This window comes from Corynebacterium sp. HMSC034A01 (assembly GCF_001838175.1).
Taxonomy (GTDB): domain Bacteria; phylum Actinomycetota; class Actinomycetes; order Mycobacteriales; family Mycobacteriaceae; genus Corynebacterium.
The window spans coordinates 1-56,913 of the sequence record NZ_KV835927.1; the positions used below are offsets into that span (position 1 = coordinate 1).

The 56,913-nt window shown below is 66.0% G+C and carries 50 protein-coding genes (1 of these 50 only partly in view); 27 read left to right on the forward strand and 23 right to left on the reverse strand.

From position 1 onward, the window contains the following. Positions 1–243: hypothetical protein (locus HMPREF2791_RS12230; RefSeq protein ID WP_246825299.1), on the reverse strand; the 243-nt coding region annotated here is incomplete at its 3' end. 48 nt (positions 244–291) lie between these two features. Between HMPREF2791_RS12230 and HMPREF2791_RS01645 the strand changes: the two genes are divergently transcribed. From HMPREF2791_RS01645 to HMPREF2791_RS01655, 3 genes are all read left to right on the forward strand, one after another. Next, the gene (locus HMPREF2791_RS01645; protein WP_070844004.1) at positions 292–981 is read left to right on the forward strand and encodes a Mu transposase domain-containing protein; all 690 of its coding nucleotides are present in this window, start codon (positions 292–294) and stop codon (positions 979–981) included. Continuing rightward, positions 978–1,745: an ATP-binding protein gene (locus tag HMPREF2791_RS01650; protein ID WP_070475123.1), complete on the forward strand. Its 768-nt coding sequence runs from the start codon at positions 978–980 to the stop codon at positions 1,743–1,745. The genes HMPREF2791_RS01645 and HMPREF2791_RS01650 overlap by 4 nt, the downstream gene beginning before the upstream one ends. A 199-nt stretch (positions 1,746–1,944) precedes the next feature. After that, complete coding sequence (locus HMPREF2791_RS01655) at positions 1,945–2,769, forward strand: HNH endonuclease signature motif containing protein (RefSeq protein WP_070844005.1); 825 nt, start codon at positions 1,945–1,947, stop codon at positions 2,767–2,769. Here HMPREF2791_RS01655 and HMPREF2791_RS01660 read toward each other — a convergent pair. From HMPREF2791_RS01660 to HMPREF2791_RS01680, 5 genes are all read right to left on the reverse strand, one after another. Continuing rightward, positions 2,712–3,242, reverse strand: coding sequence for a GNAT family N-acetyltransferase (locus HMPREF2791_RS01660; protein WP_070844006.1), 531 nt, complete (start codon positions 3,240–3,242; stop codon positions 2,712–2,714). The genes HMPREF2791_RS01655 and HMPREF2791_RS01660 overlap by 58 nt on opposite strands. Positions 3,243–3,246: 4 nt before the next feature. Continuing rightward, entirely contained in the window at positions 3,247–4,221 is a 975-nt protein-coding gene (gene dapD / locus HMPREF2791_RS01665) for a 2,3,4,5-tetrahydropyridine-2,6-dicarboxylate N-succinyltransferase (RefSeq protein ID WP_070475078.1), read from the reverse strand. Between the two features lie 5 nt (positions 4,222–4,226). Next, a complete protein-coding gene (locus HMPREF2791_RS01670) occupies positions 4,227–5,591 on the reverse strand; it encodes an amino acid permease (protein ID WP_070844007.1) in 1,365 nt (454 codons plus the stop codon). After that, a complete protein-coding gene (locus HMPREF2791_RS01675; RefSeq protein WP_070844166.1) occupies positions 5,591–6,979 on the reverse strand; it encodes an amino acid permease in 1,389 nt (462 codons plus the stop codon). Before HMPREF2791_RS01675 ends, HMPREF2791_RS01670 begins: the two co-directional genes overlap by 1 nt. A 70-nt stretch (positions 6,980–7,049) precedes the next feature. Continuing rightward, on the reverse strand, positions 7,050–7,970 hold the full coding sequence (locus HMPREF2791_RS01680) for a 2,3,4,5-tetrahydropyridine-2,6-dicarboxylate N-succinyltransferase (protein ID WP_070844009.1): 921 nt from the start codon (positions 7,968–7,970) through the stop codon (positions 7,050–7,052). A 29-nt stretch (positions 7,971–7,999) separates the two neighbouring features. On the opposite strand from HMPREF2791_RS01680, the gene dapE reads away from it, so the two are divergent. Genes dapE through HMPREF2791_RS01715 form a run of 7 tightly spaced genes read left to right on the forward strand, consistent with a single transcriptional unit; the run spans position 8,000 to position 12,832 of the window. Next, positions 8,000–9,091 carry a succinyl-diaminopimelate desuccinylase gene (gene dapE, locus HMPREF2791_RS01685; RefSeq protein WP_070844011.1) on the forward strand — a complete coding sequence of 364 codons (1,092 nt, stop codon included), beginning with the start codon at positions 8,000–8,002 and terminating at the stop codon, positions 9,089–9,091. Positions 9,092–9,094: 3 nt separating this feature from the next. After that, positions 9,095–9,880: an LOG family protein gene (locus tag HMPREF2791_RS01690; RefSeq protein ID WP_070475083.1), complete on the forward strand. Its 786-nt coding sequence runs from the start codon at positions 9,095–9,097 to the stop codon at positions 9,878–9,880. After that, positions 9,873–10,724: a dihydropteroate synthase gene (gene folP / locus HMPREF2791_RS01695; RefSeq protein ID WP_070844013.1), complete on the forward strand. Its 852-nt coding sequence runs from the start codon at positions 9,873–9,875 to the stop codon at positions 10,722–10,724. The genes HMPREF2791_RS01690 and folP overlap by 8 nt, the downstream gene beginning before the upstream one ends. Next, positions 10,721–11,437: a glucosyl-3-phosphoglycerate synthase gene (locus tag HMPREF2791_RS01700; RefSeq protein WP_070844015.1), complete on the forward strand. Its 717-nt coding sequence runs from the start codon at positions 10,721–10,723 to the stop codon at positions 11,435–11,437. The genes folP and HMPREF2791_RS01700 overlap by 4 nt, the downstream gene beginning before the upstream one ends. Before the next feature lie 10 nt (positions 11,438–11,447). After that, the gene (locus HMPREF2791_RS01705) at positions 11,448–11,756 is read left to right on the forward strand and encodes a hypothetical protein (protein WP_070475086.1); all 309 of its coding nucleotides are present in this window, start codon (positions 11,448–11,450) and stop codon (positions 11,754–11,756) included. Positions 11,757–11,771: 15 nt separating this feature from the next. Further along, on the forward strand, positions 11,772–11,942 hold the full coding sequence (locus tag HMPREF2791_RS01710; RefSeq protein ID WP_070475087.1) for a DUF3117 domain-containing protein: 171 nt from the start codon (positions 11,772–11,774) through the stop codon (positions 11,940–11,942). 26 nt (positions 11,943–11,968) lie between these two features. Then, on the forward strand, positions 11,969–12,832 hold the full coding sequence (locus tag HMPREF2791_RS01715) for a class I SAM-dependent methyltransferase (protein ID WP_070475088.1): 864 nt from the start codon (positions 11,969–11,971) through the stop codon (positions 12,830–12,832). Between the two features lie 64 nt (positions 12,833–12,896). On the opposite strand, the gene HMPREF2791_RS01720 is transcribed toward HMPREF2791_RS01715, so the two are convergent. Continuing rightward, positions 12,897–14,297 carry a GH32 C-terminal domain-containing protein gene (locus HMPREF2791_RS01720; RefSeq protein WP_070475089.1) on the reverse strand — a complete coding sequence of 467 codons (1,401 nt, stop codon included), beginning with the start codon at positions 14,295–14,297 and terminating at the stop codon, positions 12,897–12,899. Further along, positions 14,294–15,451 (reverse strand): glycogen synthase, encoded by a 1,158-nt coding sequence (gene glgA / locus HMPREF2791_RS01725; RefSeq protein ID WP_070844017.1) that lies wholly within the window; start codon positions 15,449–15,451, stop codon positions 14,294–14,296. The genes HMPREF2791_RS01720 and glgA overlap by 4 nt, the downstream gene beginning before the upstream one ends. A 67-nt stretch (positions 15,452–15,518) precedes the next feature. Here glgA and glgC point away from each other — a divergent pair, with 67 nt between their 5' ends. Continuing rightward, a complete protein-coding gene (gene glgC, locus HMPREF2791_RS01730; protein ID WP_070844167.1) occupies positions 15,519–16,736 on the forward strand; it encodes a glucose-1-phosphate adenylyltransferase in 1,218 nt (405 codons plus the stop codon). On the opposite strand, the gene HMPREF2791_RS01735 is transcribed toward glgC, so the two are convergent. Beyond that, the gene (locus tag HMPREF2791_RS01735) at positions 16,733–17,407 is read right to left on the reverse strand and encodes an O-methyltransferase (protein ID WP_070844019.1); all 675 of its coding nucleotides are present in this window, start codon (positions 17,405–17,407) and stop codon (positions 16,733–16,735) included. The genes glgC and HMPREF2791_RS01735 overlap by 4 nt on opposite strands. A gap of 76 nt (positions 17,408–17,483) precedes the next feature. Between HMPREF2791_RS01735 and sigE the strand changes: the two genes are divergently transcribed. Genes sigE through tatB form a run of 3 tightly spaced genes read left to right on the forward strand, consistent with a single transcriptional unit; the run spans position 17,484 to position 18,867 of the window. Next, positions 17,484–18,077 (forward strand): RNA polymerase sigma factor SigE, encoded by a 594-nt coding sequence (gene sigE, locus HMPREF2791_RS01740; protein WP_070844021.1) that lies wholly within the window; start codon positions 17,484–17,486, stop codon positions 18,075–18,077. A gap of 18 nt (positions 18,078–18,095) precedes the next feature. Then, positions 18,096–18,434 (forward strand): anti-sigma factor family protein, encoded by a 339-nt coding sequence (locus HMPREF2791_RS12335; RefSeq protein ID WP_141764882.1) that lies wholly within the window; start codon positions 18,096–18,098, stop codon positions 18,432–18,434. Positions 18,435–18,444: 10 nt separating this feature from the next. After that, a complete protein-coding gene (gene tatB / locus HMPREF2791_RS01750; protein ID WP_070844025.1) occupies positions 18,445–18,867 on the forward strand; it encodes a Sec-independent protein translocase protein TatB in 423 nt (140 codons plus the stop codon). Here tatB and HMPREF2791_RS01755 read toward each other — a convergent pair. Further along, a complete protein-coding gene (locus HMPREF2791_RS01755; RefSeq protein ID WP_070844027.1) occupies positions 18,860–19,996 on the reverse strand; it encodes an Mrp/NBP35 family ATP-binding protein in 1,137 nt (378 codons plus the stop codon). The two genes, tatB and HMPREF2791_RS01755, sit on opposite strands and share 8 nt — an antisense overlap. A 52-nt stretch (positions 19,997–20,048) precedes the next feature. On the opposite strand from HMPREF2791_RS01755, the gene HMPREF2791_RS01760 reads away from it, so the two are divergent. Both HMPREF2791_RS01760 and HMPREF2791_RS01765 read left to right on the forward strand, forming a co-directional pair. Then, entirely contained in the window at positions 20,049–20,570 is a 522-nt protein-coding gene (locus HMPREF2791_RS01760) for a YflT domain-containing protein (RefSeq protein ID WP_070475095.1), read from the forward strand. Further along, positions 20,563–21,285 (forward strand): hypothetical protein, encoded by a 723-nt coding sequence (locus HMPREF2791_RS01765; RefSeq protein ID WP_070844029.1) that lies wholly within the window; start codon positions 20,563–20,565, stop codon positions 21,283–21,285. The genes HMPREF2791_RS01760 and HMPREF2791_RS01765 overlap by 8 nt, the downstream gene beginning before the upstream one ends. Before the next feature lie 100 nt (positions 21,286–21,385). On the opposite strand, the gene HMPREF2791_RS01770 is transcribed toward HMPREF2791_RS01765, so the two are convergent. From HMPREF2791_RS01770 to HMPREF2791_RS01780, 3 genes are all read right to left on the reverse strand, one after another. After that, positions 21,386–25,120, reverse strand: a complete 3,735-nt coding sequence (locus HMPREF2791_RS01770) for a multifunctional oxoglutarate decarboxylase/oxoglutarate dehydrogenase thiamine pyrophosphate-binding subunit/dihydrolipoyllysine-residue succinyltransferase subunit (protein ID WP_070844031.1) — start codon at positions 25,118–25,120, stop codon at positions 21,386–21,388. Positions 25,121–25,243: 123 nt separating this feature from the next. Then, on the reverse strand, positions 25,244–28,852 hold the full coding sequence (locus HMPREF2791_RS01775) for an ABC transporter ATP-binding protein (protein ID WP_070844033.1): 3,609 nt from the start codon (positions 28,850–28,852) through the stop codon (positions 25,244–25,246). Beyond that, on the reverse strand, positions 28,848–29,759 hold the full coding sequence (locus tag HMPREF2791_RS01780; RefSeq protein WP_070844034.1) for a hypothetical protein: 912 nt from the start codon (positions 29,757–29,759) through the stop codon (positions 28,848–28,850). The genes HMPREF2791_RS01775 and HMPREF2791_RS01780 overlap by 5 nt, the downstream gene beginning before the upstream one ends. Positions 29,760–29,840: 81 nt before the next feature. Here HMPREF2791_RS01780 and HMPREF2791_RS01785 point away from each other — a divergent pair, with 81 nt between their 5' ends. Both HMPREF2791_RS01785 and HMPREF2791_RS01790 read left to right on the forward strand, forming a co-directional pair. Further along, positions 29,841–31,424, forward strand: a complete 1,584-nt coding sequence (locus tag HMPREF2791_RS01785; protein WP_070844036.1) for a carboxylesterase/lipase family protein — start codon at positions 29,841–29,843, stop codon at positions 31,422–31,424. A 91-nt stretch (positions 31,425–31,515) separates the two neighbouring features. After that, positions 31,516–32,346, forward strand: a complete 831-nt coding sequence (locus tag HMPREF2791_RS01790; protein WP_070475101.1) for a hypothetical protein — start codon at positions 31,516–31,518, stop codon at positions 32,344–32,346. Here HMPREF2791_RS01790 and HMPREF2791_RS01795 read toward each other — a convergent pair. Continuing rightward, complete coding sequence (locus tag HMPREF2791_RS01795; RefSeq protein WP_070844169.1) at positions 32,343–32,867, reverse strand: hypothetical protein; 525 nt, start codon at positions 32,865–32,867, stop codon at positions 32,343–32,345. The two genes, HMPREF2791_RS01790 and HMPREF2791_RS01795, sit on opposite strands and share 4 nt — an antisense overlap. Positions 32,868–33,024: 157 nt before the next feature. On the opposite strand from HMPREF2791_RS01795, the gene HMPREF2791_RS01800 reads away from it, so the two are divergent. The 5 genes from HMPREF2791_RS01800 (at position 33,025) to HMPREF2791_RS01820 (ending at position 38,002) form a co-directional block, all read left to right on the forward strand. Beyond that, positions 33,025–34,239, forward strand: a complete 1,215-nt coding sequence (locus HMPREF2791_RS01800) for an MFS transporter (protein WP_070844038.1) — start codon at positions 33,025–33,027, stop codon at positions 34,237–34,239. Further along, complete coding sequence (locus tag HMPREF2791_RS01805; protein WP_070844040.1) at positions 34,236–35,231, forward strand: nucleoside hydrolase; 996 nt, start codon at positions 34,236–34,238, stop codon at positions 35,229–35,231. Before HMPREF2791_RS01800 ends, HMPREF2791_RS01805 begins: the two co-directional genes overlap by 4 nt. A gap of 111 nt (positions 35,232–35,342) precedes the next feature. After that, positions 35,343–36,149, forward strand: coding sequence for an ECF transporter S component (locus HMPREF2791_RS01810; protein ID WP_246815245.1), 807 nt, complete (start codon positions 35,343–35,345; stop codon positions 36,147–36,149). 21 nt (positions 36,150–36,170) lie between these two features. After that, the gene (locus tag HMPREF2791_RS01815) at positions 36,171–36,863 is read left to right on the forward strand and encodes an energy-coupling factor transporter transmembrane component T family protein (protein ID WP_070844041.1); all 693 of its coding nucleotides are present in this window, start codon (positions 36,171–36,173) and stop codon (positions 36,861–36,863) included. Further along, positions 36,854–38,002: an ATP-binding cassette domain-containing protein gene (locus tag HMPREF2791_RS01820; protein ID WP_070475105.1), complete on the forward strand. Its 1,149-nt coding sequence runs from the start codon at positions 36,854–36,856 to the stop codon at positions 38,000–38,002. The genes HMPREF2791_RS01815 and HMPREF2791_RS01820 overlap by 10 nt, the downstream gene beginning before the upstream one ends. Positions 38,003–38,011: 9 nt before the next feature. Here HMPREF2791_RS01820 and HMPREF2791_RS01825 read toward each other — a convergent pair whose 3' ends face one another. The 3 genes from HMPREF2791_RS01825 to HMPREF2791_RS01835 are packed head-to-tail and all read right to left on the reverse strand — an operon-like array spanning position 38,012 to position 42,430. After that, positions 38,012–41,029 (reverse strand): DEAD/DEAH box helicase, encoded by a 3,018-nt coding sequence (locus HMPREF2791_RS01825; protein WP_070475106.1) that lies wholly within the window; start codon positions 41,027–41,029, stop codon positions 38,012–38,014. Further along, entirely contained in the window at positions 41,029–41,418 is a 390-nt protein-coding gene (locus HMPREF2791_RS01830; RefSeq protein WP_070475107.1) for a (deoxy)nucleoside triphosphate pyrophosphohydrolase, read from the reverse strand. Before HMPREF2791_RS01830 ends, HMPREF2791_RS01825 begins: the two co-directional genes overlap by 1 nt. Positions 41,419–41,470: 52 nt before the next feature. Next, positions 41,471–42,430: an L-lactate dehydrogenase gene (locus HMPREF2791_RS01835; RefSeq protein ID WP_070475108.1), complete on the reverse strand. Its 960-nt coding sequence runs from the start codon at positions 42,428–42,430 to the stop codon at positions 41,471–41,473. A 123-nt stretch (positions 42,431–42,553) separates the two neighbouring features. Here HMPREF2791_RS01835 and hisD point away from each other — a divergent pair, with 123 nt between their 5' ends. After that, positions 42,554–43,855, forward strand: coding sequence for a histidinol dehydrogenase (hisD, locus tag HMPREF2791_RS01840; RefSeq protein WP_070844043.1), 1,302 nt, complete (start codon positions 42,554–42,556; stop codon positions 43,853–43,855). Between the two features lie 7 nt (positions 43,856–43,862). Here the strand turns inward: hisD and HMPREF2791_RS01845 are convergent, their stop codons facing one another. From HMPREF2791_RS01845 to HMPREF2791_RS01855, 3 genes are all read right to left on the reverse strand, one after another. After that, positions 43,863–45,266 (reverse strand): amino acid permease, encoded by a 1,404-nt coding sequence (locus tag HMPREF2791_RS01845; protein WP_141764883.1) that lies wholly within the window; start codon positions 45,264–45,266, stop codon positions 43,863–43,865. A gap of 456 nt (positions 45,267–45,722) precedes the next feature. After that, positions 45,723–46,205 (reverse strand): hypothetical protein, encoded by a 483-nt coding sequence (locus HMPREF2791_RS01850; RefSeq protein ID WP_070475111.1) that lies wholly within the window; start codon positions 46,203–46,205, stop codon positions 45,723–45,725. A 92-nt stretch (positions 46,206–46,297) separates the two neighbouring features. Next, on the reverse strand, positions 46,298–47,647 hold the full coding sequence (locus HMPREF2791_RS01855) for a CitMHS family transporter (RefSeq protein ID WP_070844047.1): 1,350 nt from the start codon (positions 47,645–47,647) through the stop codon (positions 46,298–46,300). A 306-nt stretch (positions 47,648–47,953) separates the two neighbouring features. Between HMPREF2791_RS01855 and HMPREF2791_RS01860 the strand changes: the two genes are divergently transcribed. Then, positions 47,954–50,023, forward strand: coding sequence for a DEAD/DEAH box helicase (locus HMPREF2791_RS01860; RefSeq protein WP_070844049.1), 2,070 nt, complete (start codon positions 47,954–47,956; stop codon positions 50,021–50,023). A gap of 108 nt (positions 50,024–50,131) precedes the next feature. Then, the gene (locus tag HMPREF2791_RS01865) at positions 50,132–50,908 is read left to right on the forward strand and encodes a chymotrypsin family serine protease (RefSeq protein WP_141741359.1); all 777 of its coding nucleotides are present in this window, start codon (positions 50,132–50,134) and stop codon (positions 50,906–50,908) included. 194 nt (positions 50,909–51,102) lie between these two features. Here HMPREF2791_RS01865 and HMPREF2791_RS01870 read toward each other — a convergent pair whose 3' ends face one another. From HMPREF2791_RS01870 to putP, 3 genes are read right to left on the reverse strand one after another with little or no spacing between them, the layout of a single operon-like run. Continuing rightward, positions 51,103–51,585 (reverse strand): DUF2269 domain-containing protein, encoded by a 483-nt coding sequence (locus HMPREF2791_RS01870; protein WP_070474821.1) that lies wholly within the window; start codon positions 51,583–51,585, stop codon positions 51,103–51,105. 33 nt (positions 51,586–51,618) lie between these two features. Continuing rightward, the gene (locus HMPREF2791_RS01875; protein WP_070844054.1) at positions 51,619–52,218 is read right to left on the reverse strand and encodes an HNH endonuclease family protein; all 600 of its coding nucleotides are present in this window, start codon (positions 52,216–52,218) and stop codon (positions 51,619–51,621) included. 6 nt (positions 52,219–52,224) lie between these two features. Then, the gene (gene putP, locus HMPREF2791_RS01880) at positions 52,225–53,793 is read right to left on the reverse strand and encodes a sodium/proline symporter PutP (RefSeq protein WP_070844056.1); all 1,569 of its coding nucleotides are present in this window, start codon (positions 53,791–53,793) and stop codon (positions 52,225–52,227) included. 161 nt (positions 53,794–53,954) lie between these two features. On the opposite strand from putP, the gene HMPREF2791_RS01885 reads away from it, so the two are divergent. Next, positions 53,955–56,913: the 5' portion of a DEAD/DEAH box helicase gene (locus HMPREF2791_RS01885; protein WP_070844058.1), read on the forward strand. Its footprint extends 146 nt past the window's final position; only the first 2,959 of its 3,105 coding nucleotides appear in the window; the start codon lies at positions 53,955–53,957; its stop codon lies off the right edge, out of view.

The following is a 56,913-nucleotide window of genomic DNA, read 5'->3' on the forward strand; positions in this document are numbered from 1 at the left end:
CCTCACACACAAACTTCCTGACACCCTCCCTACGAGCAGTTTCTGGAGCATTACAACACCGCAGCACTGCCCACGAGGGCGAAACGGCCGAAAGACAAAGCGAATGTCGAAGCCGCAGTCAAGATCGTCACCCACAAGGTCATCCACGCACTCGATGGCCACCAGTGCGTCGACCTTGACGAACTCAACTCGCGAATTCAGCAGCTGGTTGACCAGATCAACCAGGCGGTACCGTTTCGTCACCAGCAGTCAAGCCGCAAAGACATTTTCGATGCGCATGAAAGGCACCTGTTGACAGCGCTTCCCGATACCCCGTGGCAGCGCACCGAGTGGAAACGCGCCAAGGTCGCCCCGGATTTCCACATCACCGTAGCTAGCGTGCGGTACTCCGTGCCGCACCAGCTCGTTGGCCGCACTGTCGATGTGCGCATCACCGGGCAAGTGCTCACGGTCTTCGATGGTGGCCGTGCCGTTACAACCCACACGCTTGCCCACACCCGCGGGGCGTATGTCACCGATGCCGACCACATACCGGCGAACATGGATCACACCCAGGGACTGTGGACGAGCGATTACTTCCTGCGCGAAGCCCAAAAGATCGGCCCGGCGACACGCACCGTCATCGAGGAAATGATCACGGCGAAAGCAATCCCGGCCCAGGCGTACCAATCGTGCAGGAACGTGCTGTCAATGGGCAAACACGCCAACAAGCTCGTGTTGGAAGAAGCATGTAAGCGCCTAGTCTCCTCCGACGGGACCCGCCGGGCGGTGTCCTACACCGCGGTCAAAAACATGATGGCCGCCGTACGCAAAGAAGCCGCAACCCGACCACACGGCTTCGACCAACCGGCACCGGCCACACCTGGGCATCGGGCCCACGCACCCGCCGCTGCCACACGCGACACCAGCGGCGCCTACCTCGGTGGCGCAGCACAGTTCAGCCTGGACAACCTCACCAAGAAAGGAACCCCAAAACCATGACCCCACCGACCCCGCCACAAGAGCGCTTCCTCGACGAATCCGTCCTCGCGGACTTCACAGCAATGCGCATGACAGCCTTCGGCAAAAGCGTCATCGACATCGCCAACGACCCAACCTTCGACACGTGGACCTTCTCCCAAAAGGTGCTCTACGCACTCGACAAAGAAGTCGCGGCCAGACGCGAACGCCGCATCAACAAACTGCTCAAGGCATCACGATCGCCAAACCCCGATGCCTGCCTCGAAGACGTCGTCTACGCACCTGACCGCAACATCAACCCAGAACAAGTCAGCCGACTCGCTCACGGACAATGGTGCCACCTGGGCCAAAACATTGTCATCCTGGGCAAATCCTCAGTCGGCAAGACCTACCTCGCCCAAGCACTGATCACCGCAGCATGCCGCAACGACTACTCCGCCAGGTTCTACCGCACCGACATGCTCGCCGCGCACTTCGCAGTAATGCCACTTGACGACCCAGCCCGGCTCAAACTCACCCGCGAGTTGATCAGCGTCGACGTGTTAGTCCTCGACGACTTCCTCACCACCCCAGTCGACGCCGCCACCGCGCACCTGCTCTTCAACATTCTCTCCGAACGAGAAGGCAACCGATCAACAATCGTGACCTCACAGTTCACCCCGCAAGACTGGTACAGATCCATCCCGGACGCCGTCATCGCCGAGTCCATCCTCAACCGACTCATCGCCGGCGCCGAAATCATCACCCTCGAAGGACCAAACATGAGACTGGAAGCTAACCAGTAACCCCACAAAACGCTTGAGTGGAGACCGCTACCGGATCCCCACTCAAGCGCTACCACGAACTCACCACACCGCTACCATTTCGATCTTCTAAACACACCAACGCCTCGCGAGAAAGGCCGCCGAAGAATTCCCGCTGAGCCAGCTGGTCTACATCGAAGACCGGCTGAAAAAGATCCCGAACGAAGCCGAGCGGTGGCGCGTGCGCCGCAAGCTGCTGGAAAAGTTTTCCACCCACCACGAGCTGAAAGCCAAGGCCGACCGACTCATCCTCAAACCCGCCCGGACAAAGCCGAAGCTGCAGGTCAGGTTCGGACGGTCCGTGCACGGCAGGCGCTCCATCCACATCACTGCCGACGAGCACGACGCCGCCGACATCGAGGCCTACCTGCGCGAGGGTCTCGACCCGACTAAGCCGACAGGGCCGCAAATGCTCCGACGATTCCTCGATCTCGTTCGGGGATGCGGCGGAGGCATACCCTTTGCCGTGCGCCGCCCAATTGTGGTGGTGGGGTTGGACCAGCACGTGCAGATCCTCTCAGGCGACGGAGACGATGTGATCCTTGGACTCACCGACGGCACGACCATCACCGGCGCCGAATACCTGGCATCGGAGCCCGAGCTGGCGGAAGTCGCCCTATTCCACCCGACCGAAGGTGCGTTGAACCTGTACAACACGCAGCGCTACGCCAACGAAAAGCAGCGCGACCTCGCGCGGATGACGCTGACGGTGTGCCCGTGGCCGGGCTGTCGCCACGGCTCCGACGCCTGCGAGATCCATCACATGCAGTCGTGGGCCGAAGGAGGTGAGACGAACATGCGCAACCTCGTGCCGGTGTGCCGCTACCACAACCAGGTCAACCACGACATCGCCTCGCACGCCAACCGCCGCGGCAGCGTGAAACGGGTCAAAGGGATCCCGACATGGGTTTCACCCAACGGGATCCCGGCGCCGAACCGGTACCACCCCTACGGGGCGATGCAGGTGCTGTTCGGCTCCGCCGCATCGGGGGCGCGGAGCACGTAGCGGGCCAGCGTGTCCTCGTGGCCGCGGATACGCACCGGGTCGGGGAGAAGGTCCTCGTATGTGAATCCGGCTCTCTCGGCCGCGCGGCGCGAGGCGGCGTTGTCCACGGCGATGTGTAGCTCCAGGTGCTGCAGTCCGCGGGCGAGCGCGTGGGCGGCGACGAGCCGCAGCGCCCGGGTGGTCAGGCCGCGGCCCCGGGCCCACGGTGCGGTGCTGTAGCCCAGCTCACCGCCGGGGCGCAGTTCGATGCTTCCGGCGAAGCGGCCGTCAAGGACATACGCCCACCGCTCGACGCCCTCCGGCACACCGGCAAGGAATTCGTCGGCGTGCTCGCCGGTGTAGGGGTGCGGCACGGTGGTCCAGCGCACCATCGCAGGGTCGTTGCTGGTGTCGATGATGTCCCTGCGCACCCCTGGCAGCGTGTTCACGTCGTTCCAGGGGAGCAGCGTCAGCTCCGCGTCGTGGAGGACCACAGCGTTAGTTGGCGTGCAGGGCTTCGTTGAGCTCGATGCCCTTCGCGGGCACGGCCTCGACGGAGCCGGTGACGGAGTTGCGGCGGAACTGCAGGCCGTTTGCGCCGGAGAGCTCGAGCGCCTTGATCTCGGTGCCTGGTTCCTTGCCCAGGGCTTCGGCCACCGGCGCGGTGAGCACGACCTTGGTGCCGGCCGTGACGTAGAGGCCGGCTTCGACGATGCAGTCGTCGCCGAGCGAGATGCCCACGCCGGCGTTCGCGCCGAGGAGGCAGCGCTCGCCCAGCGAGATGACTTCCTTGCCGCCGCCGGACAGGGTGCCCATGATGGATGCGCCGCCGCCGATGTCGGTGCCGTCGCCGACGACAACGCCGGCGGAGATGCGGCCCTCAACCATGGAGGCGCCGAGCGTTCCGGCGTTGAAGTTCACGAAGCCCTCGTGCATGACGGTGGTGCCCTCGGCGAGATGGGCGCCGAGGCGGATGCGGTCGGCGTCGCCGATGCGCACGCCAGACGGCACGACGTAGTCGACCATGCGCGGGAACTTGTCCACGGAGAACACCACGACCGGGCCCTTGGCGGCAAGCTTGCCGCGCGTCATCTGGAAGTCGGAGACGGCGCAGGGGCCGTAGTTGGTCCACACCACGTTGGACAGAAGGCCGAACACGCCGTCCATGTTGGCGCCGTGGGGGCGGATCAGGCGGTGCGACAGCAGGTGCAGGCGCAGGTAGACGTCGTAGGCGTCCACGGCCGGCTCCGCCAGGTCTTTGATTGCGGTTTCCACTGCCACGCGTGCCACGCCGCGTGCCTCGTCGGGGCCGACGAGCTCTTCGAAGCGGGCGTCGGGCTCTGCCAATCGACGCGTCCCGGTTTCCTCAACCGGCTCATCTACTAACGGGGCGGGGTACCAAACGTCAAGCACGGTGCCGTCGTGGGTGATGGTGGCGACGCCGCGCGCAATCGCGGAAGTTGGGGAATTCATGCCAGTCACCTTACGGCACCCCGGTTGCGGGTGAGGAAGGACATGGCGACCAGGATCAACGACAGGATGGTGACGCTGATGACCTGGGAGCGCGAAGTGTCGTCGAAAAGCATGAGCACCGTCAGACCCAGCAGCGCCGCCAGGGTCACCCACGGCACCCACGACGCGCCGCGCACACGCACCGCGGAGGCGCGGATGCGTGGGTGGAGCTTGATGAAGCTCAGAGTGATCATGATCCAGGTGACGATGAGGCAGCCGCCGGTAGCGGACATGATGAAGTCGATCATCCCCGGCGGGTTCCACCACTGCAGGCCCACGGCCACGAACGCGAAAAACACGGAGATGAGCACGGAGTTGCGCGGCACCCCTGCGGCGTTGGTGCGCGCCATCCACGCAGGCGCGTCGCCTTCGAGCGCCTGCTGGTAGCCCAGGCGCGATGTGCCGTAGATCTGCGCGTTGAACGCGGACAAAAGCGCGAGCACGATCACGACTTCCATGAGCCCGGCCGCGCCCGGAATGTTGGCCATTTCCAACACGGCGGTAAACGGCGAGTCTGCGGCGGAGTCCGCGCCGTCGATGGCGGCGTAGGGCAGCAGCAGGATGATCACGGTGACGGAGCCGATGTAGAACAGCGCGATGCGCCAAATGATGGAGTTGACGGCGCGCTTGACGTTGTCGGAGGGGTTTTCGGATTCGGCGGCGGCGATGGTGACCACTTCGATGCCGCCGAAGGCGAACGCCACCGCAAGCAGCCCGGCGGCGATGCCTGCGATGCCGTTGGGGGCGAAGCCGGATTCGCGCACGTGCTCGAAGCCGACGAAGCTGCTGGCGGGCAGCACCCCAGCCCACAGCAGCGCGCCGATGACTAGGAAGCCCAGGATGACGGCGATTTTGATCATGGCGAACCAGTACTCGAACTCGCCGAAGCCCTTGACTTGTGCGAGGTTCACGGCGGTGAGCACGACCACGACGACAAGCCCGGGCACCCATTGCGGCACGCCGAACCAGCCGGCCATCATGGCGGAGGCGCCTGTGAGTTCGGCGCCGCACGCCATGATCAGCAGGAAGTAGTAGATCCAGCCGAGCAGGAACCCGGCCCAGTGGCCGAACGCCATGCGCCCGTAGGTGGCAAAGGAGCCGGAGGAGGGGTGCGCGGCGGCCATTTCGCCGAGCATGCGCATCACGGCGATGACGATCAGCCCGGCAATGGCGTATGCGATGAGGATCGCGGGCCCGGCGGCGCGGATGCCCACGCCGACGCCGAGGAACAGCCCGGCGCCCACGGCGGTGCCGAGCCCCATGAGGGTGAGGTGGCGGGATTTCAGGCCGGAGCCGAGATCGCTGTTGCTTGTCGACGTTCCTCCGGCCATCAGGCGCCCCTATTCTTGTGCACGTTTTGGTGGATCGCGCCGGCGATGGCGATGACGCCGACGACGACGGTGACGGCGAGCATCTGGAAGCGCCCGTCCGGGTTGGCGAGCATGAGCGCAATCACGCCGCCGGCAAGGCCGATCATCACCCAGGGCAGGACGTTTGGTGCCCACATGCGCACGTCGGTGATTTCGCCGGCGGCGACGAGCTTGGGGTGCAGGCGCACGAACGAGAGGGCGACGACGATCCACAGCACGATCAGGCAGCCGCCGACGGCGTTGAGTAAGAACGCCAGTAGCCCCGGAGGGTTCCAGTACTGCAGGGCCACGGCGGCGAACCCGAAGGCGACGGAGACGATCACGGCGCGCATGGGCACGCCGCGGGCGTCGGTGCGGGCGAAGGAGGCGGGGGCGTCGCCGCGCACGGCGAGGTTTTGCATGAAGCGGGAGGAGCCGTAGATCTGGGTGTTGCAGGCGGACAGCAGCGCCACCACGATGACGGCTTCCATGATGCCGACTGCGCCCGGGATGTTGGCCAGCTCCAGTACGGCGGTGAAGGGGGAGTCGGCGGCGGAGTCCGCTCCGCCGATTTGGTCGAAAGGCAACAGCAGCACGATCAACAGCACGGAGCCGATGTAGAACACGGAGATGCGCCAGATGATGGAGCGGATTGCGGAGTGCACGCCCGCCTGCGGGTCCTCGGATTCGGCGGCGGCGACGGTGACCAGCTCAATGCCGCCGAATGCGAATGCCACGGCCAACAGTGCGGTGGCCACGCCGGACCAGCCGTTGGGCATGAAGCCGACCTCGCTGACGTTGCTCAGTCCCACGAACCCGCTGGCGGGCAGCACGCCGAGCCACAGCGCGACGCCGATGATCAAAAACGCGACGATGACGGCGACCTTGATCAGGGCGAACCAGAACTCGAACTCGCCGAAGTTTTTCACGGCGGAGAAGTTGACCACGGTAAACGCCACGATGGCCGCCAGCGCCGGGATCCACGGCGAGATGCCGAACCAGGCGGCGACGATGGCGGAGGCGCCGGTGATTTCCACGGCCATGATCATGATCATCATGAACCAGTACAGCCAGCCGATGGTGAACCCGGCCCATGGGCCGAATGCCTGGGCGGCGTAGGTGGAGAAGGTGCCGGAGGACGGCCTGGCAGCGACCATTTCGGCGAGCATCTGCATGAAGCAGACGGTGATGAATCCGGCGATGACGTACGCGATCAGCACGGCCGGCCCGGCTGCTGCGATGCCCACGCCGGTGCCCAGGAAGAGGCCGGCGCCGATGGCGGAGCCGAGGCCCATCATGGTCAGGTGGCGTGTCTTCAGCCCTCGGGCGAGCGCGGTGGAGTCCGCGACGGGGGAAACTGGTGTCGACATGTCGAACACCTTAAACGCAAGCTATTGCGTCAATGGCATTATATTCCGCTATTTTGTGCGCATCGACGCCTCACGCCCGCCGCCGCACTACCGGTGAGGTGGAAAACGGCTCGTGTTCGATGCGCAGATCGTCGCGCCCGGCAATCGTCTGCGCGGGCACCTGTGCGCCGGTTTCGACGTCGAAGACCATGGTTTCCGGCTCGAGCATCACACCGACGCCGATTTCGCACCGGTCGCCTAAGTCCACCCCGATCACGCCGGCAGAGGGGTGCAGCCGGCAGTCCCGCCCGACCCGCATCGGCGCGCGTTCGTGTTCGCTGACGCGTGACGCCATCAGCGCCGACGACAGCGACAAGTCGGTCCCGCCGCCGACCACCACGGACGACGACAAACGTCCCTCGAGGCGCGCCGGGCCCAGCGTGCCCGCGTTGTAGGAGACGTAGCCTTCGCGCATCACGGATGTCCCCTCGGCGAGGTACGCCCCGAGCCGCACGCGCTCGGCCTCGGCGATGGTGACCCCGGAGGGCACGACGTAGTCGACCATGCGCGGCAGCCGGTCGATGCCGTAGACGTGGATCAGCCCGCGCGCCCGCAGGTTCGTGCGCACGGTTTCGAAGTTGTCCGCCAAACACGGGCCTTTGTTGGTCCACACCACCGGCTCCAACAAGTCCAGTGCGCCGTCCATGTTGATCGTCAGCGGCTCGACCATGCGGTGCGACAACAGGTGCAGGCGCAGAAACACGTCGTGCGCGTCGATGGGCGGCGCGTCCAGGTCCGCGATGACGGTGCGCACCGGCACGAGTTCCACCAGCCGGTCGTGGTCCGCGCCAATAAGTTTCAGAAACTTCGGGGTGAGTTCGTGGGCGCTGACGCGGTGGGTGCCGGAGGTGGCGTCGATAGGCAATAGCTCCGGCGACGGGAACCAAGTGTCCAGCACGGTGTCGTTCATGGCGATGTTGGCGATTCCGACGGCGCGCGCTCCTTGAGACATGGCTGCGAGTCTAAACGTAGGATCGCCGTGTGACTTCCTTAGATCTCTTCGCCGACCCAATTGCACTTTCCGCGGCGCTCGTGGACATCGAGTCGCCCTCGCACCATGAGGAGGCGATCGCGGACGCCGTCGAAAGCGCGCTTCGCGGCCTCGAGCACGCGGAGGTTGAGCGCTTCGGCAACACGGTGGTGGCGCGCACGAACTTCCGCCTGGGTTCAAGGGTGGTGCTGGCCGGGCACATCGACACCGTCCCGCTCGCGGACAACACCCCGCACAAGCTTCTCGACGGCACCCTCCACGGCTGCGGGTCCGTCGACATGAAGTCCGGCATGGCCTGCTATCTGGCCGCATTCGCGCGCCTGGCGGAGCCGGGCAAAGCCGCCCACGACCTGACCGTGATCGCCTACGAGGGCGAGGAGGTCGCCCAGGAGTACAACGGTCTGTTCCACTTGGAGCGCGATCACCCGGAGTGGCTTGAAGGTGACATCGCGCTGCTCGGCGAGCCGTCCGGCGGCATCATCGAGGCCGGCTGCCAGGGCTCCATCCGCGTGTTCGTGGACGCGGCAGGCACCCGTGCGCACTCCGCCCGCAGCTGGCTCGGCCACAATGCGGCGCACGATCTGGCCGGCGTGCTCACGCGCATCGCCGCCTACGAACCGCGCGCCGTGGACATCGACGGCTGCGAGTACCGCGAGGGCCTCAACGTAGTGGGCCTGGAGGGGTTCGTGGCCACCAACACCATCCCGGATCACGCGCGTCTGATCGTGAACCTCCGCTACGCGCCGGACCGCTCCGTCGAGGAGGCGAAGGCGCACCTCGAGGAAGCACTTTCGCTTGAGGACGGGCTCACGCTCACCTACGACGACATCTCCCCAGCCGCCCTTCCCGGCCTGGGCGACCCCGTGGCAGCCGGGCTGGTCAAGGCTGTGGGCGGGAATTTCCGCGCGAAATTCGGATGGACGGACGTGTCGCGTTTTTCTAGCCTGGGTGTTCCCGCGGTCAACTTCGGACCCGGAGACCCCGGTTTTGCCCACAAGAAGGACGAGCAGTGCCCGACGGACCAGATCACGCAGGTCTTTGGGCAGCTGATGTCGTATCTGAGCGTCAACGAAAGCGAGTAGTCAATGGCCCCGCTGAACATCCCCCGCCCGGAGCGCGACCGGAAGCTGCGCGGCCCGATTGCGCTGCGCGGCTCGGACCACCAGACGTCCACGTTCGACCAGCGCCTGCTTGAGGCGTTCGGCCACGCGGACAGCCAGTGGCGCCACGAGGACCCGTGGCGCGTGATGCGCATCCAGAGCGAGTTCGTCGCCGGCTTCGACGCGCTCAGCGAGATGCCGAAGGCCGTCACGGTGTTTGGCTCGGCGCGCCTGGGGGAGGGCACGGACGAGTACCAGTTGTCCTACGACGTGGGCAAGGCGCTGGTGGCGGCCGGTTACGCGGTGATCACCGGCGGCGGCCCGGGGCTGATGGAGGGGCCGAACCGCGGCGCGCACAACGCCGACGGCCTGTCGGTGGGCCTGGGCATCGAGCTGCCGTTCGAGCAGGGCCTGAACGACTGGGTGGATCTGGGCTTAAACTTCCGGTACTTCTTCGCCCGCAAGACCATGTTTTTGAAGTACTCGCAGGCGTTTATCGCCCTGCCGGGCGGATTCGGCACGATGGACGAGGTCTTCGAGGTGCTGTGCATGGTGCAAACCGGCAAGGTCACCAACTTCCCGATCGTGCTGATGGGCACCGAGTTCTGGTCGGGGCTGGTGTCGTGGATCGAGGAGCAGCTGCTGGGCCGCGGGCTGATTTCGCCGGGCGACGAGAAGCTGTTCCTGGTCACCGACTCCGTCGACGAGGCGGTGGCGCACATCGTGGACACGCACAAGGTGATGACGGATCAGCGCCTCAAGGATGACTAAGCCGCTCGCCGAGGTGATGGCGATTGTCAACCGCACGCCCGATTCCTTCTACGACAAGGGCGCGACATTCGCCTCCGAAAAAGCACTATTGCGTATCGACGGCGCCGTGTCCGCCGGCGCCAGCATCATCGACATCGGCGGCGTCAAGGCCGGGCCTGGCGACGACGTGTCCGTGGCCGAGGAGATCGACCGCGTCGTGCCGCTGATTGCTGCCGCGCGCGGGCGCCACCCGGACGTGACGTTGAGCGTGGACACCTGGCGCGCGCCGGTTGCCGAGGCCGCGATCGAAGCCGGCGCGGACCTGATCAACGACACGTGGGCCGGCTTCGACCCGGAGCTGGTGGAGGTCGCCGGCCACCACCGGGTGGGCTACGTCTGCTCGCACACCGGCGGGATTACGCCGCGCACCCGCCCGCACCGGGTGCACTACGACGACGTGGTCGCCGACGTCATCGCCGAGACCACCGCGCTGGCCGAGCGGGCCGCGTCGCTGGGCGTGCCGGAGGAGCGCATCTTCATCGACCCCACCCACGACTTTGGCAAGAACACCTACCACGGACTCGAGCTGCTGCGCCGCGTGGACGAGCTGGTGGCCACGGGCTGGCCGGTGCTGATGGCGCTGTCGAACAAGGACTTCGTCGGCGAGACCCTCAACCGCGGGCTCAACGGCGCGGACATCACTGAGCGCGTCCCCGGCACACTCGCCGCCACTGCGTGGGCAGCCGCGCGCGGTGTCGCGGCCTTCCGCGTGCACGAGGTCGCAGCCACGCTGGATGTGATCCGCATGACCGCTGCGATCCAGGGCGGGATGGCTCCGCTCCACACCGTGCGGGGGCTCGCGTGAGGGTCAGCGTGGTCATCCCTGCGTTGAATGAGCAGGAGACGGTGGCGGGGGTCGTCGAGAAGTGTTTGGCATCGAATGCCAACGAGGTGCTGGTGATCGACCCCGACTCCACCGACGACACCGCCAAGCGCGCAGCCGACGCAGGTGCGAAGGTGGTGCCGTGGCGCGAGGTGGACCCCCGCGAGCCGTGGGAGGGCAAGGGCGAGGCGCTGTGGCGCGGCGTCAAAGCGGCCACCGGCGATGTGGTGGTGTTCGTGGACGCGGACGTGACCTCGCTGGAGCCGTGGTGGGTCGACGCGCTCGCCGAGCCATTCTCGGACCCGGGCATCCACCTGGTCAAGGCCTCCTATGAGCGCGCCCGCGCCGGCGGCCGCGTCACCGAGCTGACCGCCAAGCCGCTGTTGCGCGCCCTGTTTCCGCAGCTTGCGCACATCCGCCAGCCGCTCGCCGGCGAGTACGCCATCCGGCGTGACACCGCGCTTCGCGTCCCGTTCGTCGCCGGCTACGGCGTCGAGGCAGGCCTGCTCATCGACGTCGCCTCGGCCCACACACCCACCTCCATCGCTGAAGCTGAGCTGAGCCCACGCGAGCACCGCAACCGCCCGCTGACCCAGCTGGGGCCGATGGCGGACGTGGTCTCGCGCACCATCCTGGGGCGCGCAGGGGTGGGCGGAATCCAGGTCCGCGAGCGCCCCGCCTGGGTGGACGGTTAAACTAACCGTCATGCTTTCCTGGATCGTGCTAATCCTCATCCTCGTGCTGCTGAGCATCATCGGTGTGCGCGTGTTCGCCTCCGTCTTCGGCCGCGGCGAGGCGCAGCCGCCGATGCCTCCGACCGCCGACGTTAAGGAGGCCAACCGCCGCGCCGTGGAGGAGGGCAACTTCGGCGACATCCAGCTCGAGGTGGTGCACCGCGGCTACCGCATGGATCAGGTGGATGCGCTGCTGGAGCAGTTGGCCGGCGGCAACCTTGGGCCCGTCGAGAGGCAGGAAGCTCGGGTAGAATCGTCTACGTCAACTATCGCGAAGTAAAAGGAGCGTAGACGAATGGCAGCAATGAAGCCGCGTACCGGCAGTGGCCCGATGGAAGCGGTGGAGGAGTCCCGCAAGATCGTGATGCGTATCCCGTCCGACGGCGGTGGCCGCCTCGTGGTGGAGCTGTCCAAGGAGGAAGCCGGCGAGCTCGGCCGACTGCTCACGGAGGCCGCAGAGGCCTAACGCGCCGAACGCGGTAGTATCGCCACATGCTCAACGACATTGTGGACGTGCTCGCCGACCCGGCAGACCTGACCCCGCTTCGGGGCGAAGACGACTTTTCCCGTCTCGTCTCCGAATCGGGGCATTCTTATGACGTGGCCAAGCAGGGCTACGTCACCCTCGCCGCCGGTAAGGGCATCGGGCACGAGGGTGATTCGCTGGAGATGGTCAACTCCCGCGAGACGTTTTTGTCCAACGGCCACTTCGCGCCGTTCGTGGAGGCCGTCTCCGACGCGCTAGCAGACGTTGTCGAGCGCGCCGCCGGCGACGCCGATAACCCGGTGATCATGGAGGCCGGCGCCGGCACCGGCTACTACCTGGCCCACACCCTGGACCTGATCGAAGGCGCGCGCGGCGTCGGCCTGGACGTGTCCGTTCCGGCGGCGAAGCACCTGGCCAAGGCGCACCCGCGCGTGGGGGCTGTGGTGGCGGACGTGTGGGAGCAGCTGCCTGTCCGCACCGGTTCCGTCCACGCGCTGGCGGTGGTGTTCGCGCCGCGCAACCCGGCGGAGTTCGCGCGCGTGCTTGTGGACGGCGGCGAGGCCGTCATGCTCGTCGCCGACCAGGGGCACTTGGACGAGCTGCGCGAGCCGCTGGGCATTCTCGGCGTCGAGGAGGGCAAGGTCGAGCGCCTCATCGCCCAGTCCGAGGGCCACTTGACCCCGGCCGCGGATCCTGAGCTCATCGAGTTCCCCATGCTGCTCGAGCGCGACGCCATCGCCGCCCAGGTGGGCATGAGCCCATCGGCGCGCCACCTGGACCGGGACACGCTTCAGGCCCGCCTGGCGGAACTGCCGGAGCAGATGCGGGTCACCGCCCGTGCGCAGCTGATCCGCATGCGCAAAGCCTAAGCTTCACGACGCAAAACTGCCGCCCATCCACGTGGAAGGGCGGCAGTTGTGCGTCGATAGGCAGTTAGCGCACGTAGCCGCGGCGCCACTCGGAGTGGATCACCGCGCCGTCGTGGGCGCGGGTGCGGATGCCGGAGCAGGCGCCGTCGAGCCACACGCGCGAGGACATGACCACGCTGCCGCCGCCGGCGTAGACCTCGACGGTGGAGCCGTCGACGATGACGGTGATGTTGTCCTCGTCGTCGTCGTTGAGCTCGGCGCTGGCGGGGGAGCCGTCCAGGCGGTCGAGGGTGAGCTGGTCGCCGGAGTGGGTGACCACCACGCCCGGCTCGCCGTTGCCGTCGAGGATTTCCACGACAACGGAGGAGCCCGGCGCGACCTCGCACAGCCCGGCCCACATGCGGGCGCGGTCGGTGCTGTCCACTGCGTCCGGAAGGCCCGGGGCGGGCACCTGGTAGAGGCGGCCGCCTTGGAGGGTGACGCGGCGCGGCAGGGTCAGCGCGTTGGCCCAGCCTTCGGCATCCCAGTTGGGCTCGCGGGTGGGGTCGCCGGCGCGGTCGGTGTTGGTCATGAACCCGTAGAGGTAGGCGCGCTCGTACAGCTTCGCCGTCTCGACCAGGTTGTAGGTGGTGTTGCGGGGGCGGGTGAAGTCGTGGCCGTGGTCCACGATGGTGAACGGGGTGTCCACGCGGAAGGTGTGGCCGTGCAGCTCGCCGACGGCGTAGACGGCGGTGTCTTTGCCGTCGCGTTCGAGGGTGACAAACAGCACGTCGCGGATCTGGCCGTCCACTTCGTCGCGTAGGCGCACGATGCGGGGGGCGACCAGGGAAGCGTCGAGGTCGAAGCCGGTGTCGCCTTCGAAGTCGAGGACGCCTTCGAGCTTCCAGTCGCGGCCGTCGTCGGAGGTGAGCACGACGGGCTTCGGCGCGGTTTCGGGCCCGGAGACGGCGAGCATGAGCCAGCCGTCGTGGGCGTCGTCGCGGTCGGCGTCGGCGTCCCAGTCGGGCACGACGCAGGGGGAGCGGAAGTTGCTCACGCCGGCGACGTCTTCAACGACGGCGCCGAGGCGGGACGCGGCGCCGGAGACATCGAGGTCGGCATCGTCGTCGAGGTCTGCGCATAGCTCGTCGACGTGCGGCACGTGCGCCACCTGGATGGTGTTGCCGGCGGCGGTGGCGGAGGTGAAGTAGAGGTCCACACCGTCGCCGGCAGGGACGACGCTGCCGGCGCGCACAGCGATTTCGCCGCCGACGGGCACGATGACGTCGTTGCAGTCCACCCAGCTGAAGGCGTCTTCTTCGCTTTGCTGGTGGCCCCAGCGGCTGGGCGCGTCGGGGGTGGGGCGGTACTGGTAGAACATGTTCCACACGCGCTCACCAGCGGCTCCGGTGCGGTAGATGCCGGCGGGGCCTTCGAGGATGCCGCGCTCGGCGGTGACGTGCAGTTCCGGACGGTAAACGGTCATCTCATCAGCCCCTTGTAAATCTCTACGGTCTCTTGCGCAATGGTTGCCCAGGAAAAGTCGGTTTTGGCCCTCGCCAGCCCGGCCGCGCCCATGGCGGCGGCGCGCTGGGTATCGCCTGCGACGGCGTTGACGGCTTCGGCCAGCGCGTGCTCGAAGCCTGCGGTGTCGTTGGCGTCGTAGTCCACCAGCACGCCGGTTTCGCCGTCGACGACGACCTCCGGGATGCCGCCGACGCGCGAGGCTACCACGGCGGTCTCGCACGCCATCGCTTCGAGGTTGACTATGCCGAGCGGCTCGTAGATGGACGGGCACACGAACACGTCCGCAAGCGAGTACACCTCGCGCACCTTCTCCGCGGGCATCATTTCTTGGATCCAGAACACCCCGTCGCGGGAGGCCTTGAGCTTTTCGACGAGCCCTTCGGTCTCCGCCGCAATCTCCTCGGTGTCCGGGGCCCCGGCACACAGGATGAGCTGGATGTCCTCGTCGAAGGCTTGGGCCGCCTTGAGTAGGTGGGCCACGCCCTTTTGGCGGGTGATGCGCCCGACGAACGCAACGACGGGCTTGTCCGGGTCCACGCCCAGTTCCTCGGCGATGGTGCCGGAATCGGGGTACCACTTCTGCGGGTCGATGCCGTTTAAGACGGTGTGGACTTTAGCTTCGTCGATACGCGGGTAAGCCCGCAGAACGGCTTCCTTCATGCCGGCGGAGACCGCAATGACCGCATCGGCGTATTCGAAGGCGTTCTTCTCCGACCAGGAGGAGACGTTGTAGCCGCCGCCGAGCTGCTCGCGCTTCCAGGGGCGGTCCGGTTCAAGCGAGTGGGCGGTGACCACGTGGGGGATTTCGTGCAGCTGGCCGGCCAGGTGCCCGCCGAGCCCGGCGTACCAGGTGTGGGAGTGCACCACGTCCAGCCCGTCGGCGGCATCCGCCATGCGCAGGCCGGTGGACAGTGTCTTGATGGCCCCGTTGGCGTGTTCCAGCGCGGGGTCGACGCCGTGGACAAAGACGCCTTCCGCGTCACGGGGTGCGCCCATGCAGTGCACGTCCACCTCGACGATGTCGCGCATGAAGCGCGTCAGCTCGGTGACGTGGACGCCGGCGCCGCCGTAAACCTCCGGTGGGTATTCGCGGGTGAACATTCCGACTTTCATGACCGCCGAGCCTACTTACGCGCGCGATTCCCTGCAGGGGCCCGAAATTCTCATTAGCCTGGCTGGTATGAAAAGCCAGCCTCGAGTTCTCGCCATCGTCCTGGCCGGCGGTGAGGGCAAGCGCCTGTTTCCGTTGACCGCTGACCGTGCCAAGCCCGCCGTGCCGTTCGGCGGCAACTACCGTCTCATCGACTTTGTCCTATCCAACCTGGTTAACGCGGGCTATATGCGCATCGCGGTGCTGACCCAGTACAAATCCCACTCGCTGGACCGTCACGTGGCCACCGCGTGGAACGTCTCTGGCCCGACGCAGCAGTACATCGCCTCGGTGCCTGCGCAGCAGCGCCGCGGCAAGCGCTGGTACTCGGGCTCGGCGGATGCGATCGTGCAGTCGTTGAACCTGATCTACGACGACGCTCCGGACTACGTGCTGGTCTTCGGCGCGGATCACGTCTACCGCATGGACCCGTCGCAGATGGTGGAGGATCACATCGCCTCGGGCAAGGCCGCCACGGTGGCTGGCATTCGCGTGCCGCGCTCGGAGGCGCACGCGTTCGGCTGCATCCAGTCGGACGACGACGGCACGATCACGGAGTTCCTGGAAAAGCCCGATAACCCGCCGGGGACCCCGGACGACCCGGAGACCACGTTCGCGTCCATGGGCAACTACTGCTTCTCCACCGAGGCGCTGATCCAGGCGCTGCTGGAAGACGAGCAAAACGAAGACTCTGCCCACGACATGGGCGGCGACATCATCCCGTACTTCGTGGCCCAGGGCGAGGCAAACGTGTACGACTTCTCCCGCAACGAGGTCCCGGGCGCAACCGAGCGCGACCGCGGATACTGGCGCGATGTGGGTACCGTGGACTCGTTCTACGAGGCCCACATGGACCTGATTTCTTCGCATCCGGTGTTCAACCTCTACAACAAGGCATGGCCGATCCACGCCACGGAGGAGGACAACCTGCCGCCGGCGAAGTTTGTCATTGGCGGCATTGCGCAGGAGTCCATCGTGGCGTCCGGCTCCATCATTTCGGGTGCGACGGTGCGCAATTCGGTGCTGTCTACCGACGTCCGCGTGGAAGAAGGCGCCACCGTTGAGGGCTCAGTGCTCATGCCGGGCGTTCGGGTGGGCAAGGGCGCGGTGGTGCGCCACTGCATCCTGGACAAAAACGTCTACGTCTCCGACGGGGAGATCATCGGCGTGGACCCGGAGCGCGACCGGGAGCGCTTCAAGGTTTCCGATAACGGCGTGGTGTGCGTGGGGAAGAGCGAGGTGATTTAGCGCCGTTTGGTCACAAGCGTCAGCCCGCCGTCGAGAGGCAGGCGCGCAAGGGCCGCATCTTCGAGCGCCAGCGTATCGACGAAGGCATCCGCCTCCCGCGCCGCCTCAGTGTCGCGGTCGCGGCGGGTGGGGTCGGCCACGGTGCCGTCGAGAAGCGAGCCTGCGATGACCAGTGTGCCGCCGGGGGCGAGCAGGGGCCACGCGGCGTCGATGAGCGGGCGCAGCTCCACGGCGGAGACGTCGGCGTAGATCAGCTGGTACGCGCCTGTGGCGAGGCGGCCCATAACATCCAGCGGGCGGGAGGTGAGGAAGCGCACCCGCGACGGCGCAAAGCCTGCGGCGCGGAACGCCTCCTTCGCGCCAGCCTGCAGCGCCGCCTCCGGCTCAATGCAGGTCAGTGTGGCCTTCTCGCGCAGGCCGGCGAGGATGTGCAGGCCAGCAACACCCGCCGCCGGGGTCACCGCGACCGCACCCTGGGAGGCCTCGTTGCCCGCCGCCAGCACAGAAAGCAGATCGCCGACGATCTGGCTGGGAACCGGCACGCCGTTTTCCCCGGCGTCCTCGCGTGCGCGGGCGAGTGCCTCGCCCACCGCCTCCGGCAGGTGGTCCCGGCGGGAGTCGATGTAGGTGCTCAGTTGGGTAAACGCAGTCTCACTCACACCGGCAATCATAGCGGGGCCTATGTACCCAGGGAGCTCACAGGAGGTGTGCTGGCATCTGGGAGGTGAGTCTGCGAAACTGTTCTTCATGACCTCTGAGGAAAGCCAGCTGTCCGGCACTGCCGCGTTCGACGCAGGCGAGGGGGCAATGCCCACCTGGTCCGAGCTGGTCCAAGAACACGCCGACAGTGTCTACCGCCTTGCGTACCGTCTGTCCGGCAACCAGCACGACGCGGAAGACCTGACGCAGGAAACCTTCATGCGCGTGTTCCGCAGCCTGAAGAACTACCAGCCCGGCACGTTCGAGGGCTGGCTGCACCGCATCACCACGAACCTGTTTCTGGACATGGTGCGCCGCCGCGCGAAGATCCGCATGGAGGCGCTGCCGGAAGATTACGAGCGCGTGCCCGGCACCGACATGACGCCGGAGGAGGCCTACAACGTGGCCAACCTGGATCCGGCGCTGCAGCGCGCGCTGGACGACCTGGCGCCGGATTTCCGCGTCGCCGTCGTGCTCTGCGACGTGATGGGCATGACCTACGAGGAAATCGGCGACACCCTCGACGTGAAGATGGGCACGGTGCGCTCCCGCATCCACCGCGGGCGCGCGCAGCTGCGGGAGTCTCTGGAGGCGCAGGCGCTTGACGACGCACACGCGAAGGAACTCATCCGCACCCGCTAAACAAGCGACGTGATGTCAATGGCCAGACGCGAATTCAACTCCACCGACCACCTGAACCCGGAGGCGGTCGCCGCCTTCGTGGACGGTGAACTGTCTGATGCCGCGTTCCGCCGCGCCGCCCGCCATTTGGAAGACTGCGAGGAGTGCAGCGCCGAAGTGGACACCCAGCGCCGCGCCGCGAACCGGCTGCGCGTGGTGGACAACTCGGGCGTGCACGCCCCGGCGTCGCTGGTGGAGCGACTGGCCGGCATGTGCGACGAGGACCTCGACGGGCCGGGCGGGGCGCCGGGGCCGCGCGACAGGGTCAAGGACCTGCTGCAGTCGGCTCTGGGCGCGCTGAAGCGCCGCGGGGAGTAGGGTGTTGTAGGTGTTTTCCAACATCGGCTGGGGCGAAATTTTCTTCATCCTGATCATCGGTCTCATCGTGATCGGGCCCGAACGCCTGCCCGCCGTTGTCGAGGATGTGCGCGCGGCGATCTACGCGGCGAAGAAGGCCATCAACAACGCCAAGGCCGAGCTCAACGGGGAGCTGGAGGGGTTCGAGGAGTTCAAGAAGCCCATCGACACCGTGTCCCAGTACGCGGCGATGGGCCCGCGCCGCGCCATGGCGAAGGTGTTGTTCGAGGACGAAGCCGTAGATCCGCGCCAGGCTGGCGCAGAGCCAACCCGCTCTGGCCCGCGGACAGCGCAGCCGCAGCAGGATCAGCCTGCGCCGCAGGAGAAGCTGCGGCAGGATCAGGCGGAGCGGCCGTCGAAAGGCAGGGGCTTCTCCTGGGAGGACATCACTTAACCTGCGGGTTGAGGCTCTTGCCGGCGAGTGATTCGCGGCGCACCTTCAGCTGATCCGCCACCGCCTGGATGGCCTTGGCGGCGGGCGAGTCTGGCTCGGAGAGGACGACGGGGGTGCCGGTGTCGCCGTGCTCGCGAAGCTTCGGGTCCAGGGGGATGGAGCCCAGCAGTGTCACGTCGGAGTCCGTCAGCTGGGTCAGGCGCTCGGCCACCTGCTCGCCGCCGCCTTCGCCGAAGATGTTCATCACGGTGCCGTCGGGCATGGTCATGCCGGCCATGTTCTCGATTACGCCGGCGATCTTCTGGTCGGTCTGCTGCGCGATTGTGCCGGCGCGCTCGGCCACCTCGGCCGCGGCGGCCTGCGGGGTGGTCACGATGAGCAGCTCCGCGTTCGGCACGAGCTGCGCGACGGTGATGGCAACGTCGCCGGTGCCGGGCGGCAGGTCCATGAACAGCACGTCCAGGTCACCCCAGTACACGTCCGCCAGGAACTGCTGGATCGCGCGGGTGAGCATGGGCCCACGCCACACGATCGGCGCGTTGCCTTCGACGAACTGGCCCACGGAGATGTGACGCACGCCGTGGGCGATCGGCGGCATGATCATCTCGTCGACAACCGTGGGGCCCTGCTCAGCCGAGCCCATCAGGCCGGGCACGGAGTGGCCGTAGATGTCCGCGTCCACCACGCCGACGCTCAACCCCTGCGCAGCCAGGGCGGTGGCCAGGTTCACGGTCATCGAGGACTTGCCCACGCCGCCCTTGCCGGAGGCGACGGCGAAGATGCGGGTGCGCGTGTCCGGGTCGGCGAAGGGGATGGCGGGGCCGGTCTGCTCGCCGCGCAGCTTCAGCGCGAGCGCCCGGCGCTGCTCGTCGCTCATGGTGTGCAGGGTGACGGTAACGTCGCCGACGCCGTCGAGCTCCTCGAGCACAGCCCGGGTGTTGGACTCGATGGTGTCGCGCATGGGGCAGCCAGCGATGGTCAGGTAGATGCCCACGGCCACGTCCGCGCCGCTAATACGCACGGATTCCACCATGTCCAGTTCGGTGATGGGCTTGCCAATCTCGGGGTCCTCCACGCGCTCGAGCGCGGCGAGGACATCCTGTTCTGTGGTTTTTTGTTCTGTAGCCATGTTGCCCAGCAGTATAACGGTGCGTCGCGGCCGAGCGGATACACTGGTGGGCATGACAAATCCCATGAGCAACTCTTCCCGTGTGCCTGCGCGCGAGGTTCCCACGGGCTGGCCTGTCGGCAGCTTCAAGACGTACGCGGAGGCGCAGGAGGCGGTGGATTCGCTTTCCGACAAGGAGTTCCCGGTGGAGAAGCTGTCCATCGTGGGCGTGGACCTGATGCAGGTGGAGAAGATCACGGGCCGCCTGACCTGGGGCAAGGTACTGGGCACCGGTGCGCTCTCGGGCCTGTGGATGGGCCTGTTTTTGGGCCTGATCCTCTCGGTGTTCACCGAGCCGGGGTCGGGCTGGGTGACGTTTACCACCACGCTGATCGTCGGCGCGATCTTCGGCGTGATTTTCGCGGCGGTGGCCTACGCGTTTACCGGCGGCAAGCGCGACTTCTCCTCCGCGACGACGATCGTGGCGGGCCGGTACGACGTGCTGTGCGAGCCGGATGCGGCCCCGCATGCGCGTGATCTCATCGCGGGCCAGCTGCCTATCGACGACGCGTCGCAGCCCCATCCCGATGCGTAAGCCGTACCGCGCCGTGGCGGCGCTTGCCGCGGGCGCACTGACCATCTCCGGGCTGTCCGGCTGCGTGCCCAATGGCCTGCAGAGCACGACGAAGGACCCGATCGCGATCGGCATCGACGCCGACGACCCAGAGCAGCGCGTCCTCGGCGAGATTTACAGCCGCGTGCTGCAGCAGCTGGGCCGGCCCACGAGCGTGACCGCCGCCGATTTCTCCGCCGGCGACACGCTGCGGGTGCTCAAGGAAACCCCGGTGGACTTCGTGGTGACCTGTACCGGCCGCCTTGTGGAGGAGACCGACGTGGAGGCCGCGAAGCGCCTGAAGCAGGAGGCCAAGGAGGAACCGGCCGGGTTCTCGGACATGGTCTACGACCAAGCCATCGCGGGGCTGCCCAGCACCCTGCGCACCGTGGACCCCTCGCCGGCGCAAAGCTGCGGGCGTGCGGGTGAGTTGCCGCAGAACATCATCCCGCTGTTCGACAAGTCCGGCTTCGACCGCGGCGAGATCAACCGCCTGAACTTCATCACCCGAGTCATCTCCACCAAGTCGCTGGAGGAGATGGTCGAAGACATCGAGGGCGGCGCCGACGTCCAGGACACGCTGGCGGCGTGGATGATGGAAAACGCCCACATCAACATCTACGACGACGAACTGCCGGACGCGGACGAGGATGGGGCAGCGCCGGGCGATTCCGCCGACAGCGACGGCGCGCGCTAGGCCGCCGCGAGTACACACCCCAGACACGGGGAAGGGCCCCGGGTGAACCCCGGGGCCCTAGCGCTTGAGGGGGAGCGCGGTGACGTGCTCCGTCGTCAAGCTACTTTGCAAATGCCTCCTCGAGCAGCTGCTTTTCCTCCTGCTGGTGCACCTTGGCCACACCGGTTGCGGTGGTGGACTGGGCGCGGCGGGACACGCGGACCATCTCCGGCATGTCCGGGATCAGGGTGCGCAGGTGCTCGTTGTAGAACGGCCATGCGCCCTGGTTTGCCGGCTCGTCCTGGACCCAGCGGATCTCCTTGGCGTTCGGGTAGTTCTTGAACGCGTCGGCGAGGCGGTTGAAGGGGATCGGGTGGAGCATCTCCACGCGGATGATGGCGACGTCGTCGCGGCCGTCGGCCTCCTTCTTCTTTGCCAGCTCCCAGTAGATCTTGCCGGAGCAGAGCATGATGGTCTCCACCTTGTCGGTGTCGCCGATGACCTTGTTGCCGCGCTCGACGAAGTTCGGGTCGTCGATGACGGACTGGAAGCGGTTGACCTCGATGAAGTCAGCCGGCTGCGAGACGGCCGCCTTGTTGCGCAGCATGGACTTCGGCGTGAAGACGACCAGCGGGCGCTTCATTTCGCCGAGCGCCTGGCGGCGCAGCAGGTGGAAGTGGTTTGCCGGGGTGGTCGGCTGGGCGATGGTCATGGAGCCCTCCGCCACAAGCTGCAGGTAGCGCTCGATGCGTGCGGAGGAGTGGTCCGGGCCCTGGCCCTCGTAGCCGTGCGGCAGCAGAGAGATCAGCGAGGACAGCTCGCCCCACTTGGTCTCGGAGGAGGAGACGTACTCGTCGATGATGGTCTGGGCGCCGTTGGCGAAGTCGCCGAACTGCGCCTCCCAGGCCACCACAGCGTCCTTGTTGCCCAGGGTGTAGCCGTATTCGAAGCCCATGCCGGCGTACTCGGTCAGGGCGGAGTTGAACACCTGGAAGTGGCCGCCGTCGCCGTTCTCCTGCGCGTTGTGGTCCAGCGGGTTGTACGCCTCGGCGTTGTCCGGGTTGTACAGCACCGCGTGGCGCTGGGTGAAGGTGCCGCGCTGGGAGTCCTCGCCGGCGAGGCGGACAAACTTGCCCTGCTCCGCCAGGGAGCCGAAGGCGAGCAGCTCGCCCCAGCCCCAGTCGATGTCGCCGTCGGTGAAGGAGCCGCCGCGCTTCTTCAGCACGGACTTCAGGCGCTTGTTCGGAGTGAAGTCCTCCGGCAGGTTCGCGTACGCGTCGGCGAGGCGCTTGAACTGCTCCTCGGAGATGTTGGTGTCCAGTCCGCGGGTGAGCTCCTGGGACTCGGTGATGCCGGTCTGTTCGCTCGGCTTGCCCTTCTCGGCCTTGACGTCGGAGAAGACGGAATCCAGCTGGTCGTGGAAGTCCTGTGCTGCCTTCTCTGCGTCTTCCTCGGTGATGTCGCCGCGGCCGATGAGGTCCTGCGTGTAGCGGGTGCGCACCGACGGGTGAGAGTTGATGCGGTCGTACATGACCGGCTGGGTCACCGTCGGGTCGTCGGCCTCGTTGTGGCCGCGCAGACGGTAGCAGATCAGGTCGATGAAGACGTCCTTGCCAAACTCGCGGCGGTACTCGGTGGCCAGCTGGGCCACCCACGCTGCGGCCTCCGGGTCGTCGCCGTTGACGTGGAACACCGGGCAGTCGAAGCCCTTGGCCAGGTCGGTGGCGTAGTAGGAGGAACGGCCGGAATCCGGGGTGGTGGTGAAGCCGATCTGGTTGTTCACCACGATGTGGATGGTGCCGCCGACGGTGTAGCCCGGCAGGCGGGACAGGTTCAGCGTCTCCTGGACCACGCCCAGGCCGGTGAAGGATGCGTCGCCGTGCAGCATCAGCGGCACGACCGGGTGGTCCTCGCGGCCCTTGGCAAACTTGATCTGGTCGGCCTTGGCGCGCGCCATGCCCACCAGGACCGGGTCGACGGCTTCGAGGTGGGACGGGTTGGCGGCCAGGGAGACCTTGATCTCGCCGTCGCCGAACATCTGGATGTGCTCGCCCTCGAAACCGAGGTGGTACTTCACGTCGCCGGAGCCGCCCTGCTGGGCTGCGCGCATGTTGCCCTCAAACTCGTTGAAGATGGTGGCAACCGGCTTGCCCACGATGTTGAACAGCACGTTCAGGCGGCCGCGGTGCGGCATGCCGATGACGACCTCTTCCAGGCCCTGGCCTGCGGCGGTGTCGATGATGGCGTCCATCAGCGGGATCAGGGTTTCGGCGCCCTCAAGCGAGAAGCGCTTCTGGCCGAGGTACTTGGTCTGCAGGAAGTTCTCGAAGGCCTCGGCGGCGTTGAGCTTCTGCAGGATGTACTTCTGCTCCGGGCCGGTCGGCTTGGGCATGCCGGCTTCGACGCGGTCGCGCAGCCACTCGCGCTCGTCGCGGTCCATGATGTGGGAGTATTCGGTGCCCACCTTCAGGGTGTAGGCGGCGCGCAGGCGGGACATCACCTCGCGCAGGGTCATCTGCTCCTTGCCGCCGAAACCGCCGACGTGGAAGACGCGGTCCAGGTCCCACAGGGTCAGGCCGTGGGTTTCCATGAGCAGGTCGCGGGAATCCGGCTTGGGCAGGCCCGGCTGGTGCCACTGCAGCGGGTTTGTGTCGGCGATGAGGTGGCCGCGGGAGCGGTACGCCTCGATCAGCTGCATGACGCGGGTGTCCTTGTTGATGCCGGTGTTCGGCTCGTCCTGTGCCCAGCGCAGCGGCGCGAACGGGATGTGCAGGGAGCGGAAGATTTCGTCCCAGAACTTGTCGTCGATGAGCAGCTGGGAGATGTCGCGCAGGAACTCGCCGGACTCCGCGCCCTGGATGACGCGGTGGTCGTAGGTGGAGGTCAGGGTGACCAGCTTGCCCACGCCGAGCTCGGCGAGGCGGTCCTCGGAGGCGCCGGCGAACTCTGCCGGGTAGTCCATTGCGCCGACGCCGACGATGGTGCCCTGGCCCTTGGTCAGGCGCGGGATGGAGTGGCGGGTGCCGATGCCGCCCGGGTTGGTCAGCTGGATGGTCACGCCGGAGAAGTCGTCCATGGTGAGCTTGCCGTCGCGGGCGCGGGCGACGATGTCTTCGTAGGCTTCGACGAACTCGTTGAAGTCCTTCTTCTCGCACTCCTTGATGGCGGCGACAACCAGGGAACGGGAGCCGTTCTTGCCCGGCAGGTCGATGGCCAGGCCGAGGTTGATGTGCTCCGGCTGCACCGCGAAGGACTTGTTGCCGTCCTCCTTGTAGTTCTTGTTCATGTCCGGGTGCAGCTTGGTGGCCAGGACGATGGCGTAGCCCAGGATGTGGGTGAAGGAGACCTTGCCGCCGCGGGTGCGCTTGAGGTGGTCGTTGATCAGCGCACGGTTTTCAAACATGAGCTTGACCGGCATGTCGCGCACGGTGGTCGCGGTGGGTACCTCGAGCGACTCGTTCATGTTCTTGGCAATGGCCTTGAAAGCGCCCTTGAGTTGGAACTCGCCGGGCTCAGCCTCGACCTGGTTGACCTTGTCAAGCGGGGAGGGCTTCGTGGCGGCTGCGGTGCGCTTCGGCTTGGCGGCCACCTTGGCCGCCGCCTCGTCCACCTTGGTTTCGCGGCCGTCCTGGCTCGGGGCGCCGGTGGTGCGGGAGACCTTTGGGTCAGTCTTCGGAGTGCTTGCGCTCTCGTCGGAAGGGGTGACGTTGGGGGTGCCCTTCGCGGTCTTCGGAGCGCCCTTGTTCTCGAAGAGTTCGCGCCATTCGGCGTCCACCGAGTTGGGGTCGTCCTTGTACTGCTGGAACATCTCGTCAACCAGCCAGCTGTTCTGGCCGAACGTGTTTTCGCTGCTCACGGCAGGTTCTCGCCTTCCTTCTGGGTTGTGTTCGCGGAACGTTTCTTTGACTGTAATCGTCGGCGCTGGTAACGCGCTAACTTGGGTTGTTCCTCTCCACGGGGGACCAATGTTTCACCCCCGTTATCGGTTAATAGCCCACATATGGGCATATCTTCCGCCTGCGGAGATGAGGTCCTCGTGGCAGCCGTCTTCAATGATACGTCCTTCATCCACGACGAGTATGCGGTCGGCCCGCGCGGCTGTGGCGAGCCGGTGTGCGACCACCACGGAGGTGCGGCCCGCCATCGCCTTGTCGGAGGCGTCGAGGACGGCGCGTTCGGTGGCGGGGTCGAGGGTGGCAGTGGCTTCGTCGAGAAGCAGCACCGCAGGTTTGAGCATCTCGGCGCGCGCAAGCGCGATGATTTGGCGCTGTCCGGAACTTAGGCCCCGGCCGCGTTCGCCGACGCGCGCGTTGAAGCCGCCGGGGATGGTGCCGATGACGCCGAGGGCGCCTATGCGCTCCACCGCGGCCTGCACCTCGTCGTCAGTGGCGCCGGCCGCCCCGTAGGCGATGTTGTCGGCGACGGTGCCGGGGAAGAGGTAGGACTCTTGCGGCACCTGCGCGAGCGCGCGCCGCCAATCCGCAAGCGGGAACTCGGCGACGTTCGTCCCCGACGCGCGCACGACACCTTCCACTGGGTCGTAGAAGCGGGCCAGCAGCTTGACGACGGTCGACTTGCCCGCCCCCGTCGGCCCCACGAGTGCCACGGTGGAGCCGGGCGACAGGGACAAATCCATGCCGTCGATCACTGGCTCTGTGTCCGGCGAGTAGCCGAAGGTGACGCCGTCAAGCGAAAGCTCCCCGGACGCCGCGGTGTGCGCGCCGGGGCGGGTGCCTGTGTCGGGGACGGTGGTGCGCTCGGCGAGCAGTTCGCGGATGCGGTCGAAGCTGACGGTGGCTTGCTGCCAGGAGTCGAAGATTTGGCCGAGCTGCTGGATCGGGCCGTAAAGCTGGCTGAGGTACATGGTGAACGCGACGAGCACGCCGACCGACAGCGAGCCGTCGGCGATGCGGGTGGCGCCGACGCCGATGATCACTGCGGTCATGACCTGGGAGACGAACTGCATGCCGGGGAAATACAGGCCAACCAGGCGCACAGAGTTCATGCGGATGCGGCGGTATTCGTCGCTCATCTGGGCAAAGCGCGCCTCGAAGTGGTCTTGGGCCAGGTGGGTTTGGGTGACGCGGATGCCGCCGATGAGTTCGGCGAACTCGCCGTTGACCGCGGAGATCTGTGCGCGCGAGGCGGCGTAGAAGCGCTTGGAAAAATGCCGGAACCCCCAGGTGGCCAACGCGATGACGGGCACGGCGGCAAAGGCGACGAGCGCGAGCTGGCCGTCGGTGGCCACCAGCATCACCGTCACGCCGGCGAGCGAGCCGACGGCGACGATGGCTTGCGCCAGCCCGGTTTGCAGGAAGCTGGACAGGGTGTCGATGTCCGTGGTCATGCGCGTCATGATCTTGCCGGACAGGCGCGATTCGAAAAAGCTCAAGCCCAGCTGCTGCAGGTGGGCGTAGGAGCGCAGGCGCAGGCCATAGAGGAGGCGCTCGCCGGAGCGCGAGGACAGCACCGTCATCACGGTCATGGATGCCCACGCCACCGCTACCACGGCGAGCGCGATCAGCCCGGTGCGGATCAGGCTGGCCTGGTCGGCGCCGGCGATGCCGCGGTCCACAGCGGCGCGCACAAGGGTGGGAAATGCCAGGTCTGCCAGCACGCCGACCACCAGCAGGGCGACGGTGCCGGCGATGAGCCAGCGCACCGCGCGGAAGAGGTCGCGCACGTGGAAGTCGCTGGACGGGGTGCGCAGCTGCTCCAGACGCTCCTCGCTTAAGTTCGGCTGCTCGGTGGCCGCGGGGAGTTTTTCCACCCGCGCGAGCAGCTCCGGGGTGGCGTTGACCGTGGACGCGCGCCCGGTGGTGGGCACGATCACGCGCTCGCGCTCCGGCTCGGTGACCGCGGGCCACAGCTCGGCGCGCGTGGGGCTGGCGGGCAGCTCCGCGGGGGCGTCCGCAGACATGGTGGCCAGGTACTCCGGGCTGCCCACAACCTCATCGCGGGTCCCACACTTGACGACGGCTCCGCCGCGCACCACCGCAACTACATCCGCGTGGTCCACGGTGGACTGCCGGTGCGCGACCGTGAGCACCGCGACGTCCTCGAGCGCCTCGCGCAGGTTGGCCAGGATGCGGGACTCGGTGATGGCGTCGATGGCGCTGGTGGCGTCGTCGAGCACGAGCACCTCAGGGGCGGCCATCAGCGCGCGGGCAAGCGCGATGCGTTGGCGCTGCCCGCCGGAAAGCGTCAGGCCACGCTCGCCGACCTCGGTGTCGTAGCCGTCCGGCAACCGCTCGATGAACTCGTCGGCGCACGCCAGGCGCGCCGCCTCGCGCACTGCGGCGTCGAGCTCGTCGGGCGGCAGGTGCGAGCCCATGGCGATGTTCTCGCGCACGGAGGAGGAGAACAGAAACGCCTCGTCGAACACGCACAGGACCTTCTGGCGCAGGGCGGCGGGGGAGGCGGAGCCGTCGAGAAGCTCGACGCTTCCGGAATCCGGCTGGTAGAACCCGCCGGCAAGCTGGACGGCCATGGTTTTGCCCGCGCCGGGCGGGCCGACGAGCGCGACCGTTTCGCCCGGGCGCACGGTGAGCGAAAACCCGTTGAGGACGGGGTTGCCGCCGGTGGCGAAGTGCACGTTGTCAAAGCGCAGGCCCGTGCCAGCCGTGGGGGTTGCAGAGCGTTCAGTGGCGGGGGCGAGCTTGAGCACGTCGTCGAGGCGGTCGAAGGAGCTCATGCCCATCTGCAGGCGCACGTACTGGTTGGTCAGCATGGACAGCATCGACGTCATGGAGGTCAGGTATGCCGTGAACGCGACGAACTGGCCGATGGTGATCTGCCCGCGGATGGCCAGCATGCCGCCGGCGATAATAGTGACCACCAGCGCGACCTTGGGCAGCTGGGAGAGGATGGGCTGGAAGCGCGCAGTGAGCTTCGCCGCGCGCATCTTCACCGCGTAGAGGTGGCGGCCCAGTTGATCCAGCTGGTCGATCTCGCGCTGTTCCTGGCCGAACGCCTTGACCACGCGCACGCCGGAGACGGTCTGCTCGACGTGCTCCGCCAGCTCCGCGGTGGCGTGCTGGTTCACCCACGTGGCGGCGTAGAGCGTTGTGCGCGAGCGGTTGGCCTCCCACAGGATCAGCGGCAGTAGCGCGAGCGACATCAGGGTCAGCGGGATGTCCATCCACAGCATCACCGCGAGAGTGAGCGCGAGCTGCACGGTGCGGGTGAGCATCATGGCCAGGGTGTCCAGCACCATCTGGTACATGTTCAAATCCGAGATGGAGCGCGAGACAATCTGGCCGGTGACTATGGTGTCCTGGCCCGGCCCGTCTAGGCGGTGCAGCGTGCGCAGGATCTCGGTGCGCAGCCAGTGCTGCGAGCTGGACGCCAGCCGGCCCGCCGTGACACGGCGGGTGAAGCTTAAGGCGTAGGTGGCCGCGGCGACGGCGACCATTGCCCACGCGGTGCGCGTCACCGAGCCTTCCGCGTTGCCGGTGGCGATGTCCACCGCGTGGCCCGTTAGCGCCGGCACCGCCGTTTGAAACACCGCCGCGAGGGTGGCGGCGGCAAAGGCAGCGACGGCCGCGGGGCGGTTGGCGCGTAGGGATCTGGTGAGCAGGGGGTTAATCGTTGTCGCCGTCCTTGTCGCCTGTCACGTCTTTGACGATTGTCACGTCCGCCTTGTCCTCGTCCTTGAACTGGCGCAGGATCCAGGCCGCGAACTCCTTGGGGTTCAGGCTCAGGGCCTTGTCGTCGTCGCCGCCGTCGTTGTCTTTCTGCGGCAGCGGTGCCGCAAACCCCGCGGGCACCGCGCCGAGGCCGGACTGGACGTTGCCGATCACGCCGTCGGCGAGCTTGCGGTTGGCGGTGGTGCCGGCGACCGCGCCGATGCCCAGCGGCATGAGCTTGCCCAGCCACGCCCGACGCAGGGACTTGCGCATGAAGCGCATGGCGATGCGCTGCAGCACGTTGTTGGTTTTGGACAGGGTCGGGCCGGAGAATTTGGCCAGGGTGGACTTGCCGGGGATCTTGCCGGCGTCGTCGCCAAGCATGGCGTCCACGATCGCCAGGCCCTTGGCACCCATCAGCAGCGAGAGCACGAGCGCGCGGCGGCGCTCCGGGTCGTCGATGTCTTCGCCTCGCAGGTAGGCGGATGCCACGGCGTAGAACGCGGCGAGGTCCAAAAACAGCACGGATTCGCCCGCCACTGCGGCGGCGCCGGTAAACAGCCCGATGCCGGGCACGGCGGCTGCGGCACCCACACCCGCGCCGGTGCCGGTGACGGTGTTTTTCAGGTGCTTGTCCATCAGCTTCTGAATCTCCGCCGGCGTTGCTTCCGGGTTCTGGCGGCGCAGCCAGTTCACGTACGTGCGGATGGTGGAGGTCTGCATCTGCACTGCCTTATCCACTGCGTCGATAAACGCGCGCCCCAGCGGGCCGGCGTCCTTTTCTAGCTGCTGCGGGTCTTCGCGCAGCGCTTCCTCGATCTCCTGGCGGACGGCGAGGTCCTGGTTGTTTTTCTTGTTGCCAAACATAAACAGTCTCTTGCGCTCATCGGTTTTTTACGTCGGTCCAGCATAGTTGGATGTCGTGTGCATGCGTCTACGCTGGATGGCATGACTGCCGTCGAGCACCCTGTCGCAGACACCACCGCGGGCAAGGTCCGCGGCGTAGTGGACCCGCGCTCCGGTATGCGCACGTGGCGCGGGGTGCCGTTCGGCGCGTCCACCGCGCACACAGGCAGGTTCCGCGCCCCGCAGCCGGCACAGAAGTGGCAGGGGCTTTACGACGCCTCACGGTTCGCCCCGCCCGCCATGCAGGGCACGTTCGGCTGGCGCGACGCCGTCATCGGCACCGAGGACTGCCTGACCTTGGACATTGTGCGCCCCGACACTGACGAGGAACTGCCGGTGGTGGTGTACTTCCACGGTGGCACCTTTGTCACCGGTGCGAGCAACGAGAAGGTGCTGCAGGGGCATTTGCTTGCTCGGGCCACGAAGGTCGTCTACGTCTCCGTGAACTTCCGCCTCGGCGTGCTGGGGTATTTGGATTTCCGCTCGCTCGGGCACGACTGCGTGGCCACGCCCGCGTTGCTAGACCAGATCCTGGCGCTGGAGTGGGTGCGCGCGAACATCGCCAACTTCGGCGGGGATCCGGACCGGGTGACCATCATGGGCGAATCCGCCGGTGGGGCGGCCGTGGTGCACTTGATGTGCTCGCCGTCCGCGCGCGGGCTGTTCCACGGCGCGGTGGCACAGTCGCCGCCGCCGGCGAGCGTGCACTCGCGTCTGCAGGCGGCGATGTGGGTGCGCGAGCTGGTCACCCGGATGGGCCTGCCGCGCACGACCACGCTCGCGGACCTGCGCGAGACCCGCGCCGAGGAACTCGTGCGCGCTGGCCAATCCATGCTGCTGAACACCAAGGAGCTGGTGCAGCTCAACACCAGTTTCATGCCCACCGTGGACGGGGAGACGCTCACCGCGCACCCCATTGACACCTTCGAGGAGGGCGAGCAGGCAGCCGTGCCGCTGATCGTGGGCACCAACTCGGACGAGGCGAGCTTTGCCAAGGCGATCTACCAAACCACCAAGTCGCGCCAGCGGGCGGCGCGCCGGGCGCTGGAGGCTTTCGACCCCGTCAACGCCCAATCGGTGCTGCGCGCCTACGACTACGCCGGGCTTCGCGGCGACTACGCCGACCTCATCGCCGACGCGGTGTTCTGGGCGCCGACGGTGATCCTGGCCACCGCCCACCGCAGGAAAGCGCAGACGTGGATGTACCGCTTCGCCCACGCGTCCGCCGCGATGCGCATGCTGGGTTTAGGCGCGATGCACACCGCGGATTTGGGCGCGGTGTTCGGCGAGCCGAACGCCACGAAGGCCTCGCGCTGGGACGTTTTCGGCGGCACCCAGGCGTTTACTGAGGTCAGCCGCGTGATGCAGTACCACTGGGGGCGGTTCTTCCACACCGGCGCGCCGGGTGAGGAGTGGCCGGTTTACGGCTTCCGCTCCGACGACCGGCCGGGCCGCGCGACGGCCGTGTTTGACGCGGGCATGCGGGTGGAGTGGGACCCGAAGGCCTCGCAGCGCAGGGCGTGGGAGGGCTTTGACATGCGCGAGTGGGGCATCCACCGCCAGGAACTGATGGATTCGGCGGCTTCGCTGCTCGGCGCCGCGCATCCGTCCTGGGGTGACAGTTAACCCTGCGGTGACAGTGAAATCCCACGCATGCGTAAGCATTCGTGGCTAGGCTTGTGCGCGTTGTGGCCGAGCTTGGGAAGGAACCACCGACATGAGCTTTTTCGAGGACATCGCAGCGGCGCTCGACCGCGAAGGCATCGAGTCCCGCGTGGGGGGCGACACCATGTTCGTGCCCATGACGGCGGCGCTGGAGATCCAGTTTGTGGAGATTGATCCGCACTTGCCGGCCGCCAACGTCTACATCGCGGCCGCGGACGTGGACGAGGACGACGAGGATTTCGAGGCCGTGCTGGTGGCCGTAGTGTTTTCCGTGGAGGACGCCGTGGCCGCGGTTGCGGAGCACATGGCCACCGACCAGGTGATCACCGTGCTGCGCGACCTGTTGGAGGGCACCGACGAGCGCATCGGGGACCTGGAGTTCTTCCAGGACCACTTGAACCCGCAGCAGGTGCGCGCTGAGGTCGGCGACAACGCCGAGCTTTTGGTCACCATCGACACCGTCGACGGCGCCCCGCACGCCAAGGTCACCTTCATCGCGCTTCCGGACGATTACGACGACGTGCTCGACGACGCCGAGGGCGAACTCTGGGAGTCCGACGGCGACGCGGAACTGACCGAGGAGGACCGCGCCCGCCTCTTCGACGCCATCCACGACGAGGCCCTCATCGACGCCGAGCGGCTCGAGCTGGGCAGCTTCACGGACTTTGACAGGCTTTTCGACGTGCTCTCGCTCGCCGCCGACCAGGCCGAAGACTGGGAGTCGCAGCTGCTACCCGTGGACGACGAGTTCGACGAGCCGGAGGTCTACGACCTGTTCGGCCAGGACGACGATGACGAGGATGACGCCCTCGCCGACGATGACGACGTCGACTACGACGACGATGATGACGACGGCGAAGACAGGGGCGAGGACGACGACTAGGCCGCGCTGAGCCCCTCGAACATCGACGACGGCGAGGCGACCGGGGTGAACGTGCCGTCGACGAGCCACACGTAGTTCGCCGTGCGCGTTCCGGCCAGCTCGTGTACCGCGTGCGCGGAGTCGCCCGGAATCAGCGCGCGCACCCACGCTTCGGTGAGCACGGTGTCTACCAGGCTGCCGGTGGTGTCGGCGATGCGGACCTCAATCAGGTACGCCGGGACCTGGTCGCCTCCGTAGCCCTGTATCCGGGCCCGCGCCCGTGGGCCAACCCTGCGCCGTGTCACAGCCAATGTCAGCTGTGGCCCGTTGGCCACCCGCGGCAGCGTGAGCACCGGTGGGCGCCACGCGGCGGTAGGGCGGGAGAGTGAGCGCGGGTGGTGCATGACGGCCTGGGCGGATTCGATGATTGCGGGGTGGCGCTCGCGGATCTCCTCGGCAAGGGCCTCCGGGGTGTAGGCGGGGGAGTGGGACTTCTCAATTCGGCTGACGCTGCGCAGCGGATTCTTCGTGTTGAACTTCATGGCGCTCACACTACGAAGCGCCTCCGACACCACAGCCCACCCGTTCGAACAAAAGAGCGAAATGAACCCAGCTACCTGGGGTGATTTCGCATTGCGGAAAATATTTGCCACATTGTCAAATCGGAACACCCCACCCGCCGATGTACGCTAACCAGCAATGAGCGCCGACAATTCAACACCACAAACAGCCCCAAAGCCCCAGATCCAACCGAAGATCCCGCGCACGATCTGGGTCCTCGTCGGCGCCGCGTTCATCATCGCCCTCGGCTACGGGCTCATCGCCCCGGTGCTCCCGCAGTTTGCGGGCACTTTCGGCGTGTCGATGGCTGCCGCCGGCGCGGTGATTTCCGTCTTCGCAATGGCGCGGTTGTTGGGAGCGCCGGGGGCGGGCAGGCTCGTCGATAAGCTTGGCTCCCGTCCGATCTACCTCACGGGCCTGCTCATCGTCGCGGGCGCGACCTTCCTCGTCGCGTTTGTGAACGCCTACTGGCAGATCCTCGCGCTGCGGTTTATCGCAGGCTTCGGCTCGACCATGTTCACCCTGTCGGCCCAGGCCTTGATCGTGCGGGTGACGCACCCGAGCATCCGCGGGCGCGCCAACGCGCTGTACGCCTCGGCGTTTCTGGTGGGCAACGTTGTCGGCCCGATCATCGGTGCCGCGCTGTCCTTCCTGGGCTTCCGCGCGCCGTTTGTCATTTACGGCCTCGCGGTGGCGGGCGCGGCCGTCGCGGTCGGCGCCCTGACCCAGCCGCGCCCCGGCTCCGAGCCGCTGCCCGCGGCGAAGCCGAAGATGCGCGTGCGTCAGGCGTGGCAGACCTCCACGTACAAGGCGCTGCTCGCCGCCGGGTTCACCAACGGCTTTGTCAACATGGGCTCGCGCGTGGCCATCCTGCCGCTGTTCGCCGCCGCCGTGTTTGAGCGCGGGGGAGCGGCCGCCGGTTTGGCGCTGACCGCCTTCGCGTTCGGCATGGCCGTAACGCTGCAGTTCTCCGGCAGGCTCGCTGATCAACTCGGCCGCCGCCCGATGGTCGCCGCGGGCCTGGCCACCTCGGGCGTGTTCACGGCGCTGCTCGGCGGCGCCACCAGCTTCTGGCCGCTGGTGCTGCTCTCCGCCGCGGCCGGTATCGGCGCGGGTCTGATGAGCCCCGCCGCCCAGGCCACACTGGCGGACATCATCGGCAACGAGCGCTCCGGCGGTACAGTGCTGTCCACGTACCAAATGACGCAGGACGCGGGCTCCATTCTCGCGCCGGTGCTGCTCGGCGCCGTCGCGGAGGCCGCGGGCTTCCAGGCCGCGTTCGGCGTCTGCGGCGCGGTGTGCGCCGCCACGCTTGTGATCTGGCTTGTTGCCGGGAAGGAAACGAAACCGTGAGAGTGATCCTGGATTGCGACCCCGGCATCGACGACACCTACGCCATCATCTTCCTCACCGCCGCGGCGCACGCGGGTCTCATTGAGCTCGATTGCCTCACGACGACCTCCGGCAACGTCGACGCCGACCAGTGCGCGCAAAACGGCGCCTGGATCCTGGGGCAGTGCGGGCTGCCCATCATTTCCCTGGCTGCAGGCTTGCCGGAGCCGCTCGAGGTGGAGCTGACCATCACGCCCGAAACCCACGGCGACACCGGCCTCGGCTACGCCCAAGCACCGGAGCGCCACGTGGAGCACGACTGGGACGCGCTGTGGATCGACTCGATCGAGCGCGGCACCGACGACCTGCACCTGATCGTCACCGGGCCTTTGACCAACCTGGCTGCCTTCGCGCACGCCCACCCGGAGCACTTTGCAAAGCTCAAGCACATCACCGTCATGGGCGGGGCAGTGAACTACCCGGGCAACACCACGCCGAGCGCGGAGTGGAACTTCTGGGTGGACCCGCACGCCGCCGCCGACGTGTTCGCCATGCCACAGACCCCGATTACCCTGTGTTCGCTTGGGGTGACGGAGCGGATGGTGCTCAGCCCGGAGGCGTTGGCGGAGTTCGTCGATAAGCTTGGCGGCTCCCCCGTGGCGCAGCACCTGGAGGCGATCACGCGGTTTTACTTCGAGTTCCACGAGGATGTGGGTGAGGGGTATCAGGCGCAGATCCACGACCTGCTCACCGTGCTGATCGCGCTGGGGCTGGTGGAGTACACGTGGAAGGACACCGCCGTCGCCGTGGAGGCGGATTCCGAGCTCATGCGCGGCACGTCCGTGGCCGACCTGCGCGGGATTTGGGAGCGCGAACCTAACACGCGCCTGGTCACCGAGGCGAATATTGAGATGGCCTGGGGCTGGTTCACGTGGGCGTGCGAGGTGCACGCGAAGGTCGCCGCGGGTGACGCCGAGATTGTGGAGCTGCGCCACCAGCGTGCCGACGACTAGGTGGATTGCGCCCGCCGCCTGCTACACTGCCGAACCGATAGCCCAGCCGAGGTGACATAGGCGATGAGGGCTGTACTTCCCGTTCCTCCCCGCACACCACTCGGAGTTTTCATGTCACACACCGTTTCCACCCAGGCCGCGCCCACCGAGAACACCGCGCAGAAGGCCGAATGGACCCCCGCCCGCCGCGCGCTCGTCATTGCAGGCGCCGTCCTTATCGCCGCTACCTGGCTGTACTTCGTGCTGGTCCACCCGGCGGACTGGGACCAGGTCACCGGCTCCGGGCAGGGCATCGCGCTGCTCGCAGGCTACGGCATCGGCACCGCGCTGCTGCTTGCCGCCGTGATTCCGGTGCTGCCCGCGCGCACGTTGGGGCTGATCCCGATTGCGATCATCATCAACTCTGTCGTCGGCGAGATCGTCGGCTCGATCGGCCTGCCGCTGTACCTGGACTCCGTGGGCACGGTGCTCGTCGCGGCACTCGCCGGCCCGGTCGCGGGCATGGCCACCGGCGCGCTGAACAACGTGGTGTGGGGCCTGCTCAACCCGGCCGCGCTGCCGTTCGCCGCGGGCGCGGCGCTGATCGGCTGGCTGGCCGGCGTGTTCATCCACCGCTTCAACGCCCTGCGCAACATCGCCACCGTGATCGGTTTCGGCCTGGTGCTCGGCCTTGTCGGCGGCATGGTCGCCGCCCCGGTCGCGGCCTACGTCTACGGCGGCACCGCCGGCGTTGGCACCGGCGCGCTGGTCAGCCTGTTCCGTGAGATGGGCAGCTCGCTCATCGCGTCCGTGACCACCCAGGCGTTCATCTCGGATCCGGTGGACAAGGTCATCGTCATGCTGGTGGCGTTCTTCACGGTCAAGGCGCTGCCGAAGCGCACCGTCGCCGCCTTCGCCCCGCAGACCAAGCAGAGCTAGCCCAGCAAGAAGCCAACCAACATGCCCCAGAACCGCCTGAACCCGCTGACCGCCCTGGTCATCGGCGCGTCGGGCTGGATTCTGGCGCTGGGGATCAACACTCCGATAGCCTCGCTGGCCATCATCGCTGCAGCCCTGACGGCCGGCACATGGCGCACCCGCAACCCGTCTGTCGCGGCGGCGACTGCACTCCTCGCCGCCCCCGTGGCTGCGTCGATGGTGCTCATCCACGCGCCCTACGGCGAGCACCGCATCGCTCCGTTCATCACCTCCGACGGCCTTGCCGACGCCGCCCACCTCACCGCCCGCTTCACCGCGCTGGTCGCCTGCCTGCTCGCCGCCGTGGCCTGGACGCGTACCCCGGATCTGGCCAAGGCTCTGCAGAGCACAAAAGGTGGCAACCGCATCGGCTACATCGCCGGCACCACGCTGCAGCTCGGGCCCCAGGGCGCCAACCGCGCGCGCATCACCCGCGACGCCAACCGCCTCAAACAGCGCCCGATCAAAGCCAAGACAGTCGTCCCACACCTGATCATGCCCGTGCTCACGGAACTGCTCACCCAGGCCGGCGCCCGTGGCCAAGCGCTGGAAACCGCCGGCTACGACCTCACCGGCCCACGCACCGTCCTGCGCCCGGTCCACGACAGCCCCGCCCAGCGCGCCGCGCGCATCCTCATCCCTCTGATCTGCGTGGCGGTGGTCCTATGGATCTAACCCCGCTCAAGCAAGCACTCGACCAGCACCGCACCGTCGAGGTCATCGGCAATTCCGGCGCGGGCCTGACCACGCTTGCCGGCGAGGCGCACAACGAGTGGGCGGGCGCGGCCGTGGTCCAGCAGGACGCCACCGCGCACGTGTCCTACCTGCGCGACACCGTCATCGAAGAGGTCGCGCTCGGCCTCGAGCAGCGCGGCACACCCATCCCGGAGATGCAGCGCCGCTGCGAGCGCATCCTCAGCGCCGCGGGCCTGACCGAACTCGCCGAGCGCCACCCCGCACAACTCTCCGGCGGCCAAACACGCCGCCTGGCCATCGCGGCCGTCGCAGTCCTCGAGCCGGACATCCTGCTTCTGGACGACCCCTTCGCCGGCCTCGACCCCACCTCCGCCACCCACATCATCCGCCTGCTCGAAGCCTTGCCGTCGCGCATCGTGGTCCTCGGCAACCGCCCCCGCCTCGATGCAGCAAAGCTTTCGCTTATCGACGGCATCCTGTCTCCCTCACCCCCTCCCACCCACGTGCCCAGCCTGCCCCCACGCGTGGTGCCCGCCGGCGATCCGATCGACCTCGGCGAGATCACCGCAACCCGCGGCGGAAAACCCCGCAAGTGGTGGCAATTCCGCGCACATGAGGATCCGGAGTTCACCGCCGGTCCGATCCATCTGACCGTGCGCCCCGGCCAGGCCGTGTGGCTGCGCGGTGACAACGGCGCCGGCAAAACCACACTGCTGCGCGCGATGGCCGGCCTCGACGGCAACCCCGGGCTGGCTCTTGGCGTCTCACTCGCGCTGCAGCGCGCCGCCGACCAACTTGCCGAATCCACGGTGGGGGAGTTCATCGGCGATCCGGACGCAGTCGCCGCACTCGGCCTCGACCCGGAGACCCACCCGCTCGACCTGCCTGCCGCGCACCTGCGCCTGGCTCAGCTCGCCCAGGTCTTCGCCCAGAACCGCCCGCTCGTGCTTCTCGACGAACCCGACGTCGGCCTCGACGCCCCCTCCCGCGACCGCGCCCACGCCCTCATCGCCGAGGGACTTTGCTCCGGCCAGGCCGTGATCTTCACCTGCCACGACACCTCCTTCGCCGCGGAGGTGGGGGAGTACACAGCAGTTTTCGAGTCTAAACTCGCCTAAACCCGCGTCCTAATTCGGCAATTGAGGCTTACCGTTCGCATCTTGCCTAACCATGTGCCCAGGAGCGCGGTGGAGCTCCGCCTTCTCGCCGTCAGCAGTCGGATCCTGGATGCTCGCGCGTTTATTGGTGGTGAGAGCTTTGTAAAGCGGGGCGGGGACAGGTTCGTCTAGTGCCAGGTTCATAACAACCACGTCGAGTAACTCATCCTTGTTCCCCGGCATGTGGCGCTCTTCCGCGTGGGTAACCTCGGCCTGCCCGAGGTAGTAAAACTCCAAGCCGTCCGCGTCTTCGCGTTTTACGAAGAGATGGAGGTCTGTAGATCCATCCAGAATCGGCTGGAGTTCTTTGCTGTCGAGCGTGCGGTTGTTCTTGGAGAACCACTGCATCGTGGATTGATCGATGAATGTGTCCTCGTATCTGTGGCTCGCCAGAACATCGGCGTCCTTGTGGTACGTGACAAAGATCGGGCAGGTATTGGTGTTTGAGTCCACCGCATACCCGTAGATCGTGGATTCCCTGTTGCGCTGCCAGTTGAGCAGGCGTGCTGCGTCCTTTCGGGTATACGTCTTTCCCCGGACGAAGATGTCGCTTTGACGGTACTGGCGCCGGTTAGTAAGAAGGCCGGTCTCGATGAGGTCATCAATGTGGTATCGAAAGCTGATCTCCGGGTGAGGATGTTGATCCTCGTAGGAGAAATACAACTCTGAAAACCGCTCACCAAGCTGGAAACCGCTGTCTGTACGGACGGCGAGTGGTTCGCCTCCGTAGCGCTTGGCGGCAGCCTCCGTGAACCATTCCAGGTTCAAAATGAGTTCTACCGACCGCATAAGGTGGGGCGACGAATTAATCTCTGTTGAGTATTTCTCGATCACAGCTCTGAACTGGTCTTCAGTCAGCACCCCTTGGGGGCCGCGGCGCACAAGCTCAGAGAGAAGAAGGAGTTCTTGCGGGCGTTTTCCGTTAAGAAGTTCGGTCGCGATGAGGGTGAGGAATCCGTCTTCCTCTTGGGACGGGGCCGAATCGACTTCCTTCAATTTGTGCAAAAGTGACCAGTAGTTTCGCGTGTGTTGGTCGGTCGCGCACAACACGGACGGATCCATGGATTCGTGATAAAGAAAGTCGACCAGTTTGGGAATGCGGCCGAGTCGGTACTTTAACTCTGCGATAGCCTCGCGTTTAGCCTTCACTCCCGTGATGCGTGCCTTTTGTAGGGACTCGATAACTCGTGCCGCGGAAACCCTGTCAAAGCTGACCGTGGAAGCCCCGGCTTTCGGACGAGGGTCGTTGACGTCATCGAGAATCTTCGGTTTTCGGCCGGTTTTGTTGCCGGTGAGCGCAATCGCAATGAGGTAGTTGTTTGCGTAGTTACCGATGAAATCTATGACGCGCAGCGAGTGCTTGTAGGCGGCTTTGCGCAGCCCGCGACCAAGTTGTTGCGTGAAGATGATCGACGACTCGGTGCTGCGGAGCAGGACAATGACATTGACTGAGGGAATGTCAATGCCCTCGTTAAAAATGTCCACCGTGAAGATGTAATCGAGTTCGCCATCTTCCAGTTGAGCAACAACGGACTCTCGTACTTCAATCGTGTCGGCTCCCGAGAGACTTCGCGTTCTCAGTGGACGGCCGTGGACGATCCGTGAGGAGAGAGCTTCCGCAAGGATTCGGGATTCCTCGTTGCTGCTGCAGAACACGAGGCCTTTCGTACTTTCTGCGAAAGAATACTTCTGCAGTGCATCAACGATGTGCTCGACGCGATCGTCCGCAACCAGGTCTTTGAGCTTTGATTTGTCTCCGATCGACCCTTGCGCCGATTCGTAATCTGCGATGCCGTAGTAGTCGAAGGGGACGAGCATCCGATTTTCAAGGGCGCCTTCCAAACGGATCTCATATGGGACGTTGTATCCGAAGAGCTCAAAGACGTTAAACCCATCCGTTCGCTCCGGGGTAGCTGTTAACCCCAGCGTGAAGTTTGGGCGGAAGTGGTTCAAGATCGACTGGTACGACTCGGCGCCAGAACGGTGAACTTCATCGATGATGATGAGGTCGAATTGGAGCGGAGAGATTGTCGCCAGATTCTCTTTCCGAGAAAGGGACTGAACGGTAGCAAACACCAACTGCTTGTCCAGTTCTCGTCGTGCTCCAACGAAGAACCCGATTTGTGAGTCGTCGACTTCTAACACTTTGGCGAACTCTTGAGCAGCCTTCTTCAAAATCTGCTCGCGGTGGACGATGAATAGTGTTCTTAACGGCTTCATCTGTCGCGTAGCCAACGCGGCCAGGATGGTTTTTCCTGTACCGGTTGCAGAAATGATCAACGCGCGCTTCTCGCCGGAATCGACCACATACTGCAACTGCTCAAGTGCTTCGACCTGCATCAGGTTTGGGAGGATCTTTTCGCCTTCCGGTGAAACCTCAAGAGGCTGGGTTTCGGTGAAGACGATTTTGCGCTTCGCCCGCTTCTTTTCGTAATCCTTGATCCAGTCTCCGGTGAGTGGAACTGCTTTGTCGAGGTGCCTCTCAACTCCGTTTTGGAGCTGGGAAGCCATGTTGCCGTTTCGGTGCGACGAAACTCGGATATTCCACTCGTGGTTTTCCATGAGTGCATAACGCGTGAGGTTCGAGCTGCCTACGAGCGCAGTGACGTGGTCACCGTGGTTGAAAATGTAGCCCTTGGCATGGTGGGCGTATTCCGACATGACGTAGACATCGACGTTTTCCAAAGTCAGTAGCTCGCGCAGAGCAGCGGGCTCATTGAAGTCTTGGTACGAAGACGTGATGATTATGCCCTTGCCCTGAAACTCCACGAGCTGCTGTTTGAGCGCGCCGATACCGCCGACAGTCACGAATGCCACGGAGAACACGTAGCTATCAGCAAACTCCAGCTCGTTTTTGAGCGCCTCGTACATGGTGTTCGAGTCGCCATTGGTGATGAGCTCGGGATTCTCCTGCTTGTTGGCAAGGACAGCTTCGTCGATGAAACCGTATTCAAGATCGCGTTGCAGCGAGGTAAGCGATGACTCCATTACTGCTGCTGCACTCGTTCTACAGTTTCGATGTCAGCCGGTGCCCACTCCAGCCCATGAAGCTCCGACCTCGGGACCCAACGGATCTCTTGGTGTTCGGAGAGCTTTGGCGTACCGGAGGAAAGCGTGCAGTAATACGTGGTCAGGTTGATAACTGCAGAGTCGGTTTCGTGCCGGCTCGTCACAATCCGGTCCAAAACTTCAACCTCAATGCTGAGCTCCTCGACGAGCTCGCGCTTCAGAGCCTGCTCCGGAGTCTCGCCGGGTTCGATCTTTCCGCCGGGAAACTCCCAAAGACCACTCATCGATCGGCCCGGCCCCCGCTGTGCGGCAAATACAAAGTCGCCGTCGAGGATCACTGCTCCAACCACATCGATGTTTCTGGCCATGTAGCCATACTAAACGGGCATGGGCGGAGCTGCCGTCGAAAAGCAAAGGCTCCTAGAACTCGGCGCGGTCGATGACGTCGCGCAGGGTGGTGGCGGAGTGGCGGAACTTCTCCAGCTCGTCGGAGTCCAGGCGCAGTTCCACGACGTTGCGCACGCCGCTGCGGTTGAGGACGGTGGGGGTCCCGATGTAGAGGTCCTCGAGCCCGTACTCGCCCTGCAGGAGGGCGGAGACGGGCAGGACAACGTCCTCGTTGCGCAGGATCGCGCGCGTGATGCGGGCGAGCGCGTTGCCGACGCCGAAGGAGGTGTTGCCCTTGCGTTTGATGATGTCGTAGGCAGCATCGCGGGTGCGGACGAACAGCTCGTCGATCTGGGTGTAGATGTCCGGGTTGGTCTCCGCTTCCGATTCCAGCATCGCACTCAGCGGCACGCCGCCTACGGAACCGGAGGAGAACACGGGCAGCTCGGTGTCGCCGTGCTCGCCGATGATGTGGGTGTGCACCGCGGACGGGGCGATGTCGAAGTGCAGGCCCAGGTTGTGGCGCCAACGCGCGGTGTCCAGCACGGTGCCGGAGCCGATGACCTGGTTCGACGGCAGGCCGGTCTGCTTCCAGGTGATGTAGGTGAGCACGTCCACGGGGTTGGTGGCCACGACGTAGATGCCGTTGAAGCCGTTGGCCATGATGTCCTTGTTGATGGACTCGAAGATGGCGGCGTTGCGCGCGATCAGGTCGATGCGCGTTTCGCCCTCGCGCTGCGCCACGCCGGCGCAGTTGACAACGAGGGCGGCGTCGCGGCAGTCCTTGTAATTACCCACAGTGACGTCCATGTGGTGGCCGGAGAACGGGATGGCGTGGTTCAAGTCCTCCACTTGGGCCCAGACGAGGTCCTCGTTGAGGTCGATGATGGCCAGGTGGTCCGCCAGGCCTTGGTTGAGAATTGCGTAGGCGTAGGCGGTGCCGACGGCGCCGGCGCCGATAAGGACGATCTTGTTGCCATGAGTCACGGTCATGCGACCAAGTGTGTCAGAAACCGGGCGATCACGTGCGGTGGGGTTGGGCGGAAACGGCCTCGGCGGCGACGCGGCGCGGATACCATGCAGAGAAGACTTCGAAGGGAAGAGAAGGGGAGCAACATGCTGTCGGTGACAGATCTCAGAGGCCGTGCATTGACGGTGCGCGAACTGCGGAAGCTGCTACCTCGCGCGGGCACGGACGTGAATTCGGTGGTGTCCCAGGTGGCGCCCATCGTGGAGGCGGTGCGTGATCGCGGCGCGGAGGCGGCGCTGGAGTACGGGCAGCGTTTCGACGGCGTGCGGCCGGCTTCGGTCCGCGTGCCGGCGGAGGTGATCGCCGATGCCCTGGACCGCCTGGACGCGGACGTGCGCGCGGCGTTGGAGACCTCGATCGCGCGCATCCGCGCCGTGCACGCGAGCCAGAAGCCTGTGGGGCACACCACCGAGCTCGCGCCGGGCGCGACCGTGACCGAGGTGTTCCGCCCGGTGCAGCGCGTGGGCCTCTACGTCCCCGGCGGCAAGGCCGTGTACCCGTCGAGCGTGCTCATGAACGCGATCCCCGCCCAGGAAGCGGGCGTGGGCTCAATGGTGGTCTGCTCGCCGCCACAAGCGGACTTCGACGGCTGGCCGCACCCGACCATCCTCGCGGCGTGCGCGCTTGTGGGGATCGAGGAGGTGTGGGCGGTTGGTGGTGCCCAGGCCGTCGCGCTGCTGGCCTACGGTGACGAGGACCTGGAGCCTGTGGACATGGTCACCGGCCCCGGCAATGTCTTCGTCGCCGCCGCGAAGCGCGTGGTCAACGGGGTGGTGGGCATTGACGCGGAGGCGGGCCCCAGCGAGATCGCGATCATCGCCGACGACACGGCCGACCCGGTCTTTCTGGCGTACGACCTGATCTCTCAGGCCGAGCACGATGAGCAGGCCGCGTCGATCCTGATCACCGATTCGCCTGCGCTCGCCGAAGTGGTCAACCGCGAGATTGACGAGCGCTACCAAGTCACGCTCAACGCCGAGCGAGTGCGTGCCGCACTCGAGGGGCCGCAATCGGGCATCTTGCTTGTCGACGACCTCCGGTCCGCCGTCACCGTCACCAACGCCTACGCACCCGAGCACCTGGAGATCCACACTGACAACGCCCGCGACGTGGTGGCACAGATCGCCAACGCCGGCGCGATCTTCGTCGGGCCGCACACCCCGGTGCCGCTCGGCGACTACTCCGCAGGATCCAACCACGTGCTGCCCACATCCGGCACGGCCCGTTTCGCGCCGGGGCTGAGCACCCACACCTTCCTCAAACCCGTCAATGTGGTCGAGTACTCCGCGGACGCGCTGGCGGAGGTGGCCGACGCAGTGATCACGCTCGCCGACGCCGAGCGCCTCCCGGCACACGGCGAGGCCATCAGCGTGAGACGGGAGCGATAAACGGGGGCTATTTCGCCTCGTACTCGACCTCGTCTTCCGCAATCGCCTGCGGGCGGCCGGTAACGAAGTAGAGGATCGTCATCAGGATCAGGAACGCGACACCGACGATCAGCGCAGTGTGGAATTCCTCCATCCACACCATCGTGCCGAAGGTGAACAGGATGAACGCGACCGAGAACCACTGCCCATACGGCCAGAGCGGCACCGGGAACTTCAGGTTTTGCTCTTCGACGGGGGAAATGTTGCGTCGAGAAGCAATGTGCGCAAGCAGGATCATCAGCCACACAAAGATGGTGGCGAAGGTGGCCAGCGCCGCGACGGTTTCAAAGATGTCGGGGTAGCGCTGGTTCAAGTAGACACCGACGATCAAGGCGATGATCAGCATGACCACCGTCATCACCGGCACATCGCGGTAGGTCTTCGCCATTGCCCGCGGAGCCAGCTTCTCCTTGGCCAGGCCCGCGAGGACGCGGCCGGTGCCGAAGAGGTCAGCGTTGATGGCGGACAGGGAAGCACTCAGCACAACAACGTTGAGCAACGCGGCAGCCCAGCTGACGCCGAGGGTGTCAAAGATCTGGACGAAGGGGGAGTCCTCGCCGTCGATGGTGCGCCACGGGTTGATCATCAAAATGATCAAGATGGACAGCACGTAGAAGATCAGGATGCGCGCCGGGACGGTGTTGACAGCCTTCGGGATGGAACGGTCCGGGTCCTCGGCCTCGGTGCCGGCAACACCGATGATCTCCGTGCCGCCGAACGCGAACAGCACGAGGATGAAGGACGCTGCCATGCCAGAAATGCCGTTTGCGAAGAAACCGCCGTCGCTCCAGAGGTTGCTCACACCCATCGTTTCGGGTTGGGAGCCGAGGTTGAACACGAGGATGGCGGCACCGCCCACAATCATGGCCACCACAGCGCCGACCTTGATCAGCGTAAGCAGGAACTCCAGCTCGCCGAAGATCCGGACCGCTGCCAGGTTCGCCGCGCTAATAATCAGCAGTGTGACTGTGATCCACACCCACGCGGGCGTTGTGGGGAACCAGAACTTCATATAGATCGTGATGGCGGTTAAGTCCGCCAGACACACGATCATCATCTCGAAGGCGAACATCCAGCCGGTGATGTAGCCGCCCCAGCCGCCGAGGTACTTGCGGCAGTACACGGCAAACGAGCCGCGCACCGGGTTGCGCACGCTCATCTCGCCGAGCGCGCGGAGCATGAAGTACACCACCGCGCCGCCGAGCAGGTACACCAGCAACACGGATGGGCCGGCGGCCTGGATCGCACCGGCGGAGCCGTAGAACAGGCCGGTGCCGATGGCGGAGCCGAGCGCGATGAAGTGGATGTGGCGGGCGTTTAAGCTGCTGCGCTTCGGTTTGGGCTTGTTAGCGGATTCAGATGGTGCAGTCATAACAGACATAACTGTGCTCTTTCGGGAAGCAATGCGCGAATCGGAGGCGCAGGGGATTGGATTGGCGTGTGCCCTGTGTTGGGCGGCGGCGTCCCGGTTGGCCGTCGATAGGCGAGTGCAACCGTGTGCCTCGCGGACGGATCCGGGGGCGCGGCGCGAACGACATAAGCCCCGAAGTGTTGCCCGTACTAACAAGAAACCCCCTGCGCTTCGAGCAGCAGAGGCTGTTAGCGCAGGGGGCTGGAGTCGGCCGACACCGCGCTACAGATGATGATGTAGGCGGGCCGGCTGGGTATTCAGCAACGCAGAACGCTCGGCCTGCGCGGCCGAGGTTGCAAATGCGGTGCTGTTGATCATGTCGGCGACTGTAGCACGGTGGCGGTATGTCTGCAGCGAATTGTGGAAACTATTTGCCGCAATGCGGGAAACAGGAGGTCAGAGGTTGCGAAAAAGCCGTTAGAACTTAAACGGGAGAACGTCTTTCAGGCCGATCATCGCGGCGATGGCGACAACTGCTCCGATGAAACCGCCCAGCACCCCCGCGAGTGCCGGTGAGGTAGAAGATCCATCCTCTTTCTGAACGGGCTTCGCGGCAGGCACCTTCGCGCACTTGTCGTAGATTTCGAGTTGCCTCTGTTCGTCTGCAATTCTTTCCGTGAGCTCCTGGATAAAGTCCTTGTTGGCATCGGAACGCGACTTTTCAGACTTCAGCTCAGATTCGGCCTCGGTGATGGCATCGAGGCTTTCCTTCTTGAACTTCTTCACTTCATCCTGCGTGTAATAAACCGGGAAGTACATGCGGTTGTTCTGCATCTCGGTGATCGAGTAGTTCACACGGCAATCGGTGCCGACGTGCTCGATGGTGTATGCCTGGGCGGTGGTAATGGATCCTGCAAGAACGCTGGCTGCGACTACAGCGGCAGTGATTTTGGTGCGCATGGGTGCTCCTTGAGAGACAAGCGGGGGAGAAGAGACGGGCGCGGGGTGCGTCGATAAGCAAAATGCTCGAAAGAAAAGATTACTGCACGGGGCTACGCGAACACGCCGAACGCCCAGGAACCGAGCACCAGAAGAACGGAGAACGCCCAGCACACTGGGAAGGCGAGGCGGATGTACTTGCCCATTTCGCCACGGGCGAGACCGAGCGCAAGCCACAGCGCGGGGGAGAACGGGCTGACAAACGTGCCGATGACGTTGCCCACGATCATCGCGGACGCGGCGCCCATTGCGGAGACTCCGAACGCCTCGGCGGTCTGCTGCACGATCGGCAGGACGGAGAAGTAGTAGGCGTCGGTGGATGTGGCCAGGTCAAGCGGCACGCCGAGTAGGCCGATGATGATGTGGATGTACGGGCCGACCGCCTCCGGCAGGATGGCAATGAGCGACAGCGCGATCTGCTCCAGCATGCCCGTGCCGTCGAGGATGCCCAGGAACATCGCTGCGGCGAGGATGACGCCAGCCATGGACAACGCGGTAGGCGCGTGGCGGCGCAGCGCGTCGCTTTGGTCCTCGAGCTTGGCAAAGTTGATGGCCAGCAGCAGCGCAGTGCCCACCAGGAACGCCGGCGCCGGGGACGCCAGGCCGGACACGAGAACACCGATGAGCGCGAGGGTGATCAGCGCGTTCACCCATGTCACCCAGGTGCCCTGCCGCTGCGTGAATTCCAGCTTGGCGCGTTCTTCCTGCTGCCGGCGGGAGAAGTCCTCCGCGACGGCGTTGACGTCCACGGTGCCCGCGTCCGGGCCCGCGGCGGATGCGCGGCGGCCTTCCACCACGCCGAAAATGGCGGCGACGACGAACACGAGCACGATGGCGACCCCCTGGACCGGCAGCAGGTGGGCCCAGATCTCGTTCGGCGAGGGGCCGATGACGGAGCTGGCGCGGCCGACGGGGCCACCCCACGGCAGCATGTTCATCACGGATGCGGACAGCGCCACGATGGTCAGCAGCACGTAGCGCGACATCCGCATTGCCTCGTACAGCGGGAGCAATGCCGGGATGGTGAGCAGAAACGTCGTGGAGCCGGAGCCGTCCAGGTGGGCGACAATCGCGATGGCGGCCGTGCCCAGGGTCACCAGCAGCGGCGTGCCCCGTGTGGCCTTAATCAGCGCCTTGATTACGGGCTCGAACAGCCCGACATCGGAGAGGATGCCGAAGTAGATGATGGCGAAGATGAACATCACCACGACGTTCATCACCCGGTCCAACCCGTCCATGTAGTAATCCGAGATTTCGGCAACGCCAGCGCCGGTGAGGACAGCGCCGACGATGGGGATGAGCGTCATCGCGACGATCGGGTGGGTCTTGCCTTTCAGCAGCAGCCCGACGGTGACCGCGATGATGGCCAGGCCGAGCAATGTCAGCGCGAGGGGAGAAGTCATGAGGGGAATCCTAAATCACAGACGTTTCCGCACTGTGTTTCAGGTCATGAAGCAAAGCGCCGTGGCGTGAACTGTAACCGGTTGCCAGGAAACTCGGGGACTAACCGGATGTAGGTAGCCGGTTTGTGTGGCGCGGGTTACTGAGACGCGCTGGCCTTGGCTGCTCCTTCGAAGTGTGGGGCAGGGGTGGCGTCGATAGGCAATGTGACCTGCCCCACGGACTCTACGGGAGGGTGTGTGACTTCGCTCGCCGGGAAACCGCAGGAATACTTACCGGGGCGCACAATGGCGTACGCTGGGCCAGCGATGAGCATTTCCGAAAACGCCACCGGCGGCGAGAATGAGCCGGATATGAATGTGTCGGAAAACCAGAAAGACCCGCAGGATGTCGCGGCCGAAATCGTTGAGGCCGTAGTAGAGGACACCAGGGATGCGGGGGTTTCTGAGGAGACCGGCGCCACGGACACCGTGGCCATTGAAAATAACAATGATGTGCTGAAGCTTAACGACGAGCCTTCGGCCGAACCCGCAGCCGAGCCCGAGAAGCCCGAGAACGGCTTTGAAAAGCTGGGCCTGCCCGACGATGTCATCAAGGCCGTCAAGCGCGTCGGCTTCGAGCAGCCCTCGCCGATTCAGGCGCAGACCATCCCGCTGCTTATGGACGGCCGCGACGTGGTCGGCCTCGCGCAGACCGGTACCGGCAAGACCGCTGCGTTCGCGCTGCCGGTGCTGTCCCAGATCGACCCGGAGAAGCGCTACCCGCAGGCGCTCGTGCTCGCGCCGACGCGTGAGCTGGCGCTGCAGGTGTCCGACTCCTTCCAGAGCTTCGCCGACCACATCGGCGGCGTGAGCATCCTGCCGATCTACGGCGGCCAGGCCTACGGCATCCAGCTGTCCGGGCTGCGCCGCGGCGCCCAGGTCATCGTGGGCACCCCGGGGCGAGTGATCGACCACCTGGAGAAGGGCTCGCTGGACATTTCAAACCTGAGCTTCCTGGTGCTGGACGAGGCCGACGAGATGCTCAACATGGGCTTTCAGGAAGACGTCGAGCGCATCCTGGAAGACACCCCGGATTCCAAGCAGGTGGCGCTGTTCTCGGCGACGATGCCGAACGCGATCCGCCGCATCTCCCGCGACTACCTCAACGATCCGGAAGAGGTGACCGTCAAGTCGGAGACGCGCACCAACACAAACATCACCCAGCGCTACCTGTTCACCGCGCACCGCAACAAGCTCGACGCGATCACCCGCATCCTTGAGGTGACCGAGTTCGAGGCGATGATCGTGTTCGTGCGCACCAAGAACGAGACCGAGGAGCTGGCCGAGAAGCTGCGCGCCCGCGGGTTCTCCGCCGCCGCCATCAACGGCGACATCGCCCAGCAGCAGCGCGAGCGCACCGTGGACCAGCTCCGCGACGGCCGCCTGGACATCCTCGTGGCCACCGACGTCGCCGCCCGCGGCCTGGACGTCGAGCGCATCTCGCACGTGCTCAACTACGACATCCCGAACGACACGGAGTCCTACGTCCACCGCATCGGCCGCACCGGGCGTGCGGGCCGTTCCGGCGAGGCGATCCTGTTTGTCACTCCGCGCGAGCGCCGCATGCTGCGCTCCATCGAGCGCGTGACCAACGCGACCATCGAAGAGATGGACCTGCCCACCGTGGACGAGGTCAACGAGTCGCGCAAGGCCAAGTTCATGGACTCCATCACCGAGTCCCTTGAGGCCACCGACCTGCAGATCTTCAAGACCATGGTGCGCGAGTACTCCGCCGCGAACAACGTGCCTATGGACGACATCGCCGCCGCCCTGGCCACCCAGGCCCTGGCCGGCGACGAGTTCCTGATGAAGGAGCCGCCGCGCGACAAGCGCGACCGTCGCGACCGTTTCGACCGCGACGACCGCCGCGGGCGCGGACGCGACCGCTTCGACCGCGACGATCGTGGCGATCGCGGTGGCCGCGGCCGCCGCTTCGACGACAGCGGCAACTTCGACACCTACCGCCTGGACGTGGGCAAGCGACAGCACGTGCGCCCGGGTGCCATCGTCGGCGCCCTGGCCAACGAGGGCGGGCTGAACTCGAAGGACTTCGGCCGCATCACCATCGGCGGCGACTTCACCCTGGTGGAGCTGCCGAAGAACCTGGACCAGGCCGTGCTGGACCGCCTGGTGGATACCCGCATCTCCGGCCAGCTGATCAACATCCAGCGCGACCACGGCGCACCCCCGCGCGATCGCGGCGGCCGTGGCCGCGGCGGCCGCGGGGGCTACCGCGGCGGACGCGGACGCGATGACAGGGGCGATCGCGGGGGACGCGGCGGTTACCGCGGCGGACGAGGCCGTGGCCGCGACGACAGGCGCGACCGCTGGGATTAACCCCTCAACCTGATGCAACCGGCACAGCTCACAAGCAGCGTGCCGGCTGCTTGGGGTTTGGGTGGGGGCCGGAGGGCGTCGATAGGCAAGAGTGCTAGGTTAATGCGCATGTCTTCCCAGTGCACGCACCGAATTTCCCGAGCTTTTCTCGCAGCGGCCGTGGCGCTGGGGATGCAGGCCGCACCCGCCGAGGCGCAAACGCGGGTGGAACAAGGCGCGCCCGTGCTTATCCACGGCACCGGCACCTGCACCATCGGCTTCAACGACCCCGCGCGCCACCGCAGCCTCGTCGCCGCGCACTGCGGAGCCGAAGGCACGCGCGTCAACGCTGGCGGCGCCACCGGCACGCTGTACCGCTCCAAGGCCTACGACGGCCACCTGAGCAACGACTGGGCCGCCATCCAATGGGACGCAGGCGTGGCTGTCGGCGGCAACCGTTTCTCCGGCGATAGGTGGGTCCACCCGGGTGACGTGCGGCTCGGCGAGACCATCTGCTACTTCTCCCGCACCCGCGGCGCGCAGACCTGCGGGCGCTTTGCTGGCTCCGCCGACGGCACCTTCTTCGTCGCCGCGCCGTTGAGCCACCCCGGCGACTCCGGCGGGCCCATGTGGGTGCCCGGCCGCGGCTTCGTCGGCGTGGTCTCCAGCATGTGGACCTCCAACCCGCTGCCGTTTCTGCGCGGTGGGGACTACGTCATCGGCATCGTGCCCCACGACGGCCCCGCCGTCCCCGAAGCCCGCCTGGTGGGCGTGTGGGCGCAGAACGCGCTGTTCGGCGGGCTGACCGGGCCCGTGGCGGAGGTGCTGCGCAAGGCCGTGGACGGGATCTTCCGCTTCTTCGCCAGCCTGGGCCTCGGCGGCGCCTCCGCGCTGCGGTACACGTAGGGGGTCGTCCCGGTCACCGGGATCAGTCCGAAACTGGGTCGATCTCGGCCCGCGCCACCCCCAAATTCCTGTTTTCAGCTAGTAAGGCCCAGCTATCCGCCGAAAAATCGGGAATAGCTGGGCCTTAGTAGCTGGATCCAGCCGAGCGAGGGGGCGAAACGCGCCCGGGAGAGGGGGCGAGCCCCCGCGCTCCTTTACGCCGGGGTCGGCAGGAACATCAGGATCAGGGTGAGCATCCACAGCAGGTTGAAGATGCCGGCGCCGGCGGTTGCCTTTGCCTTGGACTTCTCAAAGTTGTTGGTCACATCGGCCGGGTCTGCGTCAGCGGCCGGCAGCGCGCCGAGGGTGCCCATCATCTTGCGCTGCTGCGGGATGACCATGCCCAGCAGGATGGCCCAGGCGATCACGGAGAGCACGATGGCGGTGTGGAACCAGTAGTTGGCCTTGTAGGTCTCCCAGTCGGAGGCGAGCACGGCGCCGCCGAGCAGCGGGACGAGCAGGGAGAGCATGCCGTAGGTCTTGGTGATGCGGTAGAGCACCGACGCACGGCCGGTGGCCTCCTCGCCGCCGGCGCGGGATTCTGCGACCTGGCGCGGGAACATCGAGGTCGACACGACAACGGGGCCGAGCAGCAGGATGGCCGCGACCACGTGCAGGAAGATGAGGAATGTAGTCATGGGCCCACACCTTACGGCATGGTGGGAAAATCCTCACAGCTCGCCGCGCGACAGCAGACCGGCGACCCCAGAGCACGCGCGCCGCACCGCCCGCAGGTCAGGCTTCGGCAAAGGGAGGGCGTAGTGCTTTGCGACGTCCACGAGCCTGCGCCCATACGCACAGCGCGAGCGTCTGTCTGAGGGCATCCATTCGGAGGGGAGTTTGTCGCCTTTGGCCTGGTTGGCGGCGGAGGAAACGGCGACGAGGTTTCGCGGGTCGTTGTAGAAGCGCTCGCGCGTGGCGGCGTCCCACCGGTGGGCGCCTAAGTCCCAGGCGGCGGAGACGGGCAGGACGTGGTCGATCTCCACGTCGTGGGGCAGAAGAAAATCCCCGGTGTAGGGGTCTACAACTCGGGGATTGCCCCACTGCGGCCAGGGCTGGGCGCAGTCCGCGTCAAAGGCGGCGGCCATCACCGCGGCGCGGGTGTCGCACCCGCCGGTGCCGGCGGCCCAGCCGGGGCCGAACTCGGCTCTGTCGTAGCCGAGGATGGTGGTGCGGTGGGGCACCGTTGGGACGTCGATAGGCAATCGCCCCGTGGGAAACGGCACCACCAGCACAGTGAGGGCGGAGAGAATACGAAGGTATAGGCGCATACCTTCTTAGACTGCGGTGGAGCCTCCGCGGTTCCGCAGCGCTGCGGCGAAGTCCTCGTCGGGGTGGGCGAGCGCATAGTCGGTGGCGGCCGCGGCGGTGTCGAACTCCTCTTCCACACCCTCCTTCGGGCGGGTGGCCAGGGAGACGACGACCATGGCCAGAGTAGCCAGGATGACGCCCGGGACGATCTCGTAGATCATGCCGGACAGCGCGTCCACGGAACCCCAGACAAACGAGGTGACGGCGCCGACGATCATGCCGGCGATCGCGCCCTGGGAGGTGAGGCGCTTCCAGTACAGCGACGCCACAACCACCGGCCCGAACGCGGCGCCGAAGCCGGCCCACGCGAAGCCGACCAGGCCGAGGATGGTGTCGGACGGGTTCAGAGCCAGCAGCATGCCAATCAGGGCAATGCCGATGACCATGGCGCGGGAGAGCACGAGCAGGGTGGTGTTGTTCGGGTTCTTCTTGAAGATGCGGTAGATGTCCTCGATGAGCGCGGACGAGGTGACCAGCAGCTGAGAAGACATGGTGGACATGATCGCGGCGAGTACGGCGGTGAGCACGATGCCGGCGATCAGCGGGTGGAACATGATGCGGGCCAGGTCCAAAAAGACGGTCTCGTAGCCGGACTGGTCGGTCACGGACGCGGACTTCTGGCCGAAGTAGACGGTTGCCACCAGGGCGGTGAAGATGCCGCCGAGGTAGCAGATGGCCACCCAGATGGTGCCGGTGCGGCGGGCCGCCTTCGCCTCAGACGGGGAGCGCAGCGCCATGAAGCGGGTGATGATGTGCGGCTGGCCGAAGTAGCCCAGGCCCCATGCGATGTTGCCGATGATGGTGGCGGCGGACACGCCGGCGACCATGTTGAAGTAGTCCGGGTTGCCGTGCTCCCAGGGGCCGTACGGGTTTGAGGTGGCCCAGCTGAAGATGTCGGACGGGTTGTCCAGGGACATCAGCGCCATGATCGGCACGGTGATCAGGGCGAGGAACATCAGGCCACCCTGCACGACGTCGGTGTAGCTCACGGCGAGGAATCCGCCGATGAAGGTGTAGAGCACCGTGATGGAGCCGACGATGAGGACGCCGTGGATGTAGTCGCCGCCGAAGGTGGATTCGTAGTAGCGGCCGCCGGAGACCATGCCGGAGGAGACGTAGAACGTGAAGAAGAAGATGATGATCACGGCGGAGGTGAAGCGCAGCACGCGCGAGTTGTCGTGAGTGCGGTTTTCAAAGAAGCTGGGCAGCGTGATCGAGTTCTTAGCTACTTCGGTGTAGGCGCGCAGCCTTGGTGCGATCCACTTCCAGTTGGCCCAGGTGCCGATGAACAGGCCGATGACAATCCACAGCTCGCTCATGCCCGCGACGAATAGGGCGCCGGGCAGGCCCATGAGCAGCCAGCCGGACATGTCCGATGCGCCCGCGGAGATGCCGGCGACCAGTGGGCCGAGGCCGCGGTCGCCGAGGACGTAGTCGTCGTACTTCTCCGTTTTGCGCCAGGAATAGAACCCGATGGCGACCATCAGCCCGAAATACAGGACGATGGCCAGCACGAGCCAGAAACTGTCAGACATGTGCACTCCCTTACGTCGGTGGTCGGTGTAAGTTTCGCCACACTGTAACGCATCCTTCCGTCGCGCTGTATTGATTTGCAGAATCGGCTGAGTGTGGGCTGAAAGATTTTGTTCGAACACTCGGCGGGGGCGATGTCGGCGTCGGTGGTATAAGGGTGGGTATGCCTGAATACCTTCTCCATGGCCTGTGGCTCCCCGAGTCCGGGCTTTCGGTGTGGGTTGAGCGCGTACAGGGACACCGCATTGTGACCATGGATGACGTGCCGCCCGGCACGTTTCCGCCGATCGTGCATTCGCTTTTGGACGACCAAAGGTTCCACCACATCCACACCCTGATCCTGCAAACCCCGAAGGGCCGGCACGTCAGCTTGAGGGCGCCTCTGGCGCAGTTCGCGCCCGAAGATGCGGTGCGTTTTTTGGACAACCTGGCGCACCTGGACGAGGATTCCCCGGCGGCCACGCCCGCGCAGCGCGAGGCGGTCGCGCCGGACATGTACTGGATCCTGCGCATGTACAGGGGTCTGACCCAGTTTGTGCGCGCGGGCCGCGTGAGCATCAACGTGCCGTACCACGACGGGCTGTGGTTCGCGCAGTGGCAGTTGGGCACCGGGCTGGAGGAGCGCAGCTGGCTGGCGGAGATGATCGCGGCCTCGCCGGGCGTGCTCACGGTGAACAACCCGAACTTGAGCGAGGACTGCGCGCAGATGTTCACGCACTGGATTGCCACGGAACGCCTGCAGGGCGCGGCGGAGAAGGCGGCGTCCAGGCCGTACCCCTGGCACGATTTTGTGAAGTCGCTGCTCTACAGCATCCCGCTGCGCCGCGGCGGGGCGGTGCTGGCCCGCCAGATGGGGGATTGGAACGGCACGATCACGGCGGTGAACATGCAGTTGGTGTTCATCGTGGAGTCGCCCGATGAGGCGGAGGAGTCAGGCCCGGAGACGCTGTGGCCGGTGCGGGTGCAGGTGCGCTCCAGCTCGGATTCGCCGCGGCCGGTGCGGTTGGGGGATTACGACTCGAAGACGGCGGACGTCCTGCGAGGTCAGCTCGACGTGGCAATCGAAGCGACCTCGCTTGTGGATCCAGCGAAACACGGCCGGTTCCGCTCCACCGCGGACCACGGCTTCGACCCGAACGCGGGCGACTGGGATCTGTACTTGAACGGCGACGAGATTGTGAAGTTCGTCCGCGAGAGCGCCTCTTACCTGCGGGCCCACGGTTTTGTGGTGCTGCTGCCGCGCGCGTGGGCGACGGCGGAGACGGCGTCCAAGCTCAAGGTCAGCGAGCACCAGGACCCGCACGATTCCTCCACCGTGACCATGATGGGCTTTGACACCCTGGTCAAGTACGACTGGCGGCTCTCCGTCGGCGGCGTGGAGCTTTCGGACGAAGAGATGGCCCAGCTGGTCAAGTCCAAGTCCGGCCTGATCAAGCTGCGCGGCGAGTGGGTGCTGGCGGATAGCCGCGAGGTGGCCAAGACGGCGAAGTACCTGGAGAAGTTGCACGACACTTCCCTGGAAAACGCCATGCTCGAGGCGGACAGCGCCATCAAGCGCGCCCGTATCGCCCAGGCCGCCGGCTCCGAGGACGCCGAGGAGCTGCAGCGCCTCGCCGAGGAGGCGCAGGCGGAGTACGAGCGGCTCAAGGCTGCCGAGGGCGAGGGCGTGGTGTCTGCCGCGGAGCTGCGCCAGCTCGCGCTGGAGGCGGGCGCGGATAGCCCTATCGAGTTCACTGGTTCGCCCTGGTTTACCTCCCTGGTCGGCGGCACGGACCGCCCGGCGCCAGAGCGCGTGGACATCCCGGACACCGTCACTGCGGAGCTGCGCGAGTACCAGCGCCGCGGCGTGGACTGGCTGTACTTCATGTCCCGCAACAACTTGGGCGCGGTGCTTGCGGACGACATGGGGCTGGGCAAAACCCTGCAGCTGCTCACCCTGCTCGCGGTGGAGCAGGCGGAGGGGCGCAGGCGCGGCCCGTCGCTGATCGTGGCGCCGACGTCGGTGGTGAACAACTGGGCGCGCGAGGCCGCCCGCTTTGTGCCGGGCATGCGCGTGCGCGTCCACCACGGCGCGGGCAGGCTCAAAGGCGACGACCTGTTTGCCGCGGCAGAGGACTCCGACATCGTCATCACCTCCTACGGCACCGCCGCGCGCGACGCCAAGGATCTGGCTGCAGTGCAGTGGGATCACGTGGTGTTGGATGAGGCGCAGGCGATCAAGAACGCGGGCACGCAGTCGTCGAAAAGCGTTCGCGCAATTCCCGCACGGCACCGCATTGCACTCACCGGCACCCCGATTGAAAATAAGCTCTCTGAGCTGCGCAGCATCCTAGATTTCGTCAATCCCGGAATGCTGGGCTCGCAGAGTTTCTTCCGCAACCACTTCGCCAAAGCCATCGAGTCGCGCAGGGACCCGGAGCTCGCGGACGAGATGGGCGAGCGCCTGCAGCGCCTCACCGCGCCGTTTATCCTGCGCCGCCTGAAAACGGACACGGCGATTATCTCCGATTTACCGGACAAGGCCGAGCACGTCATCGCCGTGGACATGACCCCGGAGCAGGCTGCGCTATACAAGGCGCTGGTGGACAGCACGCAGGCGGAGCTGGAGGAGCGCAAGGGCATCGCGCGCAAGGGCTTGGTGCTGGCCACCATCACCCGCATCAAGCAGGTGTGCAACCACCCGGCGCACTTTCTTGGCGACGGCTCCGCGGTCACCGACAAAGGCCGCCACCGCTCCGGCAAGGTGGAAAAGCTCATGGAGTTGATGGAGGAAGCCGCCGCGTCCGACCAGCGTGTGCTGATTTTCACCCAGTACAAGGCGTTCGGCGACATTTTGAAGCCCTACCTGTCCGAACGCCTCGGCGAGGACGTGCCGTTTCTCCACGGCGGCGTGGGCAAATCCGCGCGCGACGCGATGGTGGAGCGTTTCCAGCGCCCGGACGGGCCGCGCGCGATGATTCTCAGCCTGAAAGCCGGCGGCACCGGCTTGAACCTGACGGCGGCGTCCATGGTCATCCACCTGGACCGCTGGTGGAACCCGGCGGTGGAAAACCAGGCCACGGACCGCGCGTTCCGCATCGGACAGGAGAAGAACGTCACGGTGTACAAGATCATCACCCGCG

Excerpts from the sequence above, each read along its gene's own strand:
- HMPREF2791_RS01760 (WP_070475095.1), top strand. The coding sequence starts at position 20,049 with ATGACAAATCCCATGAGCAACTCTTCCCGTGTGCCTGCGCGCGAGGTT.
- HMPREF2791_RS01705 (WP_070475086.1), top strand. The coding sequence starts at position 11,448 with ATGCTTTCCTGGATCGTGCTAATCCTCATCCTCGTGCTGCTGAGCATC.
- HMPREF2791_RS12335 (WP_141764882.1), top strand. The coding sequence starts at position 18,096 with ATGGCCAGACGCGAATTCAACTCCACCGACCACCTGAACCCGGAGGCG.
- HMPREF2791_RS01710 (WP_070475087.1), top strand. The coding sequence starts at position 11,772 with ATGGCAGCAATGAAGCCGCGTACCGGCAGTGGCCCGATGGAAGCGGTG.
- sigE (WP_070844021.1), top strand. The coding sequence starts at position 17,484 with ATGACCTCTGAGGAAAGCCAGCTGTCCGGCACTGCCGCGTTCGACGCA.
- HMPREF2791_RS01765 (WP_070844029.1), top strand. The coding sequence starts at position 20,563 with ATGCGTAAGCCGTACCGCGCCGTGGCGGCGCTTGCCGCGGGCGCACTG.
- HMPREF2791_RS01790 (WP_070475101.1), top strand. The coding sequence starts at position 31,516 with ATGAGCTTTTTCGAGGACATCGCAGCGGCGCTCGACCGCGAAGGCATC.
- glgC (WP_070844167.1), top strand. The coding sequence starts at position 15,519 with ATGAAAAGCCAGCCTCGAGTTCTCGCCATCGTCCTGGCCGGCGGTGAG.
- HMPREF2791_RS01715 (WP_070475088.1), top strand. The coding sequence starts at position 11,969 with ATGCTCAACGACATTGTGGACGTGCTCGCCGACCCGGCAGACCTGACC.
- HMPREF2791_RS01670 (WP_070844007.1), bottom strand. The coding sequence starts at position 5,591 with ATGGCCGGAGGAACGTCGACAAGCAACAGCGATCTCGGCTCCGGCCTG.
- glgA (WP_070844017.1), bottom strand. The coding sequence starts at position 15,451 with ATGAAAGTCGGAATGTTCACCCGCGAATACCCACCGGAGGTTTACGGC.
- HMPREF2791_RS01795 (WP_070844169.1), bottom strand. The coding sequence starts at position 32,867 with ATGAAGTTCAACACGAAGAATCCGCTGCGCAGCGTCAGCCGAATTGAG.
- HMPREF2791_RS01825 (WP_070475106.1), bottom strand. The coding sequence starts at position 41,029 with ATGGAGTCATCGCTTACCTCGCTGCAACGCGATCTTGAATACGGTTTC.
- HMPREF2791_RS01875 (WP_070844054.1), bottom strand. The coding sequence starts at position 52,218 with ATGCGCCTATACCTTCGTATTCTCTCCGCCCTCACTGTGCTGGTGGTG.
- HMPREF2791_RS01865 (WP_141741359.1), top strand. The coding sequence starts at position 50,132 with ATGTCTTCCCAGTGCACGCACCGAATTTCCCGAGCTTTTCTCGCAGCG.
- folP (WP_070844013.1), top strand. The coding sequence starts at position 9,873 with ATGACTAAGCCGCTCGCCGAGGTGATGGCGATTGTCAACCGCACGCCC.
- HMPREF2791_RS01845 (WP_141764883.1), bottom strand. The coding sequence starts at position 45,266 with ATGACTGCACCATCTGAATCCGCTAACAAGCCCAAACCGAAGCGCAGC.
- HMPREF2791_RS01720 (WP_070475089.1), bottom strand. The coding sequence starts at position 14,297 with ATGACCGTTTACCGTCCGGAACTGCACGTCACCGCCGAGCGCGGCATC.
- HMPREF2791_RS01675 (WP_070844166.1), bottom strand. The coding sequence starts at position 6,979 with ATGTCGACACCAGTTTCCCCCGTCGCGGACTCCACCGCGCTCGCCCGA.
- HMPREF2791_RS01820 (WP_070475105.1), top strand. The coding sequence starts at position 36,854 with ATGGATCTAACCCCGCTCAAGCAAGCACTCGACCAGCACCGCACCGTC.
- HMPREF2791_RS01800 (WP_070844038.1), top strand. The coding sequence starts at position 33,025 with ATGAGCGCCGACAATTCAACACCACAAACAGCCCCAAAGCCCCAGATC.
- HMPREF2791_RS01735 (WP_070844019.1), bottom strand. The coding sequence starts at position 17,407 with ATGATTGCCGGTGTGAGTGAGACTGCGTTTACCCAACTGAGCACCTAC.
- hisD (WP_070844043.1), top strand. The coding sequence starts at position 42,554 with ATGCTGTCGGTGACAGATCTCAGAGGCCGTGCATTGACGGTGCGCGAA.
- HMPREF2791_RS01650 (WP_070475123.1), top strand. The coding sequence starts at position 978 with ATGACCCCACCGACCCCGCCACAAGAGCGCTTCCTCGACGAATCCGTC.
- HMPREF2791_RS01810 (WP_246815245.1), top strand. The coding sequence starts at position 35,343 with ATGTCACACACCGTTTCCACCCAGGCCGCGCCCACCGAGAACACCGCG.
- HMPREF2791_RS01755 (WP_070844027.1), bottom strand. The coding sequence starts at position 19,996 with ATGGCTACAGAACAAAAAACCACAGAACAGGATGTCCTCGCCGCGCTC.
- HMPREF2791_RS01780 (WP_070844034.1), bottom strand. The coding sequence starts at position 29,759 with ATGTTTGGCAACAAGAAAAACAACCAGGACCTCGCCGTCCGCCAGGAG.
- HMPREF2791_RS01870 (WP_070474821.1), bottom strand. The coding sequence starts at position 51,585 with ATGACTACATTCCTCATCTTCCTGCACGTGGTCGCGGCCATCCTGCTG.
- HMPREF2791_RS01680 (WP_070844009.1), bottom strand. The coding sequence starts at position 7,970 with ATGTCTCAAGGAGCGCGCGCCGTCGGAATCGCCAACATCGCCATGAAC.
- HMPREF2791_RS01690 (WP_070475083.1), top strand. The coding sequence starts at position 9,095 with ATGGCCCCGCTGAACATCCCCCGCCCGGAGCGCGACCGGAAGCTGCGC.
- HMPREF2791_RS01785 (WP_070844036.1), top strand. The coding sequence starts at position 29,841 with ATGACTGCCGTCGAGCACCCTGTCGCAGACACCACCGCGGGCAAGGTC.
- HMPREF2791_RS01850 (WP_070475111.1), bottom strand. The coding sequence starts at position 46,205 with ATGCGCACCAAAATCACTGCCGCTGTAGTCGCAGCCAGCGTTCTTGCA.
- HMPREF2791_RS01835 (WP_070475108.1), bottom strand. The coding sequence starts at position 42,430 with ATGACCGTGACTCATGGCAACAAGATCGTCCTTATCGGCGCCGGCGCC.
- HMPREF2791_RS01815 (WP_070844041.1), top strand. The coding sequence starts at position 36,171 with ATGCCCCAGAACCGCCTGAACCCGCTGACCGCCCTGGTCATCGGCGCG.
- putP (WP_070844056.1), bottom strand. The coding sequence starts at position 53,793 with ATGTCTGACAGTTTCTGGCTCGTGCTGGCCATCGTCCTGTATTTCGGG.
- dapD (WP_070475078.1), bottom strand. The coding sequence starts at position 4,221 with ATGAATTCCCCAACTTCCGCGATTGCGCGCGGCGTCGCCACCATCACC.
- HMPREF2791_RS01855 (WP_070844047.1), bottom strand. The coding sequence starts at position 47,647 with ATGACTTCTCCCCTCGCGCTGACATTGCTCGGCCTGGCCATCATCGCG.
- HMPREF2791_RS01830 (WP_070475107.1), bottom strand. The coding sequence starts at position 41,418 with ATGGCCAGAAACATCGATGTGGTTGGAGCAGTGATCCTCGACGGCGAC.
- HMPREF2791_RS01860 (WP_070844049.1), top strand. The coding sequence starts at position 47,954 with ATGAGCATTTCCGAAAACGCCACCGGCGGCGAGAATGAGCCGGATATG.